Below are 43,969 nucleotides of genomic sequence, written 5' to 3' on the forward strand. Positions count from 1 at the left end.
GGCGAGGCCGGTATTCTGGCGCGCGGCGGCGAGTTCACGGCCGCCACCGTGCTTCTCACGGCGAACGGCACGGGTGGTGCCGGCGGCGGCGGATCGACCGGCGGCGCAGGCGCGGGCGGCTATGTCGGCGCGCTCCTCACCAACCGTTTCGAGACGACCGATCCAGCTACGGTTACGGTCGGCACGCTGACCGGCCATTCGGCCGGCATTGGCGGCACCGGCTCCACCGCCGGCGAGAGCCAATTCGGGCAGAGCTACCTGGAAGTGGTCGGCAGCGATGCGACCTTCGAGGATGTCGCCTTCGCGGTGAACGGAGACGTGCCGCGCCAGGATCTGGCGGGCGATCCGCCGACGCCAATCCCTGTCGCACCGTCGCTCGTCCGCGTGGACGGCGGCAGCCTTACCGTTACCGGAACCAATACGCTGGGGATCGCGACCGACGGCGCCCTCGCGGTCGAGGCGCTGAACGGCGGCACCCTGGACGCGGTCAATCTCGTCACCGTCTCCGGCGGCACGACCACGCTTCGGGCGGACAACGGCGTCATCGGCGGCGACAATTTCACGATCAGCGGGGGCAATCTGCAAGTGCAGGGCGTCGGCTCCGGCCGGATCGATGTCGCTGGCACGCTTCGGATGTTCGCGCCCGGCAACATCACGGTGTCCCATCAGGGCGCGCCGGCTGGCGGATCCACGATCCAGGCTGGCTTGGTCGATCTCGAGAGCGACGGCACCTTCAATGCCGGCGCCGGCAGCCTGATCAACGGCGCCAACGGCGTCGATATCCGGTCCGACGGCGATCTCAGCGTCGGCAATCTCGGCATCGGCTCAAGCACCGGCTTCATATCGCTGGCCGCGGCCGGCACCGCCGGCTTCACCGGAACGGTGAACGGGCAGGCGGTTTTCGTCGAATCTTCCGACATCGATATCGCCCAGGGTGCGAGCCTGGGCGGAGAAGGCGGCAGCCTGTCGCTCAACATCCTGGCAAACGGACAGCCCGCCACGATCGGCGGCGACGGCAGCGGACCGGGCTATGTGCTCGATGCCGACGAAGCCCTTCGGCTCGGCGCCGGCTTCATCAACGTGAGTGCGCCCGTGTCGGGGTCTGGTGCGGGCCCCGACATCATCCTTCAGGACCTGCGGGTGAACGGTTCGCTCGCCGGATCGGGCGGTGGTGGCGGAACAGGCCGGACCTTCCAGGTCGACGCGGCCGGCTTCGTGCAGATCGCCGGCGTGGTCGGCATGCAGAATGCCGGCGACCTCGACGCCTTCAACATCTTCGCAGGCGAAAGGGTCGAGCTGACGCCTGGCGCGCTGCTCGGCCTGCAGGGCCCCGACGGCTCGCTGACGGGTTCGCTCAACGTCGTCACGGACGGCGTCCTGGCGGCTGGTTCGCGCAGCGGGATCGGCGCCGGTTTCGTCAATCTATTCGGCGATCAGAGCCTCAGCGTCGCCAACGTCGAAGCGACCGACGGCATCATTTTCGCGAGCGACGGGAAGGCGACCTTCACGGGAGAAGTCTCCGCGCCCAGCATTATCGTCGTATCCCGGGATATCGACATCCTGCCGGGTGCGATATTCGGCACGCCCGGCATTTCCGTGATCACCCTGGGCGCCGTGTCGGACGGTCCCGCCATCGTGATCGGCGGCGACAGCGACCTTCAGCCGCCCGGCGGGAATTATCTGCTGACCCAGAACGAAGCGTCGCTGATTGAGGGACAATCGGTGCAGTTCCTGGCGCTGGACGACAGCGGCAACGCCGTCGCCGATATTGTCATCCGCGACCTCATGATCGACGGAGGCGGGGGACTGGATTTCGTCGGCGTCACGACCAACGGCCAGGTGCGGGTGGAAGGCGCCGTCGACTTTGCCAACGCGGACGCCGAGGACCTCCTTCAGATCATCGCCGGCGAGCGGCTGGAAGTCCTGACGCCGACGGGTCGCATCAGCATGCGTGACGCCCAGGGCGACCTCGCCGGCCAGCTGACCCTGTTCTCGAACAATATCGTGGTCGCGGATTCGTCACTGGCGGGCCAACTCGCCGCCGATCCGAATTTCGCGGGTCGGGACGAAGCGTTGCTCGACAATGATGGACCGGTCAATCCGGCCGGCTACATCCAGGCCGGCGGCGTCGGTCTGCTGACCGGCGGAACGCTGTTCGTCCAGAATACGGGCACGCCCACCAGCTTCGGCGGCATCACCGTCGGATCGGGCGGGCTGTTCGTGACGGGCGCCAGCACCGAAGTGCCCCCGAGCGTGATCGCTTTCGGCCGTCGGGAAAATCCGGACGGCAGCGTCGTCACGGGGAACGCCTTCTTCGACGAGATCGAGTTCTTCGGCGGCACCACCGGCTTCAGCGAGCAGTCGGAGTTCAATACGGTGAACATTCTGGAGGGTACGCCTCCTCCTCCTCCTCCGCCGCCGCCGCCGTCGCCTCCACCACCGCCCCCGCCTCCTCCGCCGGGCGAAGACGTTCCACCGCCGGTGTCGGGATCGGAGGTCGTGCTGGGCCCGATCGAAGGACCGTCCGGCTCGTCCGACACGTCCGGCACCAGCGACGGCGACGGCGACGGTGGTCCGGGTGACGGTTTCGGCGCCGGCTTCGTCGGTCTGGTCGATACCAGCGCGCTTGGCTCGGACCAGCTGATCGAGGAGCCGGTGGCGAGCGGCGGGGACAGCTCGCTGTGGACCGGTGGCGGCGATGAGGAAGACGAAGACGAAGACGGGGATGAACAATGAAGCATCGGATCAGGCCTTCCCTCGCGGCGGCGCTAGCTCTCCTTCCCTGGACCCTCCCGACGCCGGCCGCGGCGCAGTCGATAAGCCTGCGTGACTCGTTCCGCATCGGTTCGGGCGGCGGCGTCCTCTGCTCGGCCCAGACCAGCAGCACCGACGCGGCCCTCAAGGACATGTTCGACCGCGCCTATGCGGTCGTCTGCCGCGATGCCGCGGTGCCCGTGGGTCATCTTTACGCGCTAAAGAACCGCGGCGAGAGCCCGGCCTCGCGGCTGGCGGCGCTGCGGGCGGAAAAGGCGGAATGCGGCCCGGCCGGCGGCGAGGCGATCGACGGCCTCGGCCAGGTTCAGGCCGCGACCTGCCGGATGAAGGAGCTCGACGTCGGCTATCGGGTCTATGAATGGCGCGCGGGCGATACGCTCTATGTGGCGGAGGGCCTGGCCGGTTACGATTCGGCGCTGCGCCTCGGCCTTCGCACGATCGTCGCCGATGAGCCGGTCGATGGCGAAGTCTCGATCGCCACGACCGAAGCCGGCGACCCCGCCGCCTTCGCGCGCGTCCAGGCGGGAACGCTGGATGCCGATCGCGCGATGGCGGAAGCCTATCGCCGCAACAACAGCGGCAGCTATGCAGAGGCCGCGGAATTCTTCGGAACGCTGCTCGACAATGGCGAGGGCGGCAACCGGACGGAAGCGCTGGTCAACCAGGCCCTGCAGCAGTCGAACCTCGGCAATTACACCGAAGCGGATCGCCTGTTCGTCCAGGCCGATACGGCGGTCGCGGGCGACCCGGCCGTCGCCCGCATGCTGCGCAACTATCGCGCCATGCACCTGCTCAACCAGCAGCGGCCGGACGAAGCGCTCGCGGAGCTGGACCGTCCGCTCCCCGAATGGGCGGGGGGAGCGATCGGGTCCGAGATCGAGAATCTCGTGATCGACGCCGACACCGCCGCAATCCTCAACGCCGAATCGGCGATGGCTCGGCAATTGGGCGCCGCCGGCTCCGGCCTGCTGCCCGAGGAGAAGGTCCAGATCCTGGAAAGCCAGGCGCAGCAACTGCGCGGCGCCATCCTGCGCGGACAGGGCAGGCCCGGCGAGGCCGAGGCCGCGCTGAACTCGGCGCTCGCGCGGCTGACGGCCGTGCGCGGCGGTCAGGTGGCCTCCGCCGTGTGGATGCGGGGACAGCTGCTCGGCGGCCTTGCCGACATCGCCGAGCAACGAGGCGACCGCGCCGGTGCAGAGCAGCGGCACACGGAAGCGGTGGCGCTTATCGCTGCTTATTATCCGGGCTCGGCGGCGCTCCTCAACACGCAGGCCCGTCTGGCCGCTTTCTATGCGCGAACTGGTCAGGCCGAGCCGGCGCTGGCGCTGTATCGCCAGATCGTCGACGCCAACGCCGAAAGCGGCAACAGCTCGGCGACCCTTCGCCGGACGCTGGCGCCCTATTTCGCGCTGCTCGCCGACGATGCGTCGCGGCCCGAGGCGGTCGCTGACATGTTCAAGGCGAGCCAGGTGCTGGTCCGTCCCGGTGTCGCCCAGACGCAGGCGGTGCTCGCCCGCGAGCTCAGCGGCGGCAGCGACGACGCCTCGCGCCTGTTCCGCCAGTCTGTCACCCTGACGCGGGACATCGAACGTACGCGGGTCGACATATCCCGGCTCTCGGCGCTGGCCGAACCGACCGCGTCCGACGCCGCCCGCCTGGCGGAGCTGCGGACCCAGCTTGCCCAGATGGAGAAGGACCAGGTCGCGACGCAGGCGAAGCTCGCCGAATTCCCCCGCTATCGCGTCGTCTCCGCGGGCGCGATGAGCCTCACCGACCTCCAGCAGGTCCTTCGCGAGGGCGAGGCTTATTACAAGATGGTCATGGTTGACGATGACGGGTACGCCATCTTCGTTACGCCCACCTCCGCCCGTGCGTTCCGCCTGGGCGTGGACCCGGACGAGCTCGACCGCCAGGTCGACGCGCTTCGCAATACCATCTCGATCGTGGAGAACAGCAGGCTCGTCACCTACCCGTTCGACGTGGAGCTGGCTTTCAAGCTCTATGGCGAGCTGTTCCAGCCGATCGGTGCCGAGCTGGCGGGGGTCAGGCATCTGATCGTCGAACCCGACGGCGCGATGCTGCGGCTGCCGGCCAATCTGCTCGTGACCGAGCGTGCCGGGGTCGATGCCTATCTCGCCAAGGCCGCTCGGCCAGACAATGACGGCTTCGATTTCACCGACGTGAAGTGGCTGGGTCGCGGCCGCGACGTCAGCACCGCCGTCTCCGCCCGGTCCTTCCGCGACGTGCGCAAGGTCGAGCGTTCGGACGCGGCGCACGATTATATCGGTTTCGGTGAGAATGCGCCGCCGGCCGGCGTCGCTCGCACCGAAAGCCTGTTCCGGGGATTGATGGATGGGGGCGCCGATTGCTCTTGGTCAATCGCCGAATGGGGGCGGCCGATCTCGTCGGAGGAGCTTCGCACCGCTAGCCAGATACTGGGCGGAGGCGAGGATACGGCGATCGTCACCGGCGAAGCCTTCACCGACACGTCGATCAAGGGGCGTGAGGATTTGTCGCAATATCGCATCATGCATTTCGCGACCCACGGCCTAGTGACGGCGCCGCGTCCCGACTGCCCCGCGCGGCCGGCGCTGATGACCAGCTTCGGCGAAGGCGAATCGGACGGTCTCCTCACCTTCCGCGAAATCTACGACCTCAGGATCGACGCCGATCTCGTCATCCTCTCCGCCTGCGACACGGCCGGGAAAGCGACTGTCGCCACGACCCGGGAAGCGGGCGTCACCACCGGCGGCGATTATGCGCTGGACGGGCTGGTGCGAGCCTTCGTAGGCGCGGGCGGCCGCTCGGTCATCGCCAGCCACTGGCCGGTGCCCGATGATTATGACGCGACCAAGCGGCTGATCTCGGGCCTGTTCACCGCCGCGCCCGGAACGCCGACGGCGACCGCGCTCAGGGCTGCGCAGACCGCGCTGATGGACGAGGCGGCGACCTCCCATCCTTATTACTGGTCCGGCTTCGCCATCATCGGTGACGGCGCCGCGCCCGTGATCGCGGCGGCCGAAAGTGCAGCCGAGACGGCCGAGGCCCGGGCCGTCGCGCAGTAATGGGCGCGCGGTAAAGATAGCTAAGGGCTTAGCGCCGGGCACTTTTTTTGCCTAAGGTCGTTTCACCTCGAAAACCGGGGGCGAAAGCGTCTTGGGCAGGGCAAGACTGATCATTGCGATAATGGCGAGCGGGGCAGCTATCGTCCCGGCTCCAGCCTTGGCGCAGGCACAGGGCAAGGAGGAAGTAGAGCCCGCCGGCCCGATCATTCCGGACGACCAGTTCGAGGCGCAGCTTCCCGCGCTCGACCCGGCGCTCGGCGAGCCGCTTGAGCCGATCGAGACGTTCGAGGGCCCGCCTGCGGCCGAGGGCGATCCGGCGGAGCCGGTGCCCGATGCCTCGATCCCCGATCCCGCGCTGACCGAGCCGCTGCCGCCGCTCTCCACCTTCGATGTCCGGACTCCTGAGGCAACCGTCGAGACCGACGACGCCGAACCGGCGCCGGTTCGCTACAGCGTCGTTGTCGAGGGTCTGGACGAGATCGGTCTTGAGGACGAGTTTCGCGACCTTTCCGCGCTGGAGGAAGCCGACGGCGAAGCCGCGAACGGCGCCATGATCGCGGCGCGGGCGCGAGAGGATGAAGCGCTCGCCATCCGCCTGCTCCGGTCGGAAGGCTATTATGACGGCACGGCGCTCGCCGTCGTCGAACAGGTGCCGGAGCAGCCCGGGCAGCTCAGGGTCGTGCTCACCGCCGCGCCGGGCCAGCGCTACGATTTCGGTGCGATCGACGTCACGGGCCCGGCGACGGTGCCGCCCGATCTCCCGCGTTCCGAACTGCCGCTCAAGAGCGGCGATCCGATCGTCGCCGCGACGGTCGAGGGCGCGGAGGCGAGCCTCATGCTTCGCCTGCCCGAGCAGGGTTATCCCTTCGTCGACATCGGCCCGCGCGACATTCTGCTCGATCCTGCGACCGGGCTTGGCGACTATACGCTTCCGGTCGACCCTGGTCCCCGCGCCCGCTTCGGCGGCTATCGGACGGAAGGCGATCTCGCCTTCGATGTCGAGCATGTCGGAGTCATCGCCCGCTTCGAGCGAGGCGAGCTTTATGACAGCCGCATGGTCGACGACCTGCGCGAGGCGATGGTCGCGACCAATTTGTTCAGCAGCGTCTCGGCCGAACCGGTCCTGACCGGCGAGACCGCGCCCGACGGCACGGAATATATCGACATCCTCGTCCGTCAGGATGCGGGGCCGCCGCGATCGCTTACGGCCACCGCCGGCTTCAGCACCGGCCAGGGCTTCCGCCTGGAGGGCGCATGGGAGCATCGCAACCTGTTTCCGCCCGAAGGCGCGCTGCGTCTCGCCGGCGTACTCGGCACCAAGGAACAGTCGATCGGCGCTACCTTCCGCCGCTCCAATGCCGGCAAGCGCGATCGCACCGTCCTTCTGACCCTGGAAGCGGGGCGGCGCGACTATCCCGCCTTCGAGGGCTATACCGCGCTGCTTTCCGGCCGCATCGCGCGGGAATCGACGCCGATCTGGCAGAAGCGCTGGACCTGGGCCTATGGCGCCGAACTGATCGCGACCAACGAAACCCGCTTCCGCCGCCGCGATTTCGACCAGCCGAGCGACACTTATTTCATCGGCGGTCTGGTCGGCCAGCTTGGCTACGACACCAGCGACGACCTTTTGAATCCCACCAGCGGATTCCGCCTGCTCGGTCGCGTGAACCCCGAAGCCTCGTTGCGGGTGGGCGTCACGCCCTATATTCGCAACCTCATCGAAGGCAGCGCCTATTATCCGGTGAGCGAGGATCTGGTGATCGCCGGCCGGGCCCGCTTCGGCTCGATCTATGGCATCGACCGAGCTGATCTCGCTCCGTCGCGGCGCTTCTATGCGGGCGGCGGCGGATCGGTGCGCGGTTTCGGTTATCAGGAGCTGGGTCCGAAAGATGCCGAGAACAATCCGATCGGCGGCCGCAGCCTGACCGAGTTCGCGCTCGAGGGTCGCTACCGCTTCGGCAATTACGGCGCGGTCGCCTTCATTGACGCGGGGCAGGTCTATGAGAGCCAATTCCCGCGTCTATCGGACCTGCGCTTCGGCGTCGGCATCGGCGGGCGGCTCTACACCAATTTCGGACCGCTCCGGGTCGACATCGCAACGCCGATCGATCGCCAGCCCGGCGAATCGCGCATCTCCCTCTACGTCTCGATCGGACAGGCCTTTTGATGGCGGAAGAGGCGGACATGGCCGCCGAAGAGGCGCCCGCCCGCCGCTCCCGCTGGCGCACGGCCGCCAAATGGGCCGGCATCGCCGTCGCGGCCTTGCTCCTTCTCGTCGCCCTCGCCTTCGTCGGTATCAACACCGATCCGGGCCGCCGCTATGTCGTCCGCCAGATCAACAATCTCGAAATGGCCTCGGGGCTCGACATCGATATCGGCCGGATCGAAGGCTCGGTCTACGGCAAGCTCACGATCCACGATCTGACGCTGAAGGACCCGCGCGGCACCTTCTTCGTGGCGCCGGTGGCCGAAGTAGACTGGCGGCCCTTCGCCTATTTCCGCAACCACATCGATATCGAATCGCTGGTCGTCCCCCGCGCGCGGCTGATGCGGCTGCCGGAGCTGAGGGCCGGCGATCCCGAGGCGCCGCTCCTTCCCGATATCGATATCGACGTCGGGCGGCTTCAGGTCGGAAGGCTGCTCGTCGATCCGGCGGTGACGGGACAACGCCATCTACTCACCCTTGGCGGGCAGGCGAAGATCGCCGACGGCCGCGCCCAGGTAACCGCCAATGCGCGGGCTCTCACCGCGCGAGGGATTGCGGGTGGCGACCGGCTGGCCCTCCGCCTCGACGCGGTGCCCGAGCAGAACCGCTTCGATATAGAGGCGCGGTTGCAGGCGCCGGGAAACGGCTTCGTCGCCGGCCTGGCCGGTCTCGATCAGCCGCTCGCCGCCGCCATCAGCGGGCGGGGAAGCTGGGCGGACTGGAAGGGACGGGCGCAGGCTTCGCTGGGCGGCCAGGCGCTGGCCAATCTATCCATCATCGGGCGCGACGGCACCTTCACCATCGACGGTCCGATCCGGCCGGGGCTGATGTTCGAGGAAGGGCCGGTGCAGCGGCTGCTGGCACCGCTGGTCCAGGTCGATCTCGTCACAACGCTGGCGGAGCGCCGCGCCGACACGCGCCTCAGGCTCCGCTCTTCCGCTCTTGCCGTTGCCGCCGAAGGTCTGATCGATCTCGGCGAGAGCCGCTTCGGCGGGCTGCGCGTTGCCGCTCGGCTGCTGCAGCCAGGCGCCATCGCGCCCAATCTCAACGGGCGCGACGTGCAGCTGGCCATGGTGCTGAATGGCCCCTTCGCCACCCCGGTTGTCGCCTACGACCTTCGCGCCGCCGCGCTCGGCTTTAACGAGACGGTGGTGCAGGGCCTTCGCGCCAGGGGCCGGGCGCGCGTGGATGCGGACCGGATCACCATTCCGGTCTCCGCCATCATCCAGCGGATCACCGGCCTCAACGAAGCGGTCGGCGGGCTGCTGACCAACGTGCGGGTGGACGGCACGCTCAACATCGCCGGCTCGCGCATCCTGTCCGACGATCTGCGCATCCGTTCCGACCGGATCAACGCCACCGCCATCATCGTCGCCGATCTGGCGAAGGGCGAATATCGCGCCGGGTTGCAGGGCCGGGTGAACAATTATCTGATCGCGGGAATCGGCCTTCTCGACATCGACAGCGATCTTAATGTCGTAAGCCGGGGCGAGGGCTTCGGCATTACCGGCCGTGTCGCCATCCGCACCCGCCGCATCGACAACGCCTCGGCCCGCGATTTCCTCGGCGGCCAGGCGATCGTCACCGCCGCGATCGACATGAACGAGGAAGGCGTGGTCAGGATCAGCGACATTCGCCTGTCCTCGCCGGGTCTGCGCATCACCTCCGGCAGCGGCGTCTATCGCCCCGGCGGCGCGATCGATTTCCGTCTCGCCGGCATGTCCACCGCTTATGGCCCTCTCGCCGTCGAGATCAGCGGCACCGTCAGTCAGCCCAACATTCGCCTTCGCGCCAGGAGTCCCGGCTTTGGCATCGGTCTCGCCAATGTCGAGGCCGATGTGCGCTCGACCGCGCAAGGCTATCGGATCACCGCCAGCGGCGATTCCGACTACGGTCCATTTACCGCCGACATCACCATCCTCTCGCGCGCCGGGCCGCTCACCATCGAGATCCACCGCGTCACCATCGCCGGCATCACGCTCACTGGTCGCGTCGTTCAGACGAGCGCCGGGCCCTTCGCCGGAACGCTGACGCTCAGCGGTTCAGGCCTCGACGGCACCGTGCGCCTCGCCGCCGCCGGCCAGTATCAGCGCGCCGATATATCGGCCCGCGCCAACGGAGCGCAAATCCCCAGCGAGCCGCCGATCCTTGTCCAGCGCGGGATTATAGAGGCGACCGCCATCCTCTATCCGAACGCGCCCTCGATCGTCGGCGACGTGCAGCTGGCTGGCGTCCGTCGCGGCGAGATGGCGATCGAGCAGGCGCGGGCGAAGATCAATTATCGCGGCGGCCGAGGGCAGGCCCAGATTGTCGCTCATGGACGGACGGGGGTGCCCTTCCGGGTGGCCGCCAATGTCGCGCTGGCACCGGATCATATACGCGCCGCCGCCCAGGGGACGATCAACCGCGTCGACTTCCGCTTCGCCCAACCGGCGGATTTGAGGAAGATCGGCAACGATTGGCGGCTGGCCCCGACAACGGTGGTTTTCCCGCAAGGGTCGATCCGACTCGCCGGCCAGTTCGGCGACGTTATGGTCATCCAGACACGGATGAACGATCTCGATCTCTCGCTCATCAACGCCTTCGTGCCTGGACTCGGGCTTGGCGGCAGGGCGACGGGCAGCCTCGACTTCGCCCAGCCTTCGGGTGCTTCCTTCCCGCGTGCCGACGCGCGCCTCAGGGTCGAGGATTTTACCCGCACCGGCGTCGCCACGCTGTCCGAGCCCGTCGATATCGCCTTCGCCGGCCAGCTCCGGCCGGCGGGCGGCTCGGCCGGCGCGGTCATCCGCCGCAACGGCGCCATCATCGGCCGCGCCCAGGCCCGGCTCCAGCCGCTATCACCGGGCGCGGGAAGCTGGACGACCCGACTCCTCGCCTCGCCGTTGTCGGGCGGCGTCCGGTACAACGGCCCGGCCGACGTGCTCTGGTCCCTGACCGGCATCGCCGACCAGCAGCTATCCGGGCCGATCGGCATCGCCGCCGACTTCAGCGGCCGGGTCGACCATCCGCGATTCAACGGCGTCGTCCACGCGAACAACCTGACCTTCGTCGACGAGACTTACGGCACGCGCATCACCCAAATGGCGCTGCACGGCCGCTTTACCGACTCTCGGTTCGAGATCGGCCAGCTCAGTGGCCGGGCGGGGCGCGGCACCGTCACGGGCCGGGGCAGCGTCGATCTCTCGGCCGCCGCCGGCTTCCCGATCGACGTGCGCCTCGTCTTCGATCGCGCCCAGCTGGCGCGGAGCGATTCCATCGGTGCCACCGTCACCGGCGAGGTGGCGATCACCAACGGTCCCGGCCAGCCGGCCCTCATCAGCGGTGACCTGCAGCTGCCCGAAGTGCGCTACCAGATCATTCGCCAGGGCGCCGCCCAGATCGCCGAGCTGGAGGGCGTGCGACGTAAAGGCGAGCCGCTGCCCCGGCCCGAGGAGGTCAACCGGCGGGCTTCGGCCCCCAGCATCTGGAACCTCGACCTTCGCATCCGCGCCAATAACGAGGTGTTCGTATCCGGCATGGGGCTGGAGTCCGAATGGTCGACCGACCTTCGCGTCGGCGGCACCTCGACCAGCCCGATCGTGACCGGCACGGCCGAGGTCATCCGCGGCACCTACAGCTTCGCCGGCACCCGTTTCGAGCTCACCAACGGCGACATCACCTTCACCGGCAGCGACCCGATCGACCCACGCGTCGCCATCACCGCCACCGGCGATGTCGAGGACATCACCGTCACCATCAATGTCAGCGGGCGCTCGACCGATCCGCAAATCGCCTTCAGCTCCTCGCCCGCCCTACCGCAGGACGAGATCATGGCGCGGCTGCTGTTCGGCGGCTCGGTGACGGAACTGTCGGCGCTCGAAGCGGTCCAGCTTGCCGCGTCGCTCAACTCGCTGCGTGGCGGCGGAGGCGGGCTCAACCCGCTCGGCAAGCTCCGCTCCGCGACCGGCCTCAGCCGCCTTCGCATCCTCGGCGCCGACGAAGCGACCGGACGGGGCACGGCGCTGTCGGCGGGCTTCTACCTGGGAGACGACATCTATCTGGAGGTCATCACCGACGCGCGTGGCTTCACCGCGACGCAACTCGAGATCGCCCTGTCGCGGAGCCTCAGCCTGCTGTCGCAGGCCGGGTCGTTCGCCGGAACCGCGGCCAGCATCCGATATCGCAAGGAATATTGACGCGCCGGCCGTCGGGCATTCGTGGCGCCGCACTAGGTAGTAACCGCAATCTAGCATCCGGCCGTCGATTGGTCTTTAGTGCGGCCTTCTTGCCAGCCGGAGTTGCCGATGCGCTTTGCCCTCACCGCTTTGTTGTCCGCCGCCCTCGCCACCGCTGCGCCAGCCCAGGCGCCCGCGTCGGGAAGCGAGGTCTTCATCCACGCCGGCGCCCTGCTCGACCGGCCGGGTGAGGAACCCCGCGGCAACGCGACCCTCGTCGTTCGCGACGGCCGCATCGTCTCGGTCCAGGACGGCTTCTCCCAACCGCCCCCCGGCGCCACCTTGATCGACCTGTCGGACAGGTTCGTTCTTCCAGGCCTCATCGACAGCCACGTCCACCTCTCTTCGGACCGCGCCGGGCAGGAGGGGCTGATCGCGAGCTTCACCGAGAGCGAGCAGATGGCGGCCTATGAAACGCTGTGGAACGCCCAAAAAACGCTGCAAGCGGGCTTCACGACCGTCCGCAACCTCGGCGACGAAGGCGCGACGCTGGCGCTTCGCGACGCCATCGCCCGCGGATGGGCCACCGGGCCGCGCATCGTCGACGCGGCCTCCTCGATCTCGACCACGTCGGGCCACATGGATTCCCGCCTCGGCATTCGTGAGGAACTGCACGAGGCCATTCCCCACGACAATCTGTGCGACGGCGCCGACGATTGCCGCAAGGCGGTGCGCCGGCAGATCGGGCGCGGCGCCGACGTCATCAAGATCGCCACGACCGGCGGCGTCAACAGTCGCATCGGCGCCGGCCTCGGCGCGCAGATGTTCGAGGACGAGGCAAAGGCGATCGTCGATACGGCCCATCTCTATGGCAAGAAGGTCGCAGTCCATGCCCACGGCGCCGACGGCATCGTGCTGGCGCTTCGGGCGGGGGCGGATTCGATCGAGCACGGCACTCTGCTCGACGAAGAGGGGATCGCGCTCTTCAAGAAGACCGGCGCTTATTATGTCCCGACACTGTCCACGGTGAACGGCTATCTGGAGCGTATCGCCGCCAACCCGAATGCCTATCCGCCCGAGGTCAGGAAGAAGATCGACTGGCGCATCGGCATTACCGGCAAGTCGCTGCAAAAGGCGGTGCCGGCGGGCGTCAAGATCGCGTTCGGCACCGATGCCGGCGTCTCCAAGCACGGCCGCAACGCCGACGAGTTCGAATTGATGGTGAAGCATGGCATGACTCCTCAGGCCGCCATCAAGGCCGCCACGGTCAATGCCGCCGACCTTCTCGGTCTCGCCAAAGAAATCGGCACCCTGGAACCCGGCAAGGCGGCCGACATCATCGCGGTCTCCGGAAATCCGCTTGAGGACGTGACGGTTCTGAAGCAGGTCGGTTTCGTCATGAAGGATGGCGAGGTTCACAAGGACGCGCGTTGAGCACAGGCGACTGGGAATATTGGATCGACCGCGGCGGCACCTTCACCGATGTCGTCGCCCGCCGGCCCGACGGCGCGCTCGTCACGAAGAAGCTGCTATCGGACAATCCGGAGCAATATGGCGATGCCGCCGTCGCTGGCATCCGCGCGCTGATGGCCGAGCATGGAGAGGCGCCGATCCGCGCGGTGAAGATGGGGACGACCGTCGCCACCAACGCTCTGCTGGAACGCAAGGGCGAGCCGGTGGTGCTCGCGATAACACGCGGCTTCGGCGACGCGCTGAGGATCGGCTACCAATCCCGCCCGCACATCTTCGCCCGCAATATCGTCCTTCCCGAGCCGCTCTACGGCCATGTTGTCGAGGTGGACGAACGGGTGACGGTGGCCGGCGAAGTGCTTCGGCCTTTGGACACGGAGAACGCGCGCGGCGACCTGCAAAGTGCGTTCGATCAGGGCTACCGCGCCATCGCCATCGTGCTGATGCACGGCTGGCGCTGGACGGTGCATGAGGCGGCACTGGCCGAGATGGCGAAGGAGATCGGCTTCATCCAGATTTCCGCCAGTCACCGTGTCGGCCCGCTGATCAAGCTGGTCGGACGCGGCGATACCAGCGTGGTCGACGCCTATCTCTCGCCGGTGCTGCGCCACTACGTTGACAGCGTCGTGGGGGCGCTCGGAGAGGGCACGCGCCTCTTCTTCATGCAGTCGAACGGTGGCCTTACCGACGCGGCCTCCTTCCAGGGCAAGGACGCGATCCTCTCCGGCCCGGCCGGCGGTATCGTCGGCATGGCTCGGACGGCGGCCGAAGCCGGCTTCGACAGGATCATCGGCTTCGACATGGGCGGCACCTCGACCGACGTCTCCCACTTCGCCGGCGTCTATGAGCGAAGCACCGAGAAAATGGTCGCCGGCGTGCGTGTCCGCGCCCCGATGCTGGAGATTCACACCGTTGCTGCGGGGGGCGGATCGATCTGCGAATTCGACGGCGCCCGCTTTCGCGTCGGCCCGGATTCGGCGGGCGCGGTGCCCGGCCCTGCCTGCTACCGGCGCAGTGGCCCGCTCACCATCACCGACTGTAACGTCATGCTCGGCAAGATAAGGCCGGAGCATTTCCCGACCGTCTTCGGTCCCGCCGGCGATGAGCCGATCGATGCAGAGATTGTCGCGAGCAGGTTCGAGGCGCTAGCGGGTGAGGTCGAAGCCACAACCGGCAACCGCCTCGCGCCGCAGGAGATCGCCGAGGGCTTCGTCCGCATCGCCGTCGACAACATGGGGAGCGCCATCAAGCAGATCTCGATCGCCCGCGGCCACGACGTCACCCGCTACACCCTCGCCTGCTTCGGCGGCGCCGGCGGTCAGCATGCCTGCCTCGTCGCCGACGCGCTCGGCATGACGCGCGTGATGATCCACCCCCTCGCCGGTGTCCTTTCCGCCTACGGCATGGGCCGCGCCGACATGACGGAACTGAGGCAACGGACCTTTGGCCGTCGGCTGGAGGAAGCGACAGGGCTAACCTCTCTGCTCGACGAGTTGGCCGAAGACGGGAGCGCCGCGCTCCTCGGCCAAGGGGTCTCCGCCGAGGCCATCGAAATCCAGCGCCGCGCCGCGCTCCGCTATGACGGCAGCGACAGCACGCTTGAGGTGGAGGTCTCAGAACCCCAGCGCATGCGAGCGGAGTTCGAAACTCTCCACCGCGCGCGCTTCGGCTTCGTCGCCGAAGAGACGCCGTTGGTCATCGAAACGGCCATTGCGGAGGCGGTTGGCAAGACGGTGGATTCGAGTTCCCCGGCGAAGGCCGGGGTCCAGACCAGCGCCTCAGCTGGACCCCGGCCTTCGCCGGGGAACCTCTACGACCGATCCGTTCTCGGTCCGGACAGCCTCATTCCCGGCCCCGCCATCATCATCGATCCCTCTTCCACCACCGTGGTCGAGCCCGGCTGGCAGGCGGAGGTGGACGCACACGGCAATCTCATCCTCACCCGCGCCGAAGCGCGCGAGACCGCGACGGCGATCGGCACCGATGTCGACCCGGTCATGCTCGAGATTTTCAACAATCTCTTCATGGCGATCGCCGAGGAGATGGGCGTCGCGCTCCAGAACACGGCCTCGTCGGTCAACATCAAGGAACGGCTCGATTTCTCCTGCGCCGTCTTCGACCGCGAGGGCGCCCTCATCGCCAACGCGCCCCATATCCCTGTTCATCTGGGTTCGATGGGCGACAGCATCCGCACCATCATCGAGGCGCGCGGCGATGCACGAGACGGACGTGGCATGAAGCCGGGCGACGTTTACGTCCTGAACGCCCCCTATCGGGGCGGGACGCACTTGCCCGACATCACGGTCATCATGCCGGTATTCGTAGACGAGGATGACAATCCCGCCTGGTATGTCGCCGCGCGCGGCCATCATGCCGACATCGGCGGCATCGCTCCCGGATCGATGCCGCCGGACAGTCAGACAGTGCACGAGGAAGGGGTGCTGATCGACAATCAGCTTCTCGTCGACGCCGGCCATTTCCGGGAGGCCGAGACGCGCGCGCTCCTCGCTTCGGGCGAATGGCCGGCGCGCAAGCCCGATCGCAACATCTCGGACCTGAAGGCCCAGGTCGCCGCCTGCGCGCGCGGAGCCGCCGAGCTCCGCCGCGTCGCCGCCGAATATGGGCGGGGCGTGATCGACGCCTATATGAGCCACGTCATGGCCAATGCCGAAGAGGCGGTGCGGCGCCTGATCGATGGCCTGAAAGACGGCGATTTCTCCTATGAGATGGACAATGGCGCCGTCGTGAAGGTCTCCGTATCGGTCGATCGCGCCGCCCGCTCCGCCGTCATCGACTTCACCGGCACCAGTGACCAGCAGCCCAACAATTTCAACGCGCCCTATTCAATCTGCCGCGCGGCGACGCTCTACGTGTTCCGCACCCTGGTCGACGATATTATTCCGATGAACGACGGGTGCCTCCGCCCGATCACCCTCAAGGTGCCGGAAGGCTCGATGCTCAATCCGCATTATCCCGCGGCGGTCGTGGCGGGTAATGTCGAGACCAGCCAGGTCATCACCGACACGCTCTTCGCCGCCTGCGGCGCGCTGGCGCCGAGCCAGGGGACGATGAACAATTTCACCTTCGGCAACGAGCGCCACCAATATTACGAAACGATCGCCGGCGGCGCTGGGGCCGGGCCGGACTTCGACGGCGCCAGCGCGGTCCAGACCCACATGACCAACAGCCGGCTTACCGATCCCGAAATACTGGAGACGCGATTTCCGGTTTTGCTCGAACGCTTCGCCATCCGTCGCGGTTCGGGCGGGGAGGGGGCGCATCGCGGCGGCGACGGCGCCGAGCGCCACATCCGTTTCCTGGAGCCGATGCGGGCCGGCATCCTTTCCAACCGCCGCCGCGTCCCGCCCTCGGGACTGGCGGGTGGCGGTGCGGCGAAGGCGGGAATCAATCGCGTCGTGCGAAGCGACGGTGCGGTCGAGGAGCTCACCGCCACCGCCACCGCCGAGATGGAGGCGGGCGATATGTTCGTGATCGAGACGCCCGGCGGGGGAGGCTTCGGCGCCCCATGAACGACCTTCTCGTCCTTTCCGGAATTCTTATCGTCGTCATCGGCTTCCTGCTTCGGCTCAACCCGCTGCTGGTCGTCACCGTCGCCGCTTTTGCCACCGGCCTCGCCGCCGGGCTCGATCTCGTCGCCGTCGTCTCCGCCTTCGGCAAGGCGTTCAACGAGAACCGCTATGTCAGCATCGTCTGGATACTGCTTCCCGTCATCGGCCTTCTCGAGCGCTATGGCCTCCAGCAACGCGCTCGCGCCCTCATCGGCAAGCTCAAGACCGCGACAACCGGGCGGCTGCTGCTCGTCTATCTCCTCTTCCGCCAGGTGACGGCCGCGCTCGGCCTGACCTCGGTCGCGGGGCACCCCCAGACCGTCCGCCCGATCGTCGCGCCGATGGCCGAGGCGGCGGCCGAGCAGCAGCATGGCGACCTCGACGGGCCGACGCGCGAGAAGGTGAAGGCCTATTCCGCCGCCACCGACAATGTCGGCCTCTTCTTCGGCGAGGACATCTTCATTGCCATCGGCTCCATCCTGCTGATGAAGGGCTTTCTCGAACAATATGGCATCATCTTGGAGCCGCTCGAACTTTCCGTCTGGGCGATCCCGACGGCGATCGCCGCCTTCCTGATCCACGGCACGCGCCTGCTGCTGCTCGACCGGCGGCTGAAGCGGAGGCGCAGCGAATGATCACACTCGACTGGCTTTACGCGCTGGCAGGGGCGATGTTCGCGGCTTTCGCCCTGCTGAGTGCGTTGGACCGCACCAACGGCAAGCGTTTCGGCAACGCCGCCTTCTGGGGCCTGCTCGCCGTCAGCTTCTTCGCCGGCGACAGCCTCGGCGATTTCGGCAACGGCATCCTGGTCCTGTGCCTCGTTGGCCTCGCCGGCTTCCACGCCCTTGGTCGCGGCGATCCGCCGACCACAACCGATGGCGAGCGGATCGACTATTCGAAGGCGCTCGGCAACAAGCTCTTCCTCCCCGCTCTCGTCATCCCCGCGACCGCGCTGCTCGGCACGTTCTTCCTCAAGGACAGCGGCCTCATCGATCCCGGCCAGGTGACCTTGATCTCCCTCGGCTTGGGCGTGCTCATCGCCGTCGCCGTCTGCTTCATCTGGCTCAGACCACCAGCGCTCGCGCCCCTGCAGGAAGGGCGGCGGCTGATGGACTCCGTCGGGTGGGCGGCGGTGCTGCCGCAGATGCTGGCCGCCCTGGGCGCCGTCTTCGCCATGGCTGGAGTGGGTGAGGTCGTGGGCGGCATCGCGGGCCAGGTGATTCCCGACGGCAACCTGTTCGCCGCCGTCGCCACCTTCGCGGTCGGTATGGCGCTTTTCACCATGATCATGGGCAATGCCTTCGCCGCCTTCCCGGTGATGACGGCCGCGATCGGCCTTCCGATCCTCATCCATCAATATGGCGGCGAGCCCGCTATCGTCTGCGCGATTGGCATGCTCGCGGGCTTTTGCGGGACCTTGATGACCCCGATGGCCGCCAACTTCAACATCGTCCCCGCCGTTCTCCTCGACCTCAAGGACCAGAACGGCGTGGTGAAGGCGCAGGTCGGCACGGCCATCCCGCTGTTCTTCGTCAACCTCCTCCTCATCTATTTCCTGGCCTTCTGATGACCCACGCTCTGACCCCCGAAACCGCCGCCCGCTTCGCCGAGATCGCGCTCGGCCATGTCACGCGCGAATATCCGCATAAGCTCGACCATGTGATGGACGGGCCGGAGGATGTGCTCGGCCCCCGCGCCCTCCATCCCATCTTCTTCGGCAGCTTCGACTGGCACAGCTGCGTGCACGGATATTGGCTGCTGCTGACGGTGCGGCGGTTGTGTCCCGATCTGCCCGTCTGCCGCCGCATCGAGGCGCTAGCGGACGAGATGCTGTCACCGGGCAAGGTGGCCGGCGAGCGCGCCTATCTGCTCCGCGCCTATTCCGGTGGGTTCGAGCGGCCCTATGGCTGGGCCTGGCTGCTGGCGCTGCATCGCGAGGCGGCGCGGCATGGAGACAGGGAATGGCACCAAGCGCTGGCGCCGCTTGCCGCCGACTTCGCAGATCGCTTCCACCTCTACCTGCCCAAGCTCACCTATCCCATCCGCACCGGAACCCATTTCAACACCGCGTTTGCGCTTATCCTCGCGCTCGAATGGGCCGAGGAGAATGACGACGACCTCGCGGCCCTTATCCGCGCTCGCGCCGCGGATTATTATGGCGGAGACCGAGGCTGCCCCGGCTGGGAGCCGGGCGGAGATGACTTCCTCTCCTCCGCTCTGGTCGAGGCGCTGTGCATGAAACGCGTTCTCCCGCGCGCCGAATTCCGCGACTGGTTCGGGCGCTTCCTGCCGGATCTCGCCGCCGGCGAACCGCCGAGCCTGTTCACGCCGGCCACTGTGTCGGATCGTTCCGACGGCAAGATCGCCCACCTCGACGGCTTCAACCTCACCCGCGCCTGGTGCTGGCGCGGCCTTGCGGACGCGCTGGCACCCGAGCTGGCGACGCTCGCCCACGACACGGCGGAGACGCATCTCGACGCCAGCCTGCCGCACGTCGCCGGCGACTATATGGGCGAGCATTGGCTCGCGACCTTCGCTTTGCTCGCCCTGGGAGCCGCCAATGTCTGAAGCCTATATCGTCGAAGCCCTGAGGACCGCCGGCGGTCGCCGCGGCGGTGCGCTCAAGGACTGGCACCCGGCCGATCTTGGCGCCCAGGTGCTGAACGCGCTGGTCGACCGCACGGACATTGACCCGGAGGCGGTCGAGGATGTGATCGTCGGCTGTGTCAGCCAGGTCGGCGAGCAAAGCTTTCATGTCGGCCGCAACATGGTGCTCGCCTCCAGGCTTCCCGACAGCGTTCCCGCCGTTACCATCGACCGGCAATGCGGCTCTTCGCAGCAGGCGCTGCATTTCGCTGCCCAGGCGGTGATGAGCGGCACGCAGGACGTAGTCATCGCGGCCGGCGTCGAGAGCATGACGCGAGTGCCGATGGGTACCCCCTTCATCCTCCCCGCCCAGGCCGGCATCGGCACCGGTCCCTGGACCCGGCGCATCCTCGGCCGCTACGGCGTCACCGAATTCAGCCAGTTTACCGGCGCCGAGATGATGGCCGAAAAATATGGCTTCAGCCGCGAGGCGCTGGACCGCTTCGCGCTGGAAAGTCACCGGAAGGCAGCGCGCGCGACGGAGGACGGCGCGTTCGACCGGGAGATCATGCCCGTTGCCGTCGTCGGCGAGAATCGCAAGGAGCGGCTCCATGGCGCCGACGAAGGCATCCGCTTCGACGCGTCGATGGAGGCGTTGGGTTCTCTCAAGACGTTGAAGGAGGGCGGAACGATCACCGCCGGCAATGCCAGCCAGGTCTGCGACGGCGCAAGCGGTGTGCTGGTGGTGAGCGAAAGGGCGTTGAAAGCGCACGGCCTGACGCCGCTCGCCCGCGTCCACAATCTCACGGTCACCGCCGGCGACCCGGTAATCATGCTGGAGGAGCCCATCCCGGCGACCCGTCGGGCGCTGGAACGGGCCGGCATGCGTATCGGCGACATTGATCTTTACGAGGTCAACGAAGCCTTTGCCCCGGTCCCGCTCGCCTGGCTCGGCGAGATCGGCGCCGATCCGGAGAGGCTCAACGTCAACGGCGGCGCCATCGCTCTCGGCCATCCGCTCGGCGCGTCGGGGACGAAGCTTATGGCGACTTTAATCCATAGTCTCCACACTCGCGGCAAGCGCTGGGGTCTCCAGACGATGTGCGAAGGCGGCGGCATCGCCAACGTCACTATCGTCGAGGCGCTATGAGCACGGCCCTATCGGGAAAGGACGGCGGGGGCAGAATCGAACGGCAAAAGTAAGTATTTGAAAGCAGTGTATTAATCCAGATACCGTCAGCGGATTATACCGTCGAATATACCGTCACTAGCAGTTGGTGCAGCGGTTGGGTGTCTTTGTGCCCGTGATTCTGAGTTCGGCAACCCGCCGCCTCTACGTCACCCGGCACGCCCACAGCCCGGCCTTTGGCTTCATGCTCTGCCCATGCGGCTGCGGCGAGACGATCCACCTTCGCTTCATGGGAGAGAGGCGACCGAGATGGTCGCTGGGGAGCCTGTCCGGTCGGGCGACGGTCTTTCCGTCGATCTGGAGACAAGCGGCCTTAACCCTCCCCCATCCGCTCGATCGAGCCATCATATTTGGCGATGGCCAGCAGGCCGAGGATCGAGCAAAAATCCTCAAGCGCGAACATTTCGTTGGTCGTCTTCGTCCTGCCGGATGTCGAACCGTTCTACGAGAAGCGCTGGCTGCATCTCGTCAGGCATGGGGACGAGCGCGACCGGCGGCACCTGGAAACCCACGGTTGTTTCGGAGCTTCGTTCTGGATGATCTCGAGCGACCGTAGCCGTGTGCGCTGGTTGCGACGGCCGCTCAGGAATAGGCGTCCATCCGCCGTCGCACCCGGAAGAAAGGCGCTCGCTGACGAGAGATAGGCGTTAGGGTATAGATAATGGACAATGCGAACCGCATGACCGAGAATGGTCGCCTCGATATCGTCGTCAGCATCGACATAGACGCCTCGAACCAAGTTGACGAGCGACCCGTCCTGCGCCCTGAGATGCGCGCGCTTAGCGTCGATGGATTGATCTACAAAATGGTTGGGCATGGGAATTGTCTCGCATTTGAGATGCGCGTAAATCCCATATCGTGACGCCGTAGGCAGGAATTATCACGCATATCAGATGCGCGATAATTCCTCAAAAGCCACGCATGGGTAGCACACGCTAGAATATGCGCGCGTGCTCCGGCGCCAAGAAGACGTTGTAGCTCAATTCTCAAGAAACCGCGTCACCTCATCCAGCCTTCTCTTGCTACTCGTGGCCAAACACCACTCCATGCACGTCGTCCCGCCTTGCCGCTTCCGACCAATGATCATCGCCCGTGAATATGTCGCATGGCTTTCGCGAGCGCGCGGCCGGGATCGCCAACATGGACCTCGGCCCCCGCACCGACGGGGAGATCGGGGGAGTAGAACTGAGCGAACGTATCCCAACTGCCGATTTTCGCTTCCCACAGAAGCTCATTCGATTTCCATGTTTCCCCACTCGTCTTCAGTCAGCTTAGAGGTCTGAGCGCTCTTGAGGGCACTCGAAACGTCTCATTGCCCTCACTTCCACAGATGGGAATATGCACTCTCGGGAATATGTAGTTTACAAACCCAGTAGTGAGACGAGGGCTCGAGCGGCCCCGTAAACGAGGGCGCCGCCGACGATCGCCGTCAGAACCCAGAACTCGATGGCTAGGCCGGCTTGATTCCACTCCGGTTCGTCGTCATCGGGGAAGGGCATGCCACGATGGGAGCACAAGAAGGCGCGTGTAGGAAAGCGGTTATCGCTCAGCTCTTGGCTTGATGATGTTAGGATACCGCTCGCCGTCGATCACCGGCCCCGCGCGTCTCGCTCGCGCTTCATAGTCCACGGCGATCTCCAGCAGTATCGCGGCAACCGACTTAGACCACGTCTCGCCCGCAAGGTCGCTGTCCGGGAGAAAGGTCCGGTCTGGCGAGCATTTGCTGGCGCTGCTGTCTAATCTCGTTGTCGAGTTTGGCCCAGGCATGTGCATGCCGATCCGCATAGAAGAGGAAAAGCCGTTTCGCCCGGACGCTCTGGCAGTCTTCGAGCAAGCGAGTGACAAGCCGGGGCCGCAAATTGGACAAGCCCTGGAAGATCTCGTCGGCATGGTCGAAGCCGACATTGGCGAGTATCTCGTCAAGCAGCTCGATTATCGCTCGCTCTTCCCCCGCGATCCGGAGAAAATAGTCCCAAGCGTGTGTTCTGGTCGGTTCTGGAGCATTCCCACCGAGGCGGCCGGTTCCAAGTTCGAAGCGCCGCCATTCCACCCCTGCGCAATGTTCTATGAAACAACAATGACCCGATCTGCCCGCTGACAACAGTTTGTGCTGGGCTCAATCCAAAAGCCGACGTTCAACAACGAGCCATCACCGACGCAAAGTTCGGCGTCAGGACCTTGCCGCCATCCTTGAGGCCGTCGAGATGGTCCGACCAGATTGCATCATCCGCACACGCTCGCTCCAATGTTCGCCGCGTACGTAGGCGCGCCGTTCTTGAGCGATCCGTAGGGGCTGATCAAAGTGCGGATAGTCCCTTTACCCGCTCTGCCAAAGCACCCGAGACGGACTCGGGGATCATGCCAGGGAAATCCGTCGGCAATGATTGTTCAACTGAGGAGACAGCGGTCGCTGCGGTATCAATCATGGCATCAATCGCGTCCTTGATCAGCTTCTTCGGCAGGCCCGCCGCTTCGCCGGTCTGCACGAAATGACGGCCAAGGCCCTCGTGAATACAGTAATGCCGGTTCTTCCCGATCGACATGGCCAGCCGGAATTGATTGCGTTCGATCTGGCCGGCGTCGAGGCTCGGCTGGGCGGTCAGCACATCGTAGAGCGGCGTCAGGCGGTAGGTGCCGCCGGGGCCAAGGAAGATACTGAAGTTCTTGGCATGGCCGTCCGTGGCACCGATGAGCCAGAACAGGATCTGCGCCTTGAAGACGGTTGCCTGGTCCTCGGCGGGAGTATCGCTCCCTTTTAGGAGGTCCAGAATCTGGACCAGGTTTGGTCCCCCATCGCTCTGGTATTTGCGCGTGGGTGGCACCGATAACGCCTGACAGAAGTCCTCCTGGGGCAAGCGGATAAGGCGACCGTCCCGGGTCCAGCGGCGGTCGAACCGCTCGATCACAAGGGCCTTGGTCTCGCCGACGGTATGGATCTCGGCATCATTCACCGGAAGGCCGAAGGCGGCCGCGAGCTTCAGGCAGTAATATTCGTTCTCGACGCTGTGGGAGAGGTCAATCCCGTTCGGCAGTTGCCCGATAGGCGTCTTGAAGATGTGTGTGGTCGGCGTCGTACCATGTGGCTTGAACCAGCGACCGTTGAGCCAGAGCAGCGCGGTTTTCTCCTGGCCGCCGGCGACCGAAATGCGGAACTCGTCTTCGCGGGTGAGGCCCAACGGGGCCTGCGCGAGGCCCTTCAGCAGCTTCTCAATCGCCGCCTCGTCCAGCGCCTCGCCGTCGACGGTGATGTCGCCATGGCGTGCGCGATCGCCACTGTCGGCGTCGTCGCCGCCGCCGTCGTCGTCGTCGTCGCCGCCGGTATCGACTGCAGGATGGTGATAGTGATCATCATCGTCGGCTGTCAGGAATTGCAGTGCCCCGACGCAGTCACGGCCGATGGCGGTGAGGAGGCTGTAGGCATCGGCCCCTTCGGCGCCAACCTTCTCGGCAACCCGTTCGCGCAGGGCGTCCGAGTCCGGCAGTAGGTTGTCGAACACGGCCCCGACTTCCGCTCCACGATAGGGGTCCTCGCGGAGGGGCAGTGATAGGGAGGCTGGGAAAGCATGCGACCAGCCGAGCCAGGCCTCATCGTACTGGAACTCAATTGCTCCGCTGGGAGCCTTCCGAAGGTGACCAACGAGCCGATTGTTGAGGAGCACCCGGAGAGGCGGATGGCGTTTCCGCCTCGCCATCAGAATAGGTCCTCAATGTCCGAAGCCGCTCCTTTGGAGCGCGGCACGATCCGCAATTCGAGCTTCAAGGTCGCCAGAACCTTGAGGATGCTGTCGAGCTTTGCGCCGGCATTACCCGCCTCAATCTCCGAAATGGTCGCTTGGCGCAAACCTGCCTTATCGCTCAGCTCACCTTGGCTGAGGCCCATTTGCTTTCGAGCGCGGCGCACGAGATTGCCGAGTTGCTTTGGGGTGCGAGCCAGATCCATCATAGCCTGTCTATACGCTAGGTCGTATAGGAAAGCAATATACGGTGTAGAGTATATTCCACAAATATCCGCTGTAGCGTATAAATCTAATCTATACGCTGAAGCGCATAAAGGTCACCACTCCTCCTCTTCCAAGGATGTGTGGCGGGCTATATTGCAAACCAGACCGGATCGGTAGCGGAGCTTGGTGCCGACGAGGTGGACGATCTGGACCTTCCCGGACTGCGCGAAGGTCGCGATCTCCGCCAGGCGTTTCGCCGGCACGAACACATAAGCGGAGAACTCGTCGCCGCCGACCGAGAGCGTTCCCAAGGATAACGTCCCGAGCCCCGGTTGCTCTTCCAACATTCCTGCGCGCGCGCTCAGCGTGACGCTGACTTTCAGATATTTGCTGTTCTCCGGCCGGATCAGGTCGTCGCTGAAGCTGAACGTCGCGAGCGCGCTATAGGCGCCATGATCCCAGCGGCTCTTCGGATCGCTGACACGAAGGCTGTAATGGTAATCCACGGGCGGAATCTAACGGCAAAAATAAGTATTTGAAAGCAGTATCTTAATCTAGATGCAGTCCCGGCAAGCTGGCCGACTCGAACCGTTTCCAGCCGCTCTTTTGGCGACCCACCGTGGACGCTGCTGGATGATTCTTTCGATCATAAACGACCAACTGAAACAGCCTCCGCGCTGAGCCAAGCCCTCGCCCCCACATCACTGCTAATTGAGGCGCCGACCGAAGACGAACAGGCCAACCTGGTCGATCGCAGTAAGAGCACAGGCCTCATCATTGTCGGACGTGTCGCCTGAAACGCCAATCGCCCCGATCAACTCTCGCCCGTTGGAGATCAGGACGCCGCCGGCGGCGAGAACGATGCGGGCGCCCTCCACTTGGAGAAGGCTGGAGACGAGCGCCGGGCGCTCTGTCGCCATGGCCTCGAGCTCGCGGGAATGTCGGCCCATCTGCAGAGCGCCGTGCGCCTTTGCCCGCGCGACTTCGAACCGAAATGCCGACGCGCCGTTTTGCGAAACGGACGCTATCACTGTCCCATCCGCCGCCAGCGCGACGATGGACACGGGCTTGAGCCCGCGCGTTTGGGCGTCGGTTTCGGCCGCAAGGACCATGTCGAGCGCCTTCTGCAGGGAAAGTGGTGGCCGGCTCATCCGGCATGCCGGACGGACTGGGTGGCCGCGTCGTCCAAGGGGAGCCCGACATCATTTGCGAAGACACGCTGCACATTCTCGGCTGTTGCGGTCAGGACGCGCTGAGCCTTCAGGTCCAGGTCCTTGTCGAAGCGCACTGCCGGAATGGCGAAATTGACTGCGCCAACGACCTTGCCATCGAGCGCGACGGCGCGCGCAATTCCGACCACGCCCTTGGTGAACTCCTCGAGCGAATAGGCGAATCCGGTCGATGCCGCGCGTTCGATTAGGCGTCGAATGTCCTCGATGTCGGTGGTCGTGCGATCGGTGAATGCGACGGGCGTGAGGTTGCGAAGATATGCGTCCCGGACCCGATCCGGCCCGGCCGCCAGTATCGCCCGGCCGGCAGAGACGACGAACAGGGGCGCGCGATCGCCAAGGCGCATCGAATAGCCGAGGGCCTGGCCGCCACTGCGAGTGGCGATCACCTGAGCTTGGTCACCGACGCGTTGGTAGAAAGCGCAGGTTTCGTTGAGATCGCGGCAGGCCGCCTCGAGGTGTGGGGCAACCACCTCCTCCAGCGGCCGTGGTCCCCGTTTCGTCACGAGTTCGCGCACCTTGTCGCCGAGGAGATATCGACCCGTGTCCTCGTCCTGCCGGACATATCCGCGGTTGAGCAGGTTCTTGAGCAGCTGGAATAGGCTGCTCTTCGGGATTGCAAGCGCTTGGGAAAGCTCGGTGAAGGATTGCGCAGTCGGTGTGAATGCCAGCAATTCGAGCAGGTTGAGAACTCTGTCGGCCGACTTGACCGGATTTTCAGCGGCCATATTCGATCTCGGCAGCATTCTCGGAGGGATCGAATCCCAGGAGGGCGCTCATTCGCAATCCAAGCTCCTGATCGACGCGTCGCGGCGCCATTACCAACTGCTCGACCGTGGATCAATTCGTTCAGGCGATTCTCGCCTCGTGCGGTATGGACATGTATGTGAACTATTTTCTATATGTGAACAAGTTTTATGAGGAGGAAGAGCGATGGGCCTGCACGACGATGGCTTAGTCGAAACCGTCGATCGCGAGGCCGAGAAAGGGCGGTTCGAATTTTACGACCGCGCCCGAGCCCAGAATCTCGCGCCGCTCTGGCGGGTCCTGCACGGCCTCGTCACTGCCGAGCCCAAACATGGCGCGGTGCCGGCGCGTTGGCGCTACGAAGATGTACGGCCGTTCTTGATGGAAACCTGCACGCTGATCTCGACGGAGGAGTCTGAACGTCGCGTGCTGGTCCTCGAGAATCCCGGCCTGCCCGGCCAGTCGCGCATTACGCAAAGCCTGTTCTGCGGACTTCAGACCATTCTGCCGGGCGAAGTCGCGCCGGCGCACCGCCATGTCGCGTCGGCCCTGCGGTTCATCGTCGAAGGACGCGACGCCTACACCGCGATCGACGGTGAGCGTACAAACATGCTCCCCGGGGATTTTGTCATCACCCCGTCCTGGACCTGGCACGACCATGGCAACGAATCCGACGGCCCGATGGTGTGGATCGACGGGCTCGACATGCACATTGTCAACCTGCTCGGCGCGAGCTTTCGCGAGAGTTATCCCGACAAGATATTCCCGACCAATCGACCCACCGGCTCGACCCAAGCGATTGCCGGAAGCAACATGTTGCCTGAAGGCTATGATCGGCGCTCGCAGATATCGCCGCTCTTCAGCTATCCCTATAGGGCCGCGCGCGACAGCCTTGAGCAGCTCAGACGGCTGGGGGATCCGGATGCCTGCCATGCCTACAAGCTGAACTATATCAATCCGGTGACCGGGGGCTCGGCGATGCCGACGATCAGCACGTCAATGCAGCTGTTCCCGAAAGGGTATGAAACCCAGACCTATCGCTCCACCTCGGGCACCGTCTTCGCGGTGGTCGAAGGGTCGGGATCGGTGACAATCGCCGGGGAGCGCTTCTCGTTTGCGCCGAAGGACATCTTCGTGGTGCCGAGCTGGGCGCCGTTCACGCTCTCGGCGGCCGAGGACAGCACCATCTTCAGCTTCTCCGATCGCATCGTGCAGGAGAAGCTGGATCTCTTCCGCGAAGTGCGAGGTCAGGCATAAGGTTGAAGATCGCGGGAGGCGGACGGAGCGCGAATGTTGGACATCTGCCTGTTCGCCTAGGATCGATCGGCGCTGACCGCCGAGGCTAGCCGTTCGATCCCGCAAGCTGCCTTTCCAGAGCATCGAGCACCCGGTAGCAGGGCAGAACCTGCGCGACGCTGGCATTGGGCTCCCGGCGCTGGCGTATGGCGGAAACGAATTCGCGGTCCTGCAGCTCGATTCCGTTCAACGAAACGTCGACCTTGCTGACATCCACCGGCTCTTCCTTGCCCGTAACCAGATCGTCGTAGCGCGCGATCCAGGTGCCGTTGTCGCAGATGTAGCGGAAGAAGGTTCCGAGCGGGCCGTCATTGTTGAAGGACAATGAGAGGGTGCAGATCGCACCGCTCTCGCTTTTCAGTTGAATGGACATGTCCATCGCGATGCCGAGCTCGGGATGATGGGGTCCCTCGATTGCATGAGCGGCAACGATCGGTCCCGCCTGATAGGCGAACAGGTCCACCGTGTGCGCGGCATGATGCCACAGCAGATGGTCGGTCCAGGATCGCGACTCCCCCTTGGCGTTGATGTTCTCGCGTCGGAAGAAATACGTCTCGACGTCCATCTGCTGGACGTTGAGCTCGCCAGCGCGGATCTTGCGATGGAGATATTGGTGCGACGGGTTGAACCGGCGGGTGTGCCCGCACATCGCGACCAGACCGGTCTCGCTTTGCCTGGCCACGACGGCTTCCGCGTCCGCAAGGCTGTCGGCAAGCGGGATCTCGACCTGGACATGCTTTCCCGCCTCCAGGCACTGGACCGCCTGGGGGGCATGGAGCTGTGTCGGCGTCGCAAGGATGACCGCCTCTACCCCGTCGAGAGCCAGGCTCTCGCCAAGTTCCGTAGTGGCGTGGGAAATTCCATATTTGGAGGCCACCGTTTGGGTTTGATCCAGTGTCCGGCCGACCAGGCTGACCACTTCCACGCCCTCGATCCTGGCGAGAGCATCGAGATGCTTTTCACCGAAGGCGCCGGCACCGGCGAGAACGATCTTCATGCTGCAGGCTCCAAGACGATGTGGCCGATGGCGGTGTTGCTGCCGGGGACGTGGTAATGGCGATGCAGCTCGCGCGCGCCGCGCCCGAGCGCGCCGCGCATGATCAGCCACATCACCAGCTCGATACCTTCCGAGCCCGCCTCGCGCAGATATTCGATGTGCGGCTTGGTGCGCAGCCCCTCCGCGTCGCGGGTCAGGTCGTCGAGGAACTTCATGTCCCAGGGTTTGTTGATCAGCCCCGCACGCGGGCCTTGGAGCTGGTGGCTCATGCCGCCCGTCCCCCAGATCTGCACATTGAGATCCTCCGGGAAGCTTTCGACGGCGCGCGCGATCGCTTCGCCCAGGAGCCAGCAGCGATTGCCCGAGGGCGGAGGATAGGTGACAACGTTGACCGCAATCGGCACCACGCGCACCGGCCATTGGCCGGGCTGACCGAACATCAGGCTCAACGGGACGGTCAGCCCGTGGTCGACCTCGAGCCGGTTGAGGATGGTCATGTCGAACTCGTCGAGAATGCAGCTCTGCGCGATATGCCAGGCGAGTTCGGCATGACCCTTCACGATCGGCACCGGTCGCGGTCCCCAGCCTTCGTCTGCAATGCCGAATTCCTCCGCACAGCCAATCGCGAAGGTCGGAATGATGTTCATGTCGAAAGCCGACGCATGGTCGTTGTAGACTAGGATGACGACATCGGGCTGCTGCGTCTCTTCCCAATCCTTCGTCCATTGATAGCCGGCGAAGAGAGGCGCCCAATAGGGCTCGTGGCTTTTGCCATTGTCGAGCGCCGCACCGACGGCCGGCACGTGGCTGGTCGCCACGCCCGCAGTGATCCGTGCCATTTCAATATTTTCCCTTAATCGATCGCTGGCCCTCGGGCGAACGGCCACCGGCCAGCATCATCGCCGCATAGTCGGCTTGGCTCATGCCGGTCATGGTGCCGACCGCCTGCTGGTAGCTGATCTCATCCGTGAAGAAGACCTTGGCGAGAAAGTAGATGTTGCCGCCCTCGTCCAGCGCAGCGTTATAGTCGCGCTTCAGCACGGCCTCCTTTTGCGCCTCGGTCATCTGAAATCGGTCCAGATAGGCACGCTCGTCCCCCTTGAATGCCGCCCGGTTTTCGGGCTTCATCAAGGTCATGCACATCTGGTTGAGCCAATAGCCCTGTCGCGCGCGCTTCGCGGTGAAGACCCGTGTGCCGGGTATGTCGTCGAGCTCGGCCAGATATTCGTGGATGTCCTGCTTCACAGGCCTCTTTCCTTCAACTTCGCATCGAGCCGCGGGAAGACGCGCCGGGCATTGCCCTCGAAAATTGCGTGGCGGTCCGCGTCACTGAGCGGCAGCGCATCGATATAGCGCTTGGTGTCGTCGAAATGATGGCCCGTGGTCGGGTCGATGCCGCGCACGGCGCCGACCATCTCGGAACCGAACAGGATATTCTTGGCATCGATCACCTCGGCGAGAAGGTCGATGCCGGGCTGGTGATAGACGCAGGTGTCGAAATAGACGTTGTTCATGACGTGCCCGTCCAGCGCTGGCTGCTTCAACATGTCGGCCAGCCCGCGATAACGCCCCCAATGATAGGGAACGGCGCCTCCGCCATGGGGAATGATGAAGCGCAAGGTCGGGAAGTCGGCGAACAGGTCGCCCTCGATCAATTGCATGAACGCGATCGTATCGGCGGCGATATAGAAGGCGCCGGTCGCGTGCAGCCCCGGATTGCACGACCCTGAGACATGGATCATCGCCGGCACGTCGAGCTCGACCATCTTCTCATAGAACGGATACCAGAAGCGATCGGTGAGCGGGGGACTGGTGAAGTGGCCGCCGCCCGGATCGGGATTGAGATTGCAGCCGATAAATCCAAGCTCGGTGACGCAGCGCTCAAGCTCGGCGATCGACCCGCGCAGGTCGGCCCGCGGGTTTTGCGGCAGCATGCACACCCCGGCGAAAATGTCCGGATAAAGGCGAACGCAGCGCGCGATCAGGTCGTTGTTGGCGCGGGCCCAGGCCTTCGACATCGTCTCGTCGCCGACATGATGCGCCATCGCCGAGGCGCGCGGGCTAAAGATGGTCATGTCGGCGCCGCGCTCGCGGATCATCCGGATCTGGTTCGGCTCCAGCGTCCGGCGAATCTCGTCGTCCGAAATGGCAGGATAAATCGGTGGCGCTTGCCCGACTGGCTGCGCGGCCTTTTGCGCCTCGCGCCAGTCGCCATGCGCCGCGGGCGCTGTCGTGTAGTGACCATGGCAGTCGATGATCATGCCGTCCCGCGCGCTCCTTCAATTTCAGCCAGCTTGACGGCAAGGCCGGCCGGCGAGGGAATGCCAAGCCCGCCCAGGGCCCGCTGCCGCGTGATCGTCCCGCGCGTCATCAACGGCTCTACCCCGAGATCATCGAGTGTGATCGCGACCTCTTCCATCTCGGCGGCCCGGCGCAGGCCATGGACCAGCATACGCTCGAGATTATAGTCCGCCTGCGCCGGCCATTCGCCACCCAGGGAGGCCAGCACCGTCTTCGTCACGCCCGCACGCTCAGCCGCGATCATGGCTTCGGCGGTCAATGCCTCGATCCCCTTCACGATCACCGACCGGATCATCTTGACCGCCGATGCATCGCCAATCCGCGCGCCCGCGACATCGATGTTCGTGAAGCCCGCCGCGGCAAGCGCGTCGCCGCCCGCCGGGGCATGTGGCCCGGCCAGGAGCAAAGGTACGCCAAGCGCCTGCGGGGACACGGGCGCCATGATGGCGACATCGACATAGCGGCCGCCCGCGCCATCGATCTTCGCCGCGGTCATGCGCTTCGTCCCGGGGGCAACCGAATTCATGTCAAGATAGAGGGCACCTTCTTCGATCGCGCTGGCTGCTTCCAGGCCCACGACACTCGCCTGGTCGGCAGTGACGAGGCTCAGGATGACCCGGGCCCGGCGCACGGCCTCACTCGATGTCTCGCAGCCGCGAAGGCGAAGCGCGCGATATTCGATAAGCTTGGCATAGCGGGTCGCCGCCTCGCTCGTCTTGATGTCGAAGACGCGGACCGGCCCTTCCCATCGCGCCGCCCGTGCAAAAGTGCGTGCGGCCTCGCCGAAGCCGATCAGGGACAATCGCTGCATCGGATCGGGCTATCCGCAGGTCATGCCGGTGCCAAATCGGAAAGCCGGACATGATATAAGTTTTGGCGAATTATTCGACGCTCGCCTGCTCCTCCAGAAGGCCCAGCATCGCGCGCTGCAAGGCCGTCGGACGCCAGTCGGCGCGGGTCGTGAATCCGATCGTTCGCATCATTTGCGCGGGGGCATCGCAAAGCCGCACCAGCCAGCCGGCCTCGAGTTCCACGGCAATCTGATCGACGGCCAACAGGGTCAGGAAATCGCTCTCCATCAGGATCTGGCGGATGGTCATTACCGATCCGCATTCCACCGGGACCGGCGGGGGTGCCAATCCGGCCTCGTCGAACATGCGCAGCCACAATCGCCGCAATGGCGTACCACGGGCGGCGATTGCCCATGGGAAGCGCGTCAGATCGTCTGTCGTGGGCTCGCGCCCGGCGAGCGGATGGCCGGCGCGCGCGACCACCACCGGCCGGTCCTTGAGCAGCGGGGCTTGAACGAGATCTGCGGGCGCCACTTCGCGCAATGCGCCGATCATCAGATCGAGTGCGCCGTCGCGCAAAGGTTCAAGCAGTTCGGCATGGGAGCCCTCGACGATCTCGATCGTCGCATCGGGCCATTGTCGATGCAGGGCCATCACCGCCCCGGGCAGGAGACGAGCGCGCGACAGGGGCATGGCCCCGATCGCTACCCGACCCGCCTCACGTCCTTCCAATCGACCCACTTCCGACAGGCCTGCCTCCAGCTCCGCGCGCGCCAGCCGGAACCCGCGGGCCGTGCGGCGCCCGGCCTCGGTCAGGGCAAGACCGCGCCCGCGCCGCTCGACGAGGTTACGCCGCAGCGCCACCGAGAGGTCTCGAACCGCGCGATGCAACGAAGACTGGGAAAGGCCGGTGATGATGCTGGCCCCGACATATGATCCGGCGTCGGCTAGGGCGATGAACGCGCGCACCTCGGCCATCGTGACCCGCGGCGAACCAATCTGGTGGAGCGCGCGGCGGACGCGGGGCGCCAACACCTGCGCGGCGCCAGTCGGTGCCATGCCGATCGGCTGGCGGTCGAACAAAGCCACACCGAGCTGTCCCTCGAGCCGGCTGAGCGCCTGGGTGACTGCGGGCTGGGTGAGGCTGACCGCCTGCGCGGCGGCGCTGATGCTGCCGAGCCGCTCGATCTCGGCTGCGGCGCGCAAGTGTCGCAGGTTGAGGGAGAATATGTCCATCGCTCCTGTCTTAGCGAAAACTTATGGCTCGCGCATAGTTTCGACTTGTTCTCCTCGCGCCGCGCTTTCACCTGATGGTCGAGGAGGCGCGTCATGTCCGGCATCGTCGTTCAGAACATTTTGCGTGCGGACCAGGGGGAGATCGAGGGGCTCGCCGCCTGCGGTGTCGCCACCGTTCACGAGGCGCAGGGCCGGACCGGATTGCTCGCGCCCTATCTGCGGCCGATTTGTCCCGGCTTTCGGATTGCCGGCTCGGCGGTCACGATCTCGGCGCCGCCCGGCGACAATTGGATGCTTCACGTCGCCATCGAGCAATTGCAGTCCGGCGATGTCCTGGTGCTGGCCCCGACCAGCCCGTGCAGCGACGGCTATTTCGGTGACCTGCTGGCCACCTCGGCGATGGCGCGCGGTTGCAGGGGCCTTGTGATCGACGCCGGCGTGCGCGACGTGCGTGATCTGACGCAAATGGGGTTCCCGGTCTGGTCGAAGGACGTCTTTGCACAAGGGACGGTGAAGGCGACGCTCGGCTCGGTGAATGTCCCGATCGTCTGTGCCGGCGCCGCCATCGCGGCTGGCGACGTGATCGTGGCAGATGACGATGGCGTCTGTGTCGTGAAGCGCGCGGAGGCAGCCACGGTGCTGGCAAAGGCCCGGGCGCGCGAAGCGAATGAGGAGACGAAGCGCAAGCGCCTCGCGGCCGGCGAGCTCGGCCTCGACATCTATGAGATGCGTGAGCGCCTGGAGGCGATGGGCCTTAGATATGTCTGAGGGTATCCGCTGCATGTGGATGCGCGCCGGGACATCGAAGGGCGGCTTCTTCCTGGCAGAGGATCTGCCCGAGGACATTCCGACCCGCGACGCTTTTCTGCTGCGCGCAATGGGCTCGCCCGACCCGCGCCAGATTGATGGGATGGGCGGGGCGGATCCGCTCACCTCGAAGGTCGCTCTGGTTTCGAAATCGGAGCGCGAGGGAGTCGATGTCGACTATCTCTTTCTCCAGCTGTTCGTCGATCAGCCGATCGTCACCGACAGCCAGAATTGCGGCAACATGCTCGCCGGTGTCGGCCCCTTTGCGATCGAGCGCGGACTGATTGTGGCAACGCGCGAGGAGACGCGGGTGGCGATCTTCATGGAGAATAGCGGGCAGGTCGCCGTGGCGACGGTGCGGACCCCGGACGGCACCGTGACTTATGCCGGCGACGCCGAGATAAGCGGGGTACCCGGCACCGCCGCACCCATCCCGCTCGCCTTTCGCGACACGGCCGGGGCCACCTGCGGAGCTCTGCTGCCAACCGGCAACGGCGTCGATGAGATTAACGGGGTGGCGGTGACGATGATCGACAACGGCATGCCGTGCGTCGTCATCGCCGCATCGGACATGGGCATCACCGGCTATGAGGATCGCGACACCCTGGATGCCGATGGCGCGATGAAGGCGAGGATCGAGGCGATCCGCCTGAAGGCCGGCCTGCGCATGAATCTCGGCGACATCGCCGAAAAGTCGGTGCCGAAGATGATGCTGGTTTCACCGCCGAGAGAAGGTGGCGCGATTGCCGTGCGCTCGCTCATTCCGCACCGGGTCCATGCGTCGATCGGCGTGCTCGGTGCGGTTACCGTCGCGACGGCCTGCCTGATCGAGGGTTCACCCGCCGCCGCGTTGGCACGCGTGCCGGAGGGCCGCACCAAGTCGCTCGGCGTCGAGCATCCGACCGGGACCACGGAATGCGTGGTGACGGTGGATGAACATGGACAACCCACTGAGGCAGGCATGCTGCGCACCGCACGCAAGCTGATGGATGGGACCGTGTTCGGATGAGCGCCGCCGGCCCGCTCCGCGTCGTCAGCTGGCATCCGTATCCGTCGAAGCCGCGCTATGTTCCGCCGCTGGGAGCGGTCGATGCCCATTGCCACGTCTTTGGTCCAATGGCGGACTTCCCCTTCAGTCCGAAGGCCAAGTATCTGCCCGATGATGCGGGACCGGATATGCTGTTCGCATTGCGCGCCCGGCTCGGCTTCTCGCGAAGCGTCGTCGTTCAGGCAAGCTGCCACGGCACTGACAACCGCGCGACCCTCAATGCCATTGCCAGGTCGGGCGACAGTTGTCGGGGAGTCGCCGTTGTTGATCCTGCCGTGAACGTTGCGGAACTGGAGGCGCTGCACGCCAGCGGCATTCGCGGCGTACGATTCAATTTCCTGAAGCGCCTGGTGGGCGACGCGCCCAAGGACAAGTTCCTGGAGGTGGCCAAGAAGATCGAACCGCTCGGTTGGCACGTCGTCGTCTATTTCGAGGCGGACATCCTGGACGAGATGGTGCCGTTCCTCGAGGCGATCCCGACGATCGTCGTCGTCGATCATATGGGACGCTCGTCGATGAGCGAAGGACCCGAAGGTCCGCAGGTCAGCGCCTTCAAGCAGTTGCTCGACGAGCAGCCCAAGATCTGGACCAAGGTGACCTGCCCCGACCGCCTCTCCGCGGTAGGCGATCCGTGGGACGACTTTGCCGCAGTCGTCCGTCCAATCGTTGAACGCTATCCGGACCGTGTGCTGTGGGGGACCGATTGGCCACATCCGAACATGGAGGCGAACATCCCCGACGACGGTCACCTCGTCGACATGATTCCGCGCATCGCGGTGACCCAGGACCTGCAGCAGAGGCTTCTGGTCGACAATCCCACACGCCTCTATTGGCTCTAGGCCGAGAGTCGGCCGCGATCAGCCCGCCGCCCCGGCCGCCTTTGCCGGGGGAACGGCATAAGGGATCAGGCCGCGCCAATCTTCGCCATCCTTCAACGAGCCACTGGCGCCGTTGATCGTCGCGGCATCGACATGGACGCCGACCGGCTTCTGTCCCGCGGCCGCGCGCTGCGCGCTCTTGAGCAAGCTGCGATAGAGTCGGGCGATCGCCACGTCGGCATGCGACAGCATTTCGCGGGAGCGATCGCGGATCGGCCCACCGGACATCGACACGGCGGCATCTTCCTGGGTGAAGTTCGGAAAGCCGGTGAAATGGCCTCGGCGCATCGCGTCCCTGTCCTGCAGGAAGTTGTTCTCCCGTCGCGGCCGGTCGGGCGAGACGCTCGTTGCGCGCGTCATGCCGAAGTGGACAAGCGTTTCCTCGTCCAATCCGACGAAGGAGAGTTGCTGGCTGCGAAGCGGCTCTAGCCCAAGCGCCTTTTCCGCGCTCCACCACACGTGGAAGAACAATACGCGCTCGTCGTTGATCGGAGTGAACGCGAAGAACAAATCGCCATTCGGGTTGAGCACGAAGCACGGTGACACATAAGGCGCGATCCGGGCTTCGGTCACCGGCTCGGCGCCCCGGTCGTTGCGCCGCAGGGCAACATAGTGGAACCCGAAGTCGGTTTCCTCCGCCTCGAGCCGCGGCGCGGCATCGAACTGCATGTGGTTCGTCTTCTTCGCGAAATCGAGATCCGCCTCGTCGGTCGCCTTCAAGCCGACCGTGTGCAGGATGCTCAGATGCGAGGAATCGACCACGCCTTCCATCAGCTGCAGATAGTTGCAGTTGACCACCGCCACGACCGGAAGACGATGGCTTTCGGGGACATCGAAGAAAGCCCAGTTCGGAAGAGGCGGAGCTTGCGCCGGGTCTCCCAGGTAGACCCAGACCAGGCCACCCGCCTCGCGGATCGAATAGGCGCGCGCGCGAAACCGGTCTTTAAACCGCGGGTCGGCAACGTTCGGAGTCTCGAGCACGGAACCGTCGACGGCGAATTTCCAGCCATGATAGATGCAGCGGATTCCGCATTCCTCTACCCGGCCGAGCAGCAGCGATGCGCCGCGGTGGCAGCAATGTTCGGCGAGCGCTCCAAGGGCGCCCTTGGTGTCGCGGAACACGACGAGGCGTTCGCCGCAAACTTCGACCGGAAAAGGGACGCTATCGGGCTCGGGCAGCTCGGACGAGAGCATCACCGGAAGCCAATAATGGCGGAACGCCTTGCCCATCGGCGCGTCGGGACCGACGCGGCAGATCAGTTCGTTATCGGCTTTACTGAGCATGACGCCTCTCCATCAACAGCTCGAATCCTCGTACAAACGTTTCGATGCCTTGCCCTCAAGGTCGCTCAGGCGGTGCCCGTGCGCGCCACCTTTCCGAATTCGAGGTCGGGCAGGGCGGCGGTTACGCTGACGCCGCCATCGACCGGCATCACCACGCCGTTGACATGCGCGGCGAGGTCGCTCGACATGAACAGCAAGGTCGCGGCGATCTCCTCCGGCGTGGCGGCGCGGCCGATCGGGACGTGCCGGTCGATCTCTTCCCATTGCGCCTTGTCGAGAAGCTCCAGCAGTCGCGGCGTGCGGATGAAACCCGGAGCAACGGCATTCACGCGAATGCCCTTGGGACCAAGCTCGACTGCAGCGCCGCGCACGAGATGATGGAGGGCCGCCTTGGAGGTCCCATAGACGAGCTGGTTCGCGACCGCCCGGTTGCCGGACATCGATCCCACGAACGTGATGGGACCGCCTTGGGGCATCACTTGGGAAGCACCGCGCAGCACGTAGAGCGCATGACGCAACACGATGCCGAGCTGCCATTCGAATTCCTCGTCGGCGAATTCCGCGATCGGCTTGATCCGGGCGACGCCGATGACATCGACGACGCCGTGTATCACGCCCAGCTGCACCTGGGCGGCTTTCAGCACCTTGGCGACGCCGGCGGCGCTGGTCACGTCCGCAGCGCAATGATGGCCACCCACCGCCTCCGCAATCGCGCGCGCCTTGTCCTCCACGATATCGACGCAGAAGACGCGGGCGCCGCACTGCGCCAAGCCATGCGAAATCTGCGCACCGATGCCGTCGCCGGCACCCAGAACGATGAATCCGCGGTCGTCGAGAGACAGCAATGCACGATAGTCGGGAGCTGCGGCAGCCTGCGTCATCTCTTACTCCGGAATGGTCATTTGGTCGGGGCGAGCTGGCTGTCCGCCTTCGCGCTCGGCGCAGGGGAGTCCTGCGTATGCTGCGGAACCAGCTCCTTCCAATGGACGCCCGGCTCGATCATCTGGTCGGGCGCCGCAAGGCGAGTGCAATCCGCATAGTCGGCGCCGCGCGGCATTCGCCCTTTGGCGACGGCCTCCGCCGCTTCGATCAGCAATCGGCGCACCCGGACGACCGCAGCATCGGCCGTCACCAGATGTTCCTTAGTGCGGTCGGCGATCGGACCGGCCGCGACGCCCATGACCGCATCCTCATATGCCACCCCCGGAAAACCGGTCCAGCTGCTCGTCAGTTTGGCGCGGTCCTGGCCCATCTTGTTGGACCAATTGGCCTTGAAGAAATTGTCCTCCTCGGACCAGAAGCGCGCATCGTCGAGGCCCAGGATCTTGCGAAGATGCGGCCGATTGGCCGGCGCATCGCCATGAATGACGATGAAGGTTGCGGTATTGGTGTCGTCTATCGGAACTTCGAAGACCGTGAACAGAACCTTCGCGGCCGGAATGAACCGGATCGTGGGCATGAGGAACGGATAGACCCGCACGTGCATCTCGCGCGATTTGTCGATCTTGCCGTCGCCGCGGCCCTGCTGGCGGAAGGCGGCATAGTGGAAGCCGAACTTCGTGTCCTCGAGCTCCATTTCCGGCGCGTTGTCCTCGACCGCGAATGCCGCCGGATTGAGCGTGTCCGGATTCTGGCTGAAGGACTTTGTCAACCAGCCCGGGCGGGCATCATTGCTATGAAGGATGCCGACATGCGAGCTGTCCGATCCCTGCTCGACCAACTGAAGATAATTCGCCGGCTGGTAGATTCGGAAGATCGTGCGATGGGTGTCTGGTACCTCCATGAAGGCGAAGCGCCGAAACGGAGGCATGGCGTCCTGCGGCCCCATATAAGCCCAAAGCAGCCCGGCTTCCTCATGCACCTTGAAGGCGGGCGCCTTCAGCCGTGCCCGCAAGCGCGGGTCGCAATGATTCGGGGTTTCCTGGATCGTGCCGTCCGCGCCGAACTTCCAGCCATGATACAGGCACCGGATGCCGCGATCCTCGACCCGCCCCACCGCCAGTGAAACGCCGCGGTGCATGCAATATTCTTCCAGGAGGCCGACTTTGCCGTCGGTGTCGCGGAAGGCGACAAGATCCTGGCCGCAATGGCGAACCCGAATCGGGTCGCAATCCGCATGCGGAAGGTCGCTTGAGAGCGCGAATGGCAGCCAGTAGCGCCGCATCACTTCGCCCATCGGAGTGCTGGGTCCGACCTGGCAGAGAAACTGGTTTTCCTGAGGTGTCATATGAATTCCTTCTTCCTCGGAAGATACGTCAATGGGACGGTCGGTCAAGCCCGAACGCGTGTCTTCCCGAAGGCGGCCAGTTCAATCCCGACGACGAGGGCGCTCGTGCATCAAGGCCTATCGTTCTGGAGAGACAGGAAAGTTGCCTGAGAGGCGTCGTGGCATTGCCTTACGAAGACACGCCTCCACCTGCATGGATCGCGTCGAGGCGACATGTCGCTTGCGGGGCGGCATCAAGCATAGCTATAACGAACAACTTCCAGGGAAGATAACAGCCATGCTCAGCCCCGAACAGAATGAGAGGATCACGCGAACCGGCCCCGAGACGTCACTCGGCAAGGGGGTTCGGCGTTATTGGGTTCCCGCGCTGGTGGCGGACCAGCTTCCCGAAGCGGGGGGAGATCCCGTGCGCGTCACCTTGTTCAACGAGGACTTCGTTCTGTTCAGAGCCGGTGATGGCACGCTGGGCATGCTCGACGAACATTGCCGGCATCGCGGCGCTTCCCTCGTCCTGGGGCGCGTCGAAGACTGCGGAATTCGCTGCATCTATCACGGCTGGAAGTTCGCCGCCGATGGAACCGTGCTCGAAACGCCGAACGTCGCGGACCCGAACTTCAAGACGCGCTTCAAGGCGCGCTCCTATCCGATCCGCCAGGCAGGCGGGCTCGCCTGGGTCTATCTCGGGCCCGAAGGGAAGGAGCCACCGTTTCCCCATTGGCCGTGGTTCGACGTGCCGGCGGGCAACATCATCGCGACCAGCCATTTCATCGGATGCAATTTTGTCCAGGTCCTCGAAGGCCTGGTCGATTCCTCGCACCTGGGCATCTTGCACAGCAACGCCCTGGGCGTGTCGTCGGGATCTGATCTCAACTACGCCCAGAAGGTCAGCACGATGCAGTTCGACAAGGCGCCGACCCTTGAGACGCAGGCCACCGAGTTCGGCTTTCGCTATGCCGCGATCCGCAAGATCGATGACCGTGAGTCGGCGCGCATCACCAGCTTCGTCGCGCCGTTTACGGTCGTGAACCCAAACGGGGACGTGGTCACCATCGTGGTGCCGGCCCGGGACGACCTCTCGATCTTTTTCCATGTCTTCTGGAACGAAACCCAGCCGCTGGGCGAGGAGCCGATGCGCAGCGCGCATCTGCGCTTCATCGGCCTCGACCCCGATTCGCTCGATCGGATCGGCGTGCGCGCGCCGGCCGATCCACGCGCCCCGAGCGCGAGCAACCATTTCCATCAGGATCGCGGCGCCATGCACAGCGGCCGAAGCTTCAGCGGCCTGCCGGGCCTGATCGCTGAGGACGTCATCGTCTCCGTCGCCTCCGGCCCACTGCGCGACCGTAGCGCCGAGCGTCTTTCGGTGGCAGACGTGGCGGTGAGCCAGCTCTACCGCACGATTCAGACCGTGGCGGACGCGGGTGATGCCGGTACCGAGCCGCCAGGGGTTGCGGTCGATCCGCAGCGCGACGGCGCGCGCGGCTACGACTTGCACGACATCGCCGAGGTGAACTGGCGGGAGACGGCCTGATGCCGATCATCGAGACGCTGGAGGATGTCACTCCGGCGACGTTGAGCGTAATGGAGCGCACCCGCGATCCGCGGCTGCGCGAGATCCTGGTCGCCCTGGCTGGGCACCTCCATGCATTTGTACGCGAGGTCAAGCTGACCGAGAGCGAGTTTCAACGCGGCGCGGCGCTGGTCGCGGCACTCGGCCAGCAGAGCAACGATCGCCACAACGAGGTCGTCCTGATGGCTGGGTCCCTCGGCCTCTCGCAACTCGTCTGCATGATGAACAATGCCCAAGGCGAGACGTCGGCGTCGCTGCTCGGTCCATTCTGGCGCATGCATTCTCCCCCTGTCGCCAACGGGGAGTCGATCATTCGAACCGAGACCGAAGGCGACCCGTTCTTCATGACGGGAAGGGTGGTCGACACCTCCGGTCGACCCATCGCCGGCGCCGAGATCGACATCTGGCACTCCTCGCCGGGTGGTCTTTATGAGAATGAAGACGAGAGCCAGGCGGACATGAACCTGCGGGGCAAGTTCACGACCGATGCGGACGGTATCTTTGCGTTCCGCAGCATCTTGCCCGCCGGATATCCGATTCCGACGACCGGCGTCGTCGGCCAGCTGCTCCACGCCCAGGGCCGGCATCCCTTTCGCCCGGCCCATGTCCATGCCTTGATCTTCAAGGATGGTTACAAGACGATCTCCGCGCAGGTCTATTTCCCCGGCGATCCGTACATCGAGACCGACGTCCAGTTCGGCGTCACCCGTGCCTTGATGGGCGATTATGTTCGCCACGACGGGCCTCACCCGACCGATCCAAGCGTGTCGGCACCTTGGTGGAGCCTCGATCACCTTTTCGTTATCGAACCCGGTGAGGCAAGGCTGCCGCGCCCACCCATTCGCTGATCCCAGGAGGGGCACACATGATTGAGGCTGAACTCGCTGCGGGCGCCGCAGCGCTGGCTGGCGCGGAATCGCGGCGCGAGAAGATCGCGCAATTGAGCGTGACCTTTCCGGATATCAGGCTGGAGGATGCCTATGAGATCCAGCGACGCTGGATGAAAGGGCGAGTGGAAAACGGCGCTCGGATTGTCGGCCACAAGATTGGTCTCACCTCGCGGGTGATGCAGATGACCTCCAAGATCGACGAACCCGATTATGGCCATCTCCTCAACGACATGCACTATTTCGACGGGGCCACAGTGCCGGTCGGCCGGTTCCTGCAGCCGCGGATAGAAGTTGAGCTCGCCTTCATGCTGGGGCGTCCCGTCAAAGGGCCGAATGCTACCATCTTCGCGGTCCTCGACGCGACCGACTATATTGTGCCGGCGCTAGAGATCATCGACTATCGGACCGAAGTGCCGCGCACGATCTGCGACACGATAGCCGACAACGCGGCAGCGGGCGCATTCATCACCGGGGGACGGGTGGTCCGGCCGCTCGATGTCGATATTCGTTGGATCGGTGCGACCCTGTCGAAGAACGGCGTCATCGAGGAGTCGGGCGTTTCCGCGGCGGTCATGGGGCATCCCGCAATGAGTGTCGCTTGGCTTGCCAATAAGCTCGCGGCGCAAGGAGAGCATCTCGAGGCCGGCCATATCGTGCTCTCGGGATCCTTCACTCGGCCCATCGCCGTGTCCGCCGGCGACACGATCGCTGCCGATTATGGCGCGCTGGGGACGGTCGCGGTCGCCTTCGGATGAGCCAGGCATTCAATCCGTTTAAGGACCGCCTCGCCGAGGCTGAGATGCTGCGGGGCTTGTGGTCAACCCTGGGCAGCGCGGTCGCCATCGAGGTGATCGCGGGCGCCGGATTCGATTGGTTGCTCATCGATATGGAGCATTCGCCGAACGACCCGCTGACCGTGCTCGCGCAATTGCAGGCGGTTTCGGGCTATGTCAGCGCACCGGTCGTGCGGCTTCCCGACAATGATCCGATCCTGTTCAAGCGATTGCTCGACTTCGGCGCGCTGAATTTCATGGTGCCCGATGTGCAGGACGCGGCTCAGGCGAAATCGGCGGTTGCATCGATCCGCTATCCTCCCGCCGGCAATCGTGGGGTTTCGGCCGTGACCCGGGCGACCCGCTTTGGCCGCGTTGCGGACTATCCGCGCTTGAGCGACGCCGGCATCGCGCTCATCGTGCAGATCGAATCCCCTGCAGCGATTGACCGGATCGAGGAGATTGCGGCCGTCGACGGAGTGGACGGCCTGTTCATTGGTCCGGGCGATCTGGCGGCGCGGATGGGTTTCGTCGGTGAGCTCAATCGGACCGAGGTAAAGGAGCGGGTCGAACAGGGCATCCGGCGGATCGTCGCGACGGGCAAGGTAGCCGGGCTATTGACCGCCGACCCGGCCTTCGCGCGCCATTGCCAGGAACTCGGCGCCCGATTGGTGGCGGTGGGGACCGATGCGGGCCTTCTCGCCCGCGCCGCCGACGCGCTCGCCAAGGCTTGAGCGGCCAGCCTTATTGCCGACGGGACGCGATCTCAACCGGAGCGTCGACGCGCTCCACTTGACCGACGTCTCGGACGGCGCCACGCGCCGCGTTTGTGGTGAGGGCGGCGTAAGCGCGAAGTGCAGGCGACACGGCGCGCTTGCGGCCGAGCGGCTTCCAGGCCTTGTCGCCACGTCCGCGCATCGCCTGCTCGCGGCGGGACAGT

At 65.3% G+C, this 43,969-nt stretch carries 35 protein-coding genes and 1 pseudogene; 20 read left to right on the forward strand and 16 right to left on the reverse strand.

What is annotated here, in order from left to right:
- The 12 genes and pseudogenes from VIR62_RS11855 to VIR62_RS11910 form a co-directional block, all read left to right on the forward strand.
- Nucleotides 1-2,736: beta strand repeat-containing protein (locus VIR62_RS11855; protein WP_431871521.1), on the forward strand; the 2,736-nt coding region annotated here is incomplete at its 5' end.
- Nucleotides 2,733-5,840 (forward strand): CHAT domain-containing protein, encoded by a 3,108-nt coding sequence (locus VIR62_RS11860; protein WP_431871523.1) that lies wholly within the window; start codon nt 2,733-2,735, stop codon nt 5,838-5,840. The genes VIR62_RS11855 and VIR62_RS11860, both read left to right, overlap by 4 nt.
- Before the next feature lie 121 nt (nt 5,841-5,961).
- On the forward strand, nt 5,962-8,007 hold the full coding sequence (locus VIR62_RS11865) for a BamA/TamA family outer membrane protein (RefSeq protein WP_431871524.1): 2,046 nt from the start codon (nt 5,962-5,964) through the stop codon (nt 8,005-8,007).
- Nucleotides 8,008-8,024: 17 nt separating this feature from the next.
- Nucleotides 8,025-12,221 (forward strand): translocation/assembly module TamB domain-containing protein, encoded by a 4,197-nt coding sequence (locus VIR62_RS11870; RefSeq protein WP_431871526.1) that lies wholly within the window; start codon nt 8,025-8,027, stop codon nt 12,219-12,221.
- Nucleotides 12,222-12,329: 108 nt separating this feature from the next.
- Nucleotides 12,330-13,634, forward strand: a complete 1,305-nt coding sequence (locus VIR62_RS11875) for an amidohydrolase family protein (protein ID WP_431871528.1) — start codon at nt 12,330-12,332, stop codon at nt 13,632-13,634.
- Entirely contained in the window at nt 13,631-17,200 is a 3,570-nt protein-coding gene (locus tag VIR62_RS11880; RefSeq protein WP_431871530.1) for a hydantoinase B/oxoprolinase family protein, read from the forward strand. Before VIR62_RS11875 ends, VIR62_RS11880 begins: the two co-directional genes overlap by 4 nt.
- Nucleotides 17,197-17,874, forward strand: a complete 678-nt coding sequence (locus tag VIR62_RS11885; RefSeq protein ID WP_431871532.1) for a DUF969 domain-containing protein — start codon at nt 17,197-17,199, stop codon at nt 17,872-17,874. The genes VIR62_RS11880 and VIR62_RS11885 overlap by 4 nt, the downstream gene beginning before the upstream one ends.
- On the forward strand, nt 17,871-18,806 hold the full coding sequence (locus tag VIR62_RS11890) for a DUF979 domain-containing protein (RefSeq protein ID WP_431871534.1): 936 nt from the start codon (nt 17,871-17,873) through the stop codon (nt 18,804-18,806). The genes VIR62_RS11885 and VIR62_RS11890 overlap by 4 nt, the downstream gene beginning before the upstream one ends.
- Complete coding sequence (locus VIR62_RS11895) at nt 18,806-19,807, forward strand: DUF2891 domain-containing protein (protein WP_431871536.1); 1,002 nt, start codon at nt 18,806-18,808, stop codon at nt 19,805-19,807. Before VIR62_RS11890 ends, VIR62_RS11895 begins: the two co-directional genes overlap by 1 nt.
- Nucleotides 19,800-20,975 (forward strand): acetyl-CoA C-acetyltransferase, encoded by a 1,176-nt coding sequence (locus VIR62_RS11900; RefSeq protein ID WP_431871538.1) that lies wholly within the window; start codon nt 19,800-19,802, stop codon nt 20,973-20,975. Before VIR62_RS11895 ends, VIR62_RS11900 begins: the two co-directional genes overlap by 8 nt.
- A 223-nt stretch (nt 20,976-21,198) precedes the next feature.
- Nucleotides 21,199-21,312, forward strand: a pseudogene (locus tag VIR62_RS11905) (DUF6527 family protein); the annotation flags it as partial.
- A 363-nt stretch (nt 21,313-21,675) separates the two neighbouring features.
- Nucleotides 21,676-21,876, forward strand: coding sequence for a hypothetical protein (locus VIR62_RS11910; RefSeq protein ID WP_431871540.1), 201 nt, complete (start codon nt 21,676-21,678; stop codon nt 21,874-21,876).
- 798 nt (nt 21,877-22,674) lie between these two features.
- Here the strand turns inward: VIR62_RS11910 and VIR62_RS11915 are convergent.
- The 6 genes from VIR62_RS11915 to VIR62_RS11940 all read right to left on the reverse strand — a co-directional run bounded on the left by VIR62_RS11915 (nt 22,675) and on the right by VIR62_RS11940 (nt 26,912).
- Entirely contained in the window at nt 22,675-23,064 is a 390-nt protein-coding gene (locus VIR62_RS11915) for a type IV toxin-antitoxin system AbiEi family antitoxin domain-containing protein (protein ID WP_431871543.1), read from the reverse strand.
- Nucleotides 23,065-23,311: 247 nt separating this feature from the next.
- Nucleotides 23,312-24,706: a type II toxin-antitoxin system HipA family toxin gene (locus VIR62_RS11920; protein WP_431871545.1), complete on the reverse strand. Its 1,395-nt coding sequence runs from the start codon at nt 24,704-24,706 to the stop codon at nt 23,312-23,314.
- On the reverse strand, nt 24,706-24,957 hold the full coding sequence (locus VIR62_RS11925; protein ID WP_431871547.1) for a helix-turn-helix domain-containing protein: 252 nt from the start codon (nt 24,955-24,957) through the stop codon (nt 24,706-24,708). The genes VIR62_RS11920 and VIR62_RS11925 overlap by 1 nt, the downstream gene beginning before the upstream one ends.
- A 111-nt stretch (nt 24,958-25,068) precedes the next feature.
- Nucleotides 25,069-25,461: a hypothetical protein gene (locus tag VIR62_RS11930; protein ID WP_431871549.1), complete on the reverse strand. Its 393-nt coding sequence runs from the start codon at nt 25,459-25,461 to the stop codon at nt 25,069-25,071.
- A 201-nt stretch (nt 25,462-25,662) separates the two neighbouring features.
- The gene (locus VIR62_RS11935; RefSeq protein ID WP_431871551.1) at nt 25,663-26,106 is read right to left on the reverse strand and encodes a GlcG/HbpS family heme-binding protein; all 444 of its coding nucleotides are present in this window, start codon (nt 26,104-26,106) and stop codon (nt 25,663-25,665) included.
- Complete coding sequence (locus tag VIR62_RS11940; RefSeq protein WP_431871553.1) at nt 26,103-26,912, reverse strand: IclR family transcriptional regulator; 810 nt, start codon at nt 26,910-26,912, stop codon at nt 26,103-26,105. Before VIR62_RS11940 ends, VIR62_RS11935 begins: the two co-directional genes overlap by 4 nt.
- Before the next feature lie 205 nt (nt 26,913-27,117).
- Between VIR62_RS11940 and gtdA the strand changes: the two genes are divergently transcribed.
- The gene (gtdA, locus tag VIR62_RS11945; protein WP_431871554.1) at nt 27,118-28,188 is read left to right on the forward strand and encodes a gentisate 1,2-dioxygenase; all 1,071 of its coding nucleotides are present in this window, start codon (nt 27,118-27,120) and stop codon (nt 28,186-28,188) included.
- 85 nt (nt 28,189-28,273) lie between these two features.
- On the opposite strand, the gene VIR62_RS11950 is transcribed toward gtdA, so the two are convergent.
- The 6 genes from VIR62_RS11950 to VIR62_RS11975 form a co-directional block, all read right to left on the reverse strand.
- Nucleotides 28,274-29,224: a Gfo/Idh/MocA family oxidoreductase gene (locus VIR62_RS11950; RefSeq protein ID WP_431871556.1), complete on the reverse strand. Its 951-nt coding sequence runs from the start codon at nt 29,222-29,224 to the stop codon at nt 28,274-28,276.
- Nucleotides 29,221-30,063 (reverse strand): class III extradiol dioxygenase subunit beta, encoded by an 843-nt coding sequence (locus VIR62_RS11955; protein ID WP_431871558.1) that lies wholly within the window; start codon nt 30,061-30,063, stop codon nt 29,221-29,223. Before VIR62_RS11955 ends, VIR62_RS11950 begins: the two co-directional genes overlap by 4 nt.
- A 1-nt stretch (nt 30,064) precedes the next feature.
- Nucleotides 30,065-30,469: a protocatechuate 4,5-dioxygenase subunit alpha gene (gene ligA / locus VIR62_RS11960; protein WP_431871560.1), complete on the reverse strand. Its 405-nt coding sequence runs from the start codon at nt 30,467-30,469 to the stop codon at nt 30,065-30,067.
- Nucleotides 30,466-31,485 (reverse strand): amidohydrolase family protein, encoded by a 1,020-nt coding sequence (locus VIR62_RS11965; protein ID WP_431871561.1) that lies wholly within the window; start codon nt 31,483-31,485, stop codon nt 30,466-30,468. Before VIR62_RS11965 ends, ligA begins: the two co-directional genes overlap by 4 nt.
- Nucleotides 31,482-32,336 (reverse strand): DUF1932 domain-containing protein, encoded by an 855-nt coding sequence (locus VIR62_RS11970; protein ID WP_431871563.1) that lies wholly within the window; start codon nt 32,334-32,336, stop codon nt 31,482-31,484. The genes VIR62_RS11965 and VIR62_RS11970 overlap by 4 nt, the downstream gene beginning before the upstream one ends.
- 70 nt (nt 32,337-32,406) lie before the next feature.
- Complete coding sequence (locus VIR62_RS11975; protein ID WP_431871565.1) at nt 32,407-33,552, reverse strand: LysR family transcriptional regulator; 1,146 nt, start codon at nt 33,550-33,552, stop codon at nt 32,407-32,409.
- Between the two features lie 93 nt (nt 33,553-33,645).
- Between VIR62_RS11975 and VIR62_RS11980 the strand changes: the two genes are divergently transcribed.
- From VIR62_RS11980 to VIR62_RS11990, 3 genes are read left to right on the forward strand one after another with little or no spacing between them, the layout of a single operon-like run.
- A complete protein-coding gene (locus tag VIR62_RS11980) occupies nt 33,646-34,320 on the forward strand; it encodes a 4-carboxy-4-hydroxy-2-oxoadipate aldolase/oxaloacetate decarboxylase (RefSeq protein WP_431871567.1) in 675 nt (224 codons plus the stop codon).
- Complete coding sequence (locus VIR62_RS11985) at nt 34,313-35,368, forward strand: 4-oxalomesaconate tautomerase (RefSeq protein WP_431871569.1); 1,056 nt, start codon at nt 34,313-34,315, stop codon at nt 35,366-35,368. The genes VIR62_RS11980 and VIR62_RS11985 overlap by 8 nt, the downstream gene beginning before the upstream one ends.
- Nucleotides 35,365-36,246 (forward strand): amidohydrolase family protein, encoded by an 882-nt coding sequence (locus VIR62_RS11990; RefSeq protein ID WP_431871571.1) that lies wholly within the window; start codon nt 35,365-35,367, stop codon nt 36,244-36,246. Before VIR62_RS11985 ends, VIR62_RS11990 begins: the two co-directional genes overlap by 4 nt.
- A gap of 18 nt (nt 36,247-36,264) precedes the next feature.
- On the opposite strand, the gene VIR62_RS11995 is transcribed toward VIR62_RS11990, so the two are convergent.
- From VIR62_RS11995 to VIR62_RS12005, 3 genes are all read right to left on the reverse strand, one after another.
- Nucleotides 36,265-37,569: a Rieske 2Fe-2S domain-containing protein gene (locus VIR62_RS11995; RefSeq protein ID WP_431871572.1), complete on the reverse strand. Its 1,305-nt coding sequence runs from the start codon at nt 37,567-37,569 to the stop codon at nt 36,265-36,267.
- Nucleotides 37,570-37,634: 65 nt separating this feature from the next.
- The gene (locus tag VIR62_RS12000; protein ID WP_431871574.1) at nt 37,635-38,450 is read right to left on the reverse strand and encodes an SDR family NAD(P)-dependent oxidoreductase; all 816 of its coding nucleotides are present in this window, start codon (nt 38,448-38,450) and stop codon (nt 37,635-37,637) included.
- Nucleotides 38,451-38,467: 17 nt separating this feature from the next.
- On the reverse strand, nt 38,468-39,796 hold the full coding sequence (locus VIR62_RS12005; RefSeq protein ID WP_431871576.1) for a Rieske 2Fe-2S domain-containing protein: 1,329 nt from the start codon (nt 39,794-39,796) through the stop codon (nt 38,468-38,470).
- Between the two features lie 220 nt (nt 39,797-40,016).
- On the opposite strand from VIR62_RS12005, the gene VIR62_RS12010 reads away from it, so the two are divergent.
- The 4 genes from VIR62_RS12010 to VIR62_RS12025 are packed head-to-tail and all read left to right on the forward strand — an operon-like array spanning nt 40,017 to nt 43,763.
- Complete coding sequence (locus VIR62_RS12010; RefSeq protein ID WP_431871578.1) at nt 40,017-41,327, forward strand: Rieske 2Fe-2S domain-containing protein; 1,311 nt, start codon at nt 40,017-40,019, stop codon at nt 41,325-41,327.
- Nucleotides 41,327-42,214 (forward strand): dioxygenase, encoded by an 888-nt coding sequence (locus VIR62_RS12015; protein ID WP_431871580.1) that lies wholly within the window; start codon nt 41,327-41,329, stop codon nt 42,212-42,214. Before VIR62_RS12010 ends, VIR62_RS12015 begins: the two co-directional genes overlap by 1 nt.
- Nucleotides 42,215-42,231: 17 nt before the next feature.
- On the forward strand, nt 42,232-43,011 hold the full coding sequence (gene hpaH, locus VIR62_RS12020; RefSeq protein ID WP_431871581.1) for a 2-oxo-hept-4-ene-1,7-dioate hydratase: 780 nt from the start codon (nt 42,232-42,234) through the stop codon (nt 43,009-43,011).
- Nucleotides 43,008-43,763, forward strand: a complete 756-nt coding sequence (locus VIR62_RS12025) for an HpcH/HpaI aldolase family protein (protein WP_431871583.1) — start codon at nt 43,008-43,010, stop codon at nt 43,761-43,763. Before hpaH ends, VIR62_RS12025 begins: the two co-directional genes overlap by 4 nt.
- Nucleotides 43,764-43,773: 10 nt before the next feature.
- Here VIR62_RS12025 and VIR62_RS12030 read toward each other — a convergent pair.
- Nucleotides 43,774-43,969: hypothetical protein (locus VIR62_RS12030; protein WP_431871585.1), on the reverse strand; the 196-nt coding region annotated here is incomplete at its 5' end.

This window comes from Allosphingosinicella sp. (assembly GCF_036570505.1).
GTDB lineage: Bacteria > Pseudomonadota > Alphaproteobacteria > Sphingomonadales > Sphingomonadaceae > Allosphingosinicella.

Bases quoted from the DNA above. Each gene is read 5' to 3' on its own strand.
- VIR62_RS11860 (WP_431871523.1), top strand. From the start codon at position 2,733: ATGAAGCATCGGATCAGGCCTTCCCTCGCGGCGGCGCTAGCTCTCCTT.
- VIR62_RS11865 (WP_431871524.1), top strand. From the start codon at position 5,962: ATGGCGAGCGGGGCAGCTATCGTCCCGGCTCCAGCCTTGGCGCAGGCA.
- VIR62_RS11870 (WP_431871526.1), top strand. From the start codon at position 8,025: ATGGCCGCCGAAGAGGCGCCCGCCCGCCGCTCCCGCTGGCGCACGGCC.
- VIR62_RS11875 (WP_431871528.1), top strand. From the start codon at position 12,330: ATGCGCTTTGCCCTCACCGCTTTGTTGTCCGCCGCCCTCGCCACCGCT.
- VIR62_RS11885 (WP_431871532.1), top strand. From the start codon at position 17,197: ATGAACGACCTTCTCGTCCTTTCCGGAATTCTTATCGTCGTCATCGGC.
- VIR62_RS11890 (WP_431871534.1), top strand. From the start codon at position 17,871: ATGATCACACTCGACTGGCTTTACGCGCTGGCAGGGGCGATGTTCGCG.
- VIR62_RS11895 (WP_431871536.1), top strand. From the start codon at position 18,806: ATGACCCACGCTCTGACCCCCGAAACCGCCGCCCGCTTCGCCGAGATC.
- VIR62_RS11900 (WP_431871538.1), top strand. From the start codon at position 19,800: ATGTCTGAAGCCTATATCGTCGAAGCCCTGAGGACCGCCGGCGGTCGC.
- VIR62_RS11910 (WP_431871540.1), top strand. From the start codon at position 21,676: ATGGACAATGCGAACCGCATGACCGAGAATGGTCGCCTCGATATCGTC.
- VIR62_RS11920 (WP_431871545.1), bottom strand. From the start codon at position 24,706: ATGGCGAGGCGGAAACGCCATCCGCCTCTCCGGGTGCTCCTCAACAAT.
- VIR62_RS11925 (WP_431871547.1), bottom strand. From the start codon at position 24,957: ATGATGGATCTGGCTCGCACCCCAAAGCAACTCGGCAATCTCGTGCGC.
- VIR62_RS11935 (WP_431871551.1), bottom strand. From the start codon at position 26,106: ATGAGCCGGCCACCACTTTCCCTGCAGAAGGCGCTCGACATGGTCCTT.
- VIR62_RS11940 (WP_431871553.1), bottom strand. From the start codon at position 26,912: ATGGCCGCTGAAAATCCGGTCAAGTCGGCCGACAGAGTTCTCAACCTG.
- gtdA (WP_431871554.1), top strand. From the start codon at position 27,118: ATGGGCCTGCACGACGATGGCTTAGTCGAAACCGTCGATCGCGAGGCC.
- VIR62_RS11950 (WP_431871556.1), bottom strand. From the start codon at position 29,224: ATGAAGATCGTTCTCGCCGGTGCCGGCGCCTTCGGTGAAAAGCATCTC.
- VIR62_RS11955 (WP_431871558.1), bottom strand. From the start codon at position 30,063: ATGGCACGGATCACTGCGGGCGTGGCGACCAGCCACGTGCCGGCCGTC.
- VIR62_RS11965 (WP_431871561.1), bottom strand. From the start codon at position 31,485: ATGATCATCGACTGCCATGGTCACTACACGACAGCGCCCGCGGCGCAT.
- VIR62_RS11970 (WP_431871563.1), bottom strand. From the start codon at position 32,336: ATGCAGCGATTGTCCCTGATCGGCTTCGGCGAGGCCGCACGCACTTTT.
- VIR62_RS11975 (WP_431871565.1), bottom strand. From the start codon at position 33,552: ATGGACATATTCTCCCTCAACCTGCGACACTTGCGCGCCGCAGCCGAG.
- VIR62_RS11980 (WP_431871567.1), top strand. From the start codon at position 33,646: ATGTCCGGCATCGTCGTTCAGAACATTTTGCGTGCGGACCAGGGGGAG.
- VIR62_RS11985 (WP_431871569.1), top strand. From the start codon at position 34,313: ATGTCTGAGGGTATCCGCTGCATGTGGATGCGCGCCGGGACATCGAAG.
- VIR62_RS11990 (WP_431871571.1), top strand. From the start codon at position 35,365: ATGAGCGCCGCCGGCCCGCTCCGCGTCGTCAGCTGGCATCCGTATCCG.
- VIR62_RS11995 (WP_431871572.1), bottom strand. From the start codon at position 37,569: ATGCTCAGTAAAGCCGATAACGAACTGATCTGCCGCGTCGGTCCCGAC.
- VIR62_RS12000 (WP_431871574.1), bottom strand. From the start codon at position 38,450: ATGACGCAGGCTGCCGCAGCTCCCGACTATCGTGCATTGCTGTCTCTC.
- VIR62_RS12005 (WP_431871576.1), bottom strand. From the start codon at position 39,796: ATGACACCTCAGGAAAACCAGTTTCTCTGCCAGGTCGGACCCAGCACT.
- VIR62_RS12015 (WP_431871580.1), top strand. From the start codon at position 41,327: ATGCCGATCATCGAGACGCTGGAGGATGTCACTCCGGCGACGTTGAGC.
- hpaH (WP_431871581.1), top strand. From the start codon at position 42,232: ATGATTGAGGCTGAACTCGCTGCGGGCGCCGCAGCGCTGGCTGGCGCG.
- VIR62_RS12025 (WP_431871583.1), top strand. From the start codon at position 43,008: ATGAGCCAGGCATTCAATCCGTTTAAGGACCGCCTCGCCGAGGCTGAG.